Here is a 54,664-nt window from a genome sequence, read left to right on the forward strand (position 1 = left end):
CGGTGGCGATGATCTGATATGTGTGGGTGGATCCGGCCGCCAGTCCCGTGTCGATGTATCCCATGCCCGGCCGACGCCAGAAGTCGGACTCCTGTGTTTTGGTGTAGATCGGCGTGGCAGTCTTTCCGTCACGGATGAGCTGGTAGCTCAGGTTTTGATTGTCCTTATCCCAGTTCGCCTGCCAGCTGACCCGCGCCGTTCCGGTGGCGGTGCTGATAACGGACGGGTTGAAGGCGGCGCCTGTGACCACCGGGCCCTGCTTGTTTGGCGCAATGCCCTTGACTGCAAACCGGACCAGGCCCTGCTGGGCTTTTCCGTTTACGCTTGGGAACTCGCCGCCCGCGACGATGTATTGGTTGTTGCCGGTGATGTTCCAAGCGGCCTGGGATGCGCCGCTGAACGTGCCGACGGCGAATTCGGGGTACCACTGAAGGAGAGACGGCGAGGGATTCCCGGCAAAATTGAAGTATCCATAGGGATCATCGGTCAGAGTGCCCGTCGCTGCCTTGCTGAACGCCAGTGCATGATTGAATGTCCACTTTGGCGACGTCTGGGGAAAACCGCCGATGTTTCCGCAGTAATGGGCATGACTTACGGTGTAGACGGCTGTATCGGATGCGTAGACGCCATAGGTGTCGCCGTGGCAGTCCTCGACCCACTTGATGGCACCGTCGGACCAGTCAGCGGAAAATGTTCCCTCCAGGTTCCCGCCGTTGCCAAACACGTAGCCCGTTCCGTAAACTCTTGTTCCGTCGCTGGCGAGGCTGAGGATGGCTGCTTGTGGCCCGCCGTTCCTCACCAAGCCGTTCGCGGCCCACGGCAACAGCCCGCCGGTGTTAGTATCGACTGCCCCCAGGCCGTAGCCGGGGTTGCTCGAACCGTTGAGTGTGGTGAAGCCGCCCCCCACTACAACCTTGGAGTCATCCGGTGAAACGAGCAGCGTGTTGACGTCGCCGCCGGCCGGGACCGGGTTCCAATTCAGCAGGGTAGCGTTTGACGTCGACACTGCGGCCAGCTTGGGGCGGCTGACCGATCCGACGCCGCTGAACCACCCGCCCATGTAGACGGCGTTGTTGGATGCCGTGAGAGCCACCACACGCGAGTTAACTTTCGGCGCCCAAGACGTGATCAGCGCACCAGTCGTGGGGTTCAGCGCAGCTACATAGGGCCGTGCTACGCCGTTCACCTGCGAAAAGGCGCCCCCGACGAAGAGCTTGGATCCGTCTGGTGAAGCCGCAATGGTTTTCGCCATGCCGTTCAGGCTGGCGGTAAATGTCGTAATCAGATTTCCGGTTGTCACGTCGTAGGCCAGGATATTGTTCCGGGCGACGGTGTTTGTTCCCGGTGCGGCGCCGGCCGGCCTGGCCGTGTTGAATTGTCCTACCGCGTAGGCCACGTTGCCGATGATGACCTGCTGCCAGACGATTCCATCGATCTGCACCGTGGGCAAAGCATCCGCCGAGACGGTGACGGGTGTGGCGGGGTTGGCGGGATCAAGAGGAGCGGTGTCGGCCGTAACGGGAGGAGCCGCGACCAGGGCCATCGACATAGCAACCGCGGAAGCGAGCAGGACGGCGCCAAGCTTCCTAGGCCCGTTACCGGGCCGGCGTCGAGAGCGGTTTGTTGGAACGGGTTGGGGACTGGACGGTTCGATCATGGCTTACCTTCTGTCGGTGCGGCACCTTCGAATGCCGCAATAGGCGAATCAACCTGAAAATTCACGAGAACTCGAACCTTGTCCCGTTGGTCTACGGGAACCAGGAAAACATACGTGGCCGAGCCGGACTCCCCGGGGGCGATCGTGGGGGGAAATTCGGACACATCAGGCCCACTGAGCGTGATGGAAGGCAGATCCTCCGCACCTGCGCTGACGTTCACTACGACGTCCGCCGTCGAAAGGGGGCGGTCCGTGCTGTTATGGAGAGTGACGGTGAACCGGAGGGATGGGCCGGCGACCTCACCGGCTTTTTGAGCCTGTCCCTGGACGCTCTCAAACTCGTTGATCTCGGCGGTGATGCCTTCCCGTATGGATGCTGGTTGATCCAGCGGGACCGGCGGCGCGACAGGCTGGTCCACGTTGGCAAGCTGCGCGTCGCTGCCGGTCGCGGGCGCACGAGCCGGGCTGGCCGCCGTCGGCTCCGGGGCCGGCGCGGAAGCCGGCGAGGCCGGGGCAGTTGTGCCGCCCGGCAAGGATTGCATTGCCGTCTCCGTCGGAGTCGCTGTCGGTGTCGGCGTCGGCGTCGGCGTCGGCGTCGGCGTCGCAACAACCCCGGTTGAGGAGCCAGCTAGACCCGCGGGACGGTTGTTGGAGGACTGGCTGGTCCCCCAGATGATGGCTCCTATCAGGAACACGGTCAGGAGAAATCCGATCACCAGGAACTGGACTCTCCGCCGGCTGTCTAGGGGACGGCCCTCTGCAGTATTCGTGCTGTTGTTCATGATTCGCTCCGAGTTGAGACCAATTTGGATGTTGAGAGGCTTCTCATATCGCCAAACCACCGGGTCGAAGCCACTGCCAGATGCATTGCGTTGAGCGCGAAGAACAAGCTGTAAACCGTGAAGAAGGCAAGCGGGGCCCCCAGCAGCAGGAACACCAAACACAGCACTCCGTAGTCAGTGGGGACTAAGAGCGCAGATTTGAGCGCTGACGACTTCCTGGGGATGGCAGCGCGGCCGGACTTCAGCAGCACCGCTGCCTTGAGCTGATCGTTCAAGATCATCGCAAAGAACGACACGGTTCCGACGATGGCGTAGCCAATCGGAACCAGGAGCCATCCATCCGAGGGAAGCTGGAAATGGCGGAAGGCCGCGATGAGAACGGCAAGGTGCAGGCTGACGATCTTCGTACTGTCCACGACGTGGTCCAGCCATTCTCCGGCCACGGAGCCACTCCCTTGGAGCCGCGCCAACTGCCCGTCTGCGGAGTCAAAGATGTATCCCAGCGCCAGCGCTGCCCAGACGAGTGCCCCGACCCACCCAGCCGGGGCGGCCGTGGCCAGCAGGATTATCCCGCCAAAGGTGAAGGTTGCACTGACCGCGGTGACCTGGTTAGGGGACATGCCGGCGCGATACGCTGCTGCCGCGACGAATCTGCCGGCCCGCCGGTTGACGAGGATGGAATATGGCGGGGCCCCGGCCGCTACGGGTTTCTGGGCGGATCCCAGCGCTGCGAGCGTTCCCTTGAATCCGGTCCGCGGCGGTGACGTCCGAGCATGCTGTGCTCCTACCCTGCTCACGATGCCACCCGGCTTTCGTCCTGCGCCCGTGCGGCGGCAGGGGGTTCGCTGTTTTGAGCGTGGGTCAGGGCACCGGAGTCCAGCCCGTAGCACAGCGTTTCGTAAAGATCTGCCACCAGGTCCCAGTCGTACTTCGCCGCAATTTCCCGGGCTTGGCTCCCTCTCGATCTGGTTCCGGCGAGACGCGCCTCAGAGTCCTCGGCCAACCGTGCGACGTCGGCCGGGTCGCGGAAGTATTCGCCGGCTGACTCCAGCACCTCGCGGTTGAAGTTGACGTCAAAAGCGTTGGTCGCCGTACCCGCACCGACCGCCCGGAGCAGGGAAGGATTGGTGCCCCCGACAGAATGGCCGTGCCAGTAGACCAAGGCGTTGGCGTACAGCTCATCCAGCAACTCCTGGTCCCAAACCCCGCCAAGGAATCGCACTCTCGAGTCTGCGGAATCCTTCACCTTTTGGCTGTACTCCTGGCCGTAAGGCGTGGTTCCCACGACGACTAAGGGGAGCTTGGCGGCGCTCCGGACATAGCCTTCAACGATCATATGAACGTGGTTTTCCGGCTCCAGCCGGGCCACCACGAGATGGTACTGCCCGGAGGACAGGCCGATGCCCGCGAGACGTTCCGGCTCCCGGGGCGCAAGTAAGGGTGCGCCGTACGAAATCAGCTGGGTGGCGGCATTGAAGGTGGCGCGGTAGTAGTCACGAATCCCGGCTGCATCTGCAATAAGGGCATTGGAAAACCGGACGGCAAATCCCTCTGCCCAGCGGTAGTACCGCTTCCCGATGGTCCCCCACTTGGCCCGCTTCCATTCCAGGCCGTCCATGTGGGTGGCAACTGGAATACGCGCCAACCGGAGAAGGGGAAGCCAAGGAGCGTTCGCTGCATTGAAAACGATTGTGGCGTCAGCCCTGCGGAACAGCAGATGAGCCACCGACAATCCGGTGTGGCTCAAAGTCTCGAGTGAGCGTCGGCGGAGTGCCGGCAGATGCACAAGCTGCATCCCCTCGTATTCCTTGACGCGGGAGTCTATGCCGTTGCCGGAGCGGCAGTAGACCGTTACCAGATGGCCGCGCTCAGCTAGCCTGCGCCCCACTTCCTCGACACAGGTTTCGAAGCCGCCGTAATGTGCGGGCACACCCCGTGTCCCGACCAGTGCAATACGTAATCCGGCACTCCGAACAGCTTTATGTTTCATTTTTCCCCCCGGGACTATGTGGTTTTAGAGAGACCTGCTGGCTGGCCCCGTGGGGCCCGGACGTTTTGAATTAGGGGATGCCTTGCAGGGGCACCCACCCCTGAGCGTCGGAGTTTAGGAGCTCAAGGGTCCGGCGAATGGCTGTGCTGGACGTGTGCACGGTGTAGGGAAAATAGACAACGTCCACGCCCACTGCCGCGAAATCTCGTTCAAGCTCCAAGCCCTTGGGCGTGCCCCTCCAGTCGTCCCCTTTGAAAAGAACGTCGAAGGGATTGGAACGCCAGGTGTCGATCTTGCGCGGGAGGTGTTCAGAAATCGCATCATCTACAAATCGGATATTGCGAACGATTTCCAAACGTTCTGCCAGCGGAATTATCGGCGGCCGGCCCTTGGTCTTGACCAGGAGCTCATCGGTGACAACGCCGGCAACCAGGAAGTCGCATTCCGCTTTGGCCTGCCGCAGCAAATTCAGGTGGCCTACATGAAATAGATCAAAGGCGCCCGCTGCATAGCCGATTCGGGGGGTCATAGCATCTCCTTCAGTACGCACCGACGGGACTGCGCATGGCTCTAAAGGTTCTCCACAGGATGACGAGGTCGCCTGTGAGCGACCAATTCTCCACGTAATAGAGATCCAGTCGGACGCTCTCCTCCCAGGGGAGGGTAGAACGGCCGTTGATCTGCCACAACCCAGTTATCCCGGGCTTAATCAGCAGCCGGCGGTGGGTGAATTTCTCATAGCTCTGGACTTCGAGAGGCAGCGGGGGCCGGGGACCGACCAGGCTCATTTCGCCGGTCAGCACATTCCAGAACTGGGGCAGCTCATCGAGGGAGAACTTACGCATCCATTGCCCGCATTTTGTAATTCGTGGATCATTTCGGATCTTGAAGAGCGGGCCGGCACCCTCGTTCAGGTCTCGCAGGGAGTCGATGTCGGTTTCAGCGGCCTGAACCATCGTCCGGAACTTCAACATGTGGAAGGGAACGCCGTTCTTGCCCGCACGTACCTGGCGGAAGATGACTGGACCCGCGCTGTCGCGCTTGACGATGACGGCCAGGATCAGCATTAGGGGCGACAAAACCACCAGCGCCGCTGAGGCAGCCACGACATCTACTACGCGTTTCAGTACGTGCTTGCCGCCGGCGTACTGAGGGAGCTCCACATGCACCAGCGGCAATCCGTCTACAGGGCGCCAGTGGATTCGCGGACCGGCAACGTTTGTGAGGCGTGACGCCAGGACGAGTTCCGTTCCGGTAGCCTCGAGCTTCCATCCCAGTTCCCGGATGTACTTGCTGCCTCCAGGGAGCGGGCCCGCAACGATGACGGCATCCGCGCCTGCGACTTTGACCATCCGTGAAATCTCAGCCAGTGTCGAGAGAACCGGAATGCGGTACCAGGGAGGCCGCAGCTCCAGGGACTTATCCAGGGTGGACAAAGCCACACCGGAAATCTGATAACCGGCGGCCGGATTCAGTTCGATCTGGTTGATCACGTACTCGACGTCCGGCGTATCTCCGATCACGATGACTCGGGAGAGGTACTCGCCCCGGCTCCGCTGCTGGTTCAGCCACTTCCGCCAAAGCCACCGGCTTCCGGTGAGCAGCACAAGCCCTAGGGGCAGGGCAATCGCAAAGTAGCCTCGTGCGACATCGAAACGGACAAAGACCATTGCTACTGCCAGGACACCGAATAGCTTGAGCGTGGCTTGAACTACCCTCTTGTATTCAGTTGCGCCTGCACCAAACGTCCGGCTATCTCGGGTGGAGTAAATCTCCAGAACTGCAATCCAGGTGACCAGGATCAGCATTGATACCACGATGTAGCTGGTTTCAAAGTCCCACTCGGCCGCCGCCGGCACCTCGGCGCCGAAGCGGAAAAGGTAAGCCGAGGCGACCGAAATGAAAATCGCTGTCGCATCAGTGATTCGGAGATGATTGGAGAATTTTTTCCACCGGCGGGTGGCTGCACTCCGGGGAACGGCGATATCGGCAGGGGATTCGTCATCCCATACCGAGTGCTGAGGCCTCGTTGAAATTTTTGCCGGGGCCGGGGTTCGGATAGTGTTCGTGGGGCGTATCCCCGCATGGAGTAGCCGGCGGTGCTTGACGTCACTCATGCCCGCCGCCGATTTCCTTGAGCCGATTAGACGTCCCGCAACTATTCGCAGCAGTGAGCGCTGCGAACGGGGGCAAAGTGCGGCGCCGGGTCAGGAGGGCGGCGGCTGGCGTCTGCCGGTGCGAGAGCGTCATTTCCCGTGCGCTCTGCCGGTGAGGCTCATCCATTAGGAACAAACCGGGGGGGACCCACTGAAGCTGCTGGTCATACATGCTGAGACCTTCTAATGACTCGGTCGGCTTTGGTCCCCCTAGTCAAGGGGATGGACCTGCCCTGCACACGAGTGGGGTCTACCCCTATTCATCCGGGTAACCACTTGTAGGATTTATTTAGATTGGCTGAGTACCTGCACCGAATACCCACAAGCGATAGTGAAATACCCGTACGTCGCAGGGACGCAAGCGGTCGATTCGGCCCGGTTAGGGCCGTTCCTCATAGGCGTGGCCGGAACTGCGGGGACGAGTGTGGATCAGCTGCGTGCAGTCGGCAAGATCCCGAACCGGGCAGGTGCCTGCGACTGTTGGTGTCGGACGCAGACGCGACGGCGCAGACGCAGCGGCGTCCCACGGGAGCCCTAAGGGGCCCGTGGGACGCGGCAGTTATTCGGGAGGTCGTTCAAAGCCCTGTAGAGGCTAGGCGTTCCCTTGCACTCATGGAGTGACTGGAGTGCGACCGGAATCGACGTAGTGTTTCTGGACCTGCGCCGGGCTCAATACGCCGGGGTAAATCGAGACTTCGTCAATGACACCCTGGAAGAAGTTGCTCGACCGGACGCCGGGCCAATTAGCGGTGCTGTCCCCGCCTATTCTCCAGTAGCCTGCAAAGTCCTGCCCGCGTGTCACATCAGTCCGCTGAATGACCCGTACGCCGTCGATGTAGAGGGCCATCCCGCTCGATCCCAGGCTTGCCACGATCTGATGCCAGTTGCCGTCGTTATAGCTTCTTGCGGTACTCAGCGTCCTGCGCACGCCGTTGTTTACGCCAAAGTAGATTTTGCCCGAATTGTCCATGTAGACGTGCCTGTCATATTTAATGGATGTTCCCGTTGATCTGTCGCCAAAGCCTAGAATCTTGCCGCCGGCCGTGGTGGTCGTCTTGATCCAGGTTTCCGCGCTGAACACGCTGGGCCCGGGGATTGACGTCTGCGTGGATGCGAATCCGCTTGCGATTCCGCTAAACGTCGTCGCAGTGTTCGCATCCCCCACAATTGCGCCCGGCGTGCCCCTGGTAACGCCTGGGCCGACGACGGCGTCTGCCCATCCGGCCCAGTCGGCGAAAGTGTTACCGCTTGCCTCTCCGAGCCTCCAGAAACTCCCGGCACCATCCGTGAGTACGCCTTGGGCATACGCGCTCAGACTTGCCGAGGCCACAGTCACGTTGACATTGTCTGACCTGGTCACGTTGCCTAGCGGGTCCGTGATCTTGATGCGGTAGTTGTGGGTGGATCCTGGCACGAGGCCCGAGTCCACGACCCCCATTGCCGGCCGATTCCAGAAGGTCGACGCTTGGGTTTTGGTGTAGATGGGCGTGGCCTCATTGCCGTCGCGGATGACTTCATACTTCAGGTTCTCGTTGTCCTGGTCCCAGTCTGCCCGCCAACCCACACGAGCGGTTCCGGGTTTCGCAGAGAGCAGGGTCGGGTTCATGGCACTGCCGGTCAGTACGGGCCCTCGTTTGTTCGGGGCAAGGCTCTTGACCGCGAACCTGACCAGTCCCTGCTGAGGGGTTCCGTTGACCTTGGGAAACTCTCCGCCCAAAATGACGTACTGCGAATTTCCAGTCACAGTCCAAGCGCCCTGGCTGGCGCCGGTAAATGTTCCGGCGTCAATGTCCGGGAACCAGGGCAGGAGGGATGGCCGGGGGGTGCCAGCAAAGTTAAAGTAGCTGGTGCTCGGTTCAGTCGTTATGGTCCCTGTTCGGGCCTTACTGAAGGAAAGGGCGCGGTGATGGGTTCGAGGGGAGGTCTCGGGGAAGCCTCCGATATTGCCGCAGTAATGGGGGTGGCCCACGACGTAGACCGCTGTGTCCGAGGGGTAGACACCATAAGAGTCTCCGTGGCAGTCTTCCACCCAGTTGACCACCCCTCCGTTCCAGGTGGCGGAGAATGCACCTTCGAGGTTGCCCCCCGAGCCGAACACATAGCCGGTGCCGTAAACGCTCGTTCCGTCCGTGGCAAGGCTATAGATTGAGGCGTTGGCCCCACCGTTGCGTGCCAGGCCGTTGACGGCCCACGGCAATAGGTCTCCCGTCAAAGTGTTCAGGGCCGCCATGCCGTAACCCGGGTTGCTCGATCCGTTCACACTTGTGAAGCTCCCGCCCGCGACCAACTTTGTGCCATCTGGAGAGATCACCATGTTGTTGACGTCTCCACCCGCGACCACAGGATTCCAGCTCAGCAGCGCAGCATCTGAGGCGCGGACCGCAGCTAGGCGGGACCGGCTGACAGAACCGACGCCGCTGAACCAGCCGCCCATGAAAACGGAAGTGTTCGTGGCTGCCAGGGCGTATACGCGCGAATTCACTTTCGGGGCAAAACTCGTGATCAGGGCTCCCGTGGCCGGATTCAGCGCCGCCACGTAGGGCTGCGACACGCCGTTGACCTGGGTGAAAGCGCCGGCGACATAGATCCGGGAACCATCGGGGGCTGCGGTGATGGCCTTTGCCTGGGCATTCAAGCTCGGCGCGAACGTCGTATTGAGATTTCCTGTCGTTATGTCATAAGCCAGAATGTTGTTCCGAACCACTGTGTTGGTCCCGGGAGCCGAACCGGCCGGTCGCGCGGTCGTGAAACTACCCACCACATAAACAGTGTTGCCCACGACGAGTTGCTGCCACGCCACACCATCTATCTGCACTGTCGGCAACGCGTCCGCAGAGACCGTGGGTGGCGTGGCCGGGTTGGCGGGATCTGACGGCGCGGTGTCGGCCAAGGCGCCGGGACCCGGCAACAACGCGAGCGCGAGCATCATGGCGACAGCCACAGCCCCGACAACCACCCCTTGGGTGGCGCGCAGGACGGAGTGCGTCGACAACGCCTGCCTCGTTGAGCGCGGTAGGTGACTCCCGTCCCCGCACGGCCGCGCGGGATTCTTCCCGCATACCTCGACGATACTCATGATTTTCCTCCTGATGTGGCCTCGGTAGAGGCATTTGCAGTTGAAGAAACGAGGCCAGCAGGCGCGGGTCTGATCCTCTGTCTAAAGCGGAAGGAGGCCCGGGGGCCCGGATTCGGACAACGCCCGGGGGTCGAGCCTGGACCGCCCCGCACTGGGGCGGCAGGAAAGACTCGATGGACGACGACAAAACATATTGATGCCTTCTAGCAACTCGGTCGGCTGTGGTCTTCCTAGTAGATTGGATTGCCCTCCAGTGCACACGAGTGACAACTACCCTGTTGGATGGGCGGACCACTCGAAGGAAGCACGTGGAGTCAGCCGTTAGGGTGCGTCCCTTTACCCGCATCGGGGGCAAAATTACCTATCCTGCTTTGCCTGAATGCCAACACCCCGCCGTCGCGGCACAAAGACCAGCTGCGATGTCAGTGCACGGTGCCACAGGATGCCGGGCACGCCGGATACCTCCGGTTTCTGCGCGCAGCCAGGACTGGTGTATTCGGCTGGCGCGCCAGACTGAGGTAATGTAAACCTCGTTGATCGGGACTCACGGCTGGAATTCAGGCCGGTCCCACTGCGGCTGTAGCTCAATGGTAGAGCGCTAGCTTCCCAAGCTTGATACGCGGGTTCGATTCCCGTCAGCCGCTCCAAATGCCCCCACAGCATCCCGGGCTCCTATTAGGTTGCTACCTGTATCGTCGGAAGTCAGGAACCTCTTCGGTTCCGCTACAGGAGCAATCATGGCTGACAAATCCCCCCGTCAAGCAGCATCCAAGAAATCCGGCAAATCCATTAAGGAAAAGCGCGCTGACAAGAGGGCCGCTTCAGCGCCGGCCAGCTCCCTCGATAAAGTGACCGCCGCAAAGACGGCGAGCCCCAAAAAGAAGTGACCCGTTCACCGAATTACCTCACGCTCGGCATCCTCGCCGGCACACGCAAACCGGACGAGCGGCGCCTCCCGATCCACCCCCTGCACCTGGACCGCATCGCGCCGGAGATCCGGGACCGGTTGATCCTCGAGGAAGGCTACGGCGAGCGCTTCGGCCGGTCCGACGCCGAGCTCGCACCCCTCGTGGGGCGCATCGCGCCGCGACAGCAACTGCTGGCGGAAGCCGACGTCGTCCTCCTGCCCAAGCCGCAGCCCGAGGACCTGGCCGAACTCCGGGACGGGCAGGTCCTTTGGGGCTGGCCGCACTGCGTCCAGGACCGGGCCATCACCCAGCTGGCGATCGACAAGAAACTCACGCTGATCGCCTTCGAGGCCATGAACCACTGGGCCAGCGACGGCGGCTTCGGCCTGCATGTCTTCCACAAGAACAACGAGCTCGCCGGCTACTGTTCCGTGCTGCATGCCCTGGCGCTGACCGGTTCCACCGGAGACTACGGCCGCCGGCTGAGCGCCGTCGTGATCGGCTTCGGGGCCACCGCCCGCGGCGCCGTGACGGCGCTGAATGCCCACGGTGTCCATGACGTGCAGGTGCTGACCAACCGCGGTGTTGCCGCTGTTGGCTCTCCCATCCACTCGGTCCGGATCGCGCAGTTCGACCATGACAGCGAGGCGCCGTTCCTGAGCGAGGTCATCACCGAGCGCGGGCGCGTGCCGCTGGCGCCGTTCCTGGCCGCGAGCGACATCGTGGTCAACTGCACGCTGCAGGACCCCAACGCGCCGCTGACCTACCTGCGCACCGGGGACCTGGCCGCCTTCCGGCCCGGCAGCCTGATCGTGGACGTCTCCTGCGACGAGGGCATGGGCTTCAGCTGGGCGAAAACCACCACCTTCGCCGAGCCGATGTTCAAAGTGGGCGACCACATCGACTACTACGCCGTGGACCACAGCCCGTCCTATCTGTGGAATTCCGCCAGCTGGGAAATCAGCGAGGCGCTGCTGCCGTTCCTCGAGACCGTGGTGTCCGGCCCCGAAGCCTGGGCGGGAAACGAGACCATCCGCCGCGCGATCGAAATCCGCGACGGCGTGGTCCTGAACCCGGATGTGCTGCAGTTCCAGCAGCGGGAGGCCGAGTTCCCGCACCGCCCCTTGGAGCTCTAGGGGTTTCCGCGACGAATCAGGACAGCCGCTGCGTGGGTCCACGCAGCGGCTGTCCTTCTTCGGTGCGGAAATCGGTCCGGACGATCCGCAGCAGCCGGCGCCGGTCTTTCAGGTCCACTTTGAGCATGAGCTGCCCGCGCCGGGCGAGGACGACGGCGACGGTCGCGGCAGCCAGCACCGGGACGCCGCCGGAGACGAGGACGGCGGTGTGCGGGTCCGCGTGCTCGGCCAGCCAGCCCATCATCGGGCCACCGATCGCCTGGCCGCCGATCAGCACCATGATGTACAGGCTCATGACCCGCCCGCGGATCGCCAGGTTGGCGCTGACCTGGACCAGCTGGTTCGCGGCGGTCAGGAACATCAGGCACCAGAATCCGGCCAGCACCATGGCCGCGCCGAACCAGGCCATGGACGGTGCCAGGGAAGCCAGGCACAGCATGAGCCCGTACATCCCGGCGCCCAGCACCACGGAGCGCAGCCGCAGGGCGCGCCGCCGGGCCGACGTGATGGCGCCGGCCAGGGCGCCGAGGGCCACGAGCGTGTTGAGCAGCCCGTAGCCGCCGGCACCGGCGTCGTACACGTGGTCCGCGAACGCGGCCAGCAGCACCGGCAGGCTCATCGCGAACACCGCGATGAACCCGGCCATCAGCCAGGGCCAGTAGATGGTGGGCTTGCTGAGCGCATAGTCCAGCCCTTCCCGCAGCATGCCCGGGCGCTTTGCGGCCGGGGTGCTGACATGCAGCTGGTCCTTGCGCAGGCTCAGGAGCATGGCCACCGTGAAGCAGCAGGCCACCGCATTGGCGGCAAAGGCCCAGCCGGCCCCCACGGCGGTCAGCAGGATCCCGGCGATCGCAGGACCGATCAGGCCGCCCAGCTGGAAGATCGTGGAATTCACGCTGATCGCGTTTCGCAGATAGCCGGGGCCCACGAGCTCGTTGACGAACACCTGGCGGGCCGGCTGGTCCAGCACGGTCACGAGGCCCAGAACCAGCGCGATCGCGTAGACGTGTCCCACCTCGATCCGCTGGCCGAGCGCCAGGACGGCAAGGACCGCGGCCAACGCGGCGGCCACCGACTGGCACAGCATGAGGATCTTCCGCTTCGCGAAGCGGTCCGCCATCATGCCGGCCCACGGGCCGAGGAACAGGGACGGCAGGAACTGCAGGGCCACGGTGATGCCGACGGCGGTGACGGAACCGGAGAGCTGGAGCACCAGCCAGTCCTGGGCGATCCGCTGCATCCAGAGCGCGATGACGGCGACGAAGTGCCCGATCGCGAAGATGCGGAAGTTGCGGACCTTGAGCGAAATGAAAGTGTGGCGCCAAGGCAGAGGCTGGCTGACGACGGCGAGTGGTTGGGTGATGGTGTCCGGCAGGGAAGCTGCGTTCGCCTCTAGCGGCGGAGGGGGTGCCACGGAAAAGTCCTCAAAAGAGCGGGTGAGTGGAATGGACTTAACGCTAGGCTGGCCCCAAGAGATTATGGAAGCCTATTCCACGCATAACTCGCATTACAAAACGCAATGCAGGGTATGCGGCACCCGATCCGGAGACCGCCATGTTCGAACCCGCCCAGCTCCGCTCGTTCCTGGCCGTGGCCGAAACCTTGAGTTTCACCAAGGCCGCCGAGCGCCTCGGCCTGGCCCAACCCACCGTCAGCCAGCACGTCCGCAAGCTGGAGACCGCCGCCAAGCGGGTGCTGATTGCCCGGGATACCCGGGATGTACGCCTGACCGACAACGGCGATGCCATGGCCGGCTTCGCCCGCAGCATCCTCGCCGCGCACGACTCCGCCGCCCGCTATTTCTCCGGCTCCGCCATGCGCGGCCGCCTGCGCTTCGGCACGGCCGATGATCTCGCCATCACCGGGCTGCCACGCATCCTCCGGGAGTTCCGGCAGATCTATCCCCAGATCAACCTCGAGCTGACGGTCGGGCAAAGCGACCAGCTCTACAAGCGCCTGAACGCCGGGCAACTGGATCTGGTCTTTGTGAAATGGGTGGCCGGGGCCAAGGACGGAACCGTGGTCCAGCAGGACGCCTTCGCCTGGGTCGGCCTGGAGCAGACCGTGCTGGAACCGGCTGATCCTGTCCCGCTGATCGCCTACCCCTCCCCCAGCCTGAGCCGGAAGCTTGCGATCGACGCCCTGGAGGCCACCGGGCGCACCTGGCGGATCACCTGCACCACGCGCCAGATCAGCGGCGTACTGGCCGCCGTCCGGGCCGGCATCGGTGTGGCGGTAATGCCTTCCTCCCTGGTGCCGGAGGATCTGAAAATCATCACCCGCCGCTTCGATCTGCCGCCGGTGGGCGACGTCGATTTCACGCTCATCCGCAATCCGCTGGCCAATACCGAGGTGATCGATGCCCTGACGCAGGCGATCGTGGGCCGGACCCTGAAGCGACCGGCCTGACGCGCGGGCGGTCCCGCAGCCAGCGCTGATCCTGTCACGGTACCTACGGGGCGGACTACCCGGACCCGAGCAGTACTTACTTGACCATTGAACGGTGCACGTACTTCATCTATCCTGACACTACTTAAGATCCACCGTTCGAGGTCAAGCAGTGGCCCACGACAACGATTCGAAAAACGAACGCTGTCCGTCGCTGGCGCCTGTGGCTGGCGTCGGAACGTTCGGGATAGGCCGCCATTGATGCCAGCCATTAATCACCCCCGATTGCCCGCCCCCGCCGCCCACGCGACAAAGTCCGCCCGTCAGGTAACCGCGCCGGCCCACCCCGCAGCGGCAATGCACCACTCGACCGCCGGAATGCAGCACTCAGCCGCGGCCCAGCACGCGGCCACCCCGGGCCAACGGGGAATCCGCCCGGCTACCCTCGCAGAGTCCGATTATGTGGCCAGCCCGTACTGCGAACGCTGCGGCACGGACGAGTTCATTTACCTGGAGACCTTCGTCCCGGCAACGCACCGGCGGGACGGCTCGGTCAGCAAGCTCGGCGAGGTCACCTACTTCTGCTCGGGCTGCGACGATTTCTCCGCCCACGCGGTCCCCGCTTCCTGGGTCCCGCCGGGCTGGTACTTCGGCTAGCCCCGGCTCTGCTTAGCGCCTTCGCCGTTAAACGCCGCCGCCGTGCCGCACCTTATGGCGCCTGCACAGCGGCGGTGTTTTTTGGGTTTCAGGGTTTTAGCACGCCCGAGCCGGGGTTTTAGCAGCCCCGGGCTAGATCAGGGCGTCCGAGATGTGGTTGGGCGTGCCGAAGCGGTGCGCCGTGATGCTGATGGCCTGCTCATGCAGGAACGGCAGCAGTTCCACGCGTCCGGCTTCCGTGACGGGGTGGACATACACCGCCAGGTCCGGGCGTCCGCCCGTGGCCTCGGCCAGCGCCTTGGCGTCCCCGCCAATCAGCCGGATCCGGGCGCCGGAGAGCTTGCCCGCCGCGGCGAGGGTGCCGGCGGAAGCGAGCCATTCGGCGTCGTTCTCAACAGTCGCGGCGATGCCAAGCCCGGACAGGACGGCGCGCAGCTGGGCGGGCAGTTCGACGGCGGCGGAGACCGTCAGGACGGACCCGGCCAGGACGCCGGCGGCGACGGTCCGGACGAGGCCGGCAAGCGGCTCGCCTTCCGCGAGGCGGACCGTGACGGGCAGAGCACGGTAGCGGAAGACGTTGCGTTCCGCACTCAGGCCGGAGACGTCCTTCGCGGTGCCGAACTCTTCGGCCCAGGCGCGGGCGTCGGAGGCGAGCGCGCGCTGCAGCGGCGCGAGTTCGTCGGCGGTCAGGAAGCCCTTGGCGGCGTCCTCGATCCGGCGGACGCCGGCTTGGGCGGGAGCAGCGCCCGGGGTGCCGGCGGCGGTGCTGGGCTTGCTGACCCATTCGCCGAGGCCGACGAGGTAGTTCGGGCCGCCGGCCTTGGTGCCGGCGCCGACGGCGGATTTCTTCCAGCCGCCGAAGGGCTGGCGCTGGACAATCGCGCCGGTGATGCCGCGGTTGACGTAGAGGTTGCCGGCCTGGATGGTGTCCAGCCAGATCCCCAGTTCCTCGCTGTTCAGCGAGTGCAGGCCCGCGGTGAGGCCGTATTCGATCTGGTTCTGGATCGCGATGGCCTCCTCGAGGGTCTCGGCGGTCATAACGCCCAGGACCGGGCCGAAGAACTCGGTGAGGTGGAAGTAGGATCCGCGGCGGACACCGGAGCGCACGCCAGGGCTCCAGAGTTTGCCCGAATCATCGAGCTTCCGCGGCTCGACGGCCCAGGTCTCGCCCTCGCCGAGGGTGGTGAGGGCGTTCAGGAGCTTGCCGTTGGCGGGCTCGATGATCGGGCCCATCTGGCTCGCCGGGTCCTGGGGGTAGCCGACCTTGAGCGAGGTGACGGCGTCGATCAGCTGGTTGTGGAAACGCTTCGACTTCGCCACGGAGCCGACGAGGATCACCAGCGAGGCGGCGGAGCACTTCTGGCCGGCGTGGCCGAACGCGGAGTACGCGACGTCCTTGGCCGCGAGGTCCAGGTCCGCGCTCGGGGTGACGATGATGGCGTTCTTGCCGCTGGTCTCGGCCAGCAGGGGCAGGTCCTTGCGGAACGAGCGGAACAGCTCGGCGGTCTCGTAGCCGCCGGTCAGGATGACGCGGTCCACGGCCGGGTGGGAAATGAGCTGCTGGCCCAGTTCCCGCTCGCCCAACTGGACCATGGTGAGCACGTCGCGCGGAACGCCGGCCTCCCAGAGGGCCTCGATCATGACGGCGCCGCTGCGGCGGGCCTGCTTGGCGGGCTTGACCACGACGGCGGAGCCGGCGGCGAGGGCCGCAAGGGTGGAGCCGGCCGGGATGGCGACCGGGAAGTTCCACGGCGGCGTCACAACGGTGAGCTTGGCCGGGACGAAGGTGGCGCCGTCGACGTCGTCGAGCTTGCGGGCGGACTCGGCGTAGTAGTGCGCGAAGTCGACCGCCTCGCTGATCTCCGGATCGCCCTGGTCGATCGTCTTGCCGGTCTCGGAGGCCATGACCTCGAGGAGGTCCGCGCGGCGGGCCTCGAGGACGTCGCCGGCGCGGTGCAGGATTTCGGCGCGCTCGGCGCCGGAGAGCGCACCCCAGGCCTTGCCCTTCTCGACGGCGGTCTCGATCACGGCATTCAGGGTCGCGGCATCGTTGATCGTGGCGGCCTCGACGGAGGAGTTGCCCAGTGTCGACGTCGTCACGCGGCCCAGGATGGCGCGGCCCCAGTCGCGGTTCGCGGGCAGCGACGGATCTGTGTCGGCAGTGTTCTCGAACGAATCGTGCGGCAGCGGCGCGGCCGGAAGGGCGCGGTTCTGCAGCCGGTTCGGGCCCGGGACCTCGTCGTCGAGCTTGGCCAGCGAGGCGAGGAAGCGCTGCTTCTCGCGCTCAAACAACGTTTCGTTTTCACTGAGTTCGAACACGGCGGACATGAAGTTGTCCTGGCTGGCGCCCTCTTCGAGGCGGCGGATCAGGTAGGCGATCGCGACGTCGAACTCGGCAGGGTGGACCACGGGGGTGTAGAGCAGGAGGGAGCCGACGTCCTTCTTGACGGCTTCGGCCTGACCCTGGGCCATGCCGAGCAGCATCTCGAATTCGATGCTCTGCTCTGCGGTATCCGCGATGCCGCGCTGCTTGGCCAGGAGCCAGGCGAAGGCGATGTCGAAGAGGTTGTGGCCGGCGACGCCGATCCGGATGTTGCGGATCCGGTCCGGGTGCAGCGAGTAGTTGATGACGCGCTTGTAGTTGGTGTCCGAGTCCTGCTTGGTGCCCCAGGTGGCGAGCGGCCAGTCATGCAGGGAGGCCTCGACCTGCTCCATCGGCAGGTTGGCGCCCTTGACGACGCGGACCTTGATGGCGGCGCCGCCATCGGCGCGGCGGGCGGCGGCCCAGTCCTGCAGGCGGATCATAGCGGACAGGGCATCCGGGAGGTAGGCCTGGAGCACGATGCCGGCCTCCAGGTTCTTGAACTCGGGCTTGTCCAGGATCCGGGTGAAGACCGCGATGGTCATGTCCAGGTCCTTGTATTCCTCCATGTCCAGGTTGATGAACTTGGCCTTCTGGCCAGTGGACGCATAGGAGGCGGCGCGGGCGAAGAGCGGAGTGAGCTTCTCTACGACATGCTCCACGGCCTCGTCGAAGGCCCAGGCGGAGTGCGGGGCCACCGTGGAGGAGACCTTGATCGAGACGTAGTCGACGTCGGGCCGGGACAGCAGGGTGTGCGTGCCCTCGAGCCGGCGGGAGGCCTCGTGTTCGCCGAGCACGGCCTCGCCGAGGAGGTTGACGTTGAGCTTGATGCCGTCTTTACGGATCTTGGCGATGGCCGGGCCGAGCTTGGCGTCGGTGGCGTCGACAATGAGGTGGCCGACCATTTCACGCAGCACCCGGCGGGCAACCGGGATGACCACCTGGGGCAGGACCGGGGCCATGGTGCCGCCGAGGCGGACCGCGCTGCGCATGTACCAGGGCAGGAAGGCCGGGACCTTGGGGGCCAGTGCGGCGAGGTTGCGGGCGGCGACCTGCAGGTCTTCGGGACGGACGACGCCGTCGACGAACCCGACGGTGAAGTCCAGGCCGTTGGGGTCCTTCAGGACCCCGGCGAGCTGCTCGGCCGAGGCGTCGACGGGCACCTTTGCGGCCTCGGTGAGCCAGCGGCGCACCAGCGCGATGGTGTCCTCGGCGAGGGCTGCGGCCTCAAGGACCGTGGAGCCTTCCGAAACGGCGGCGTGCGTGGCGTCGTTGCCTGCGGCGTTTCCGGTGGTGGCGCCGGGCTCCGTGGAGATGTTGGTCATGGCTGAAACACGTTCTTTCTCAAAATGTGGACCTCTTACGAAACAGTATGCGACCGGATTTTCATAAGATAAAGCGAAGTTTTCTGAGCAATACCGGTTAGAAAAACCGATGCTTCCGGTTCCCGCCCGAACGTTCGGGAACCACCCCTGCCGCTTAAAAACCCGTTGCGCTATCACTTCCGGGCCTTAAAACCCGGGAAGAGCCGGGAATGGGAGCCAGAAGTGATAGCGCAACGGGGGGGTGGGGCGGCTAGGTGTACTGGGCCATCAGGTTGGTGACACCCGGGTAATGGGTGTGGTTCCGATGCCGGTGTGGATGCGTTCAGTGTTGTAGTGCTGGAGCCAGGGCGCAAGTGCGGCTTGGCGGTGGTTGCTGCTGGTGAAGATCTGCCGGTAGGCCCATTCGGTTTGCAGGGTCCGGTTGAAGCGTTCGGCTTTGCCGTTGGTCCAGGGGCAGTGGGGCTTGATGAAGCGCTGGACGGCTCCGAGGTCCGTAACGGCCTGACGGAACGCAGCGGAGTTGCGGTAGGCGAAGGCGTTGTCGGTGATGACGCGTTCGATCCGGTGGATGCCGTGCCCGGCGAAGTAGCCTGCGGCGCGGGTGAGGAACCCGGCTGCGGTGGCGCCCTTCTCGTCGGGGAGGACCTCGGCGTAGCCGATGCGGGTGTGGTCATCGATCGCGACGTGGACGTAGTCGTAACCAATTCCGCGTCCATTGACCTGCTCCGAGCGGCCGTGGGCCCGCCAGCCGCCACCTTCCGGGATGCGTCCGAGCTTCTTGACGTCCAGATGGACCAGTTCCCCGGGCCGTGCCCGTTCGTACCGGTTCGCCGTTGTCCTGGCCGCGCGGATCGGGGCGCCGGTCAGCGGATCGCAGTCTGCCAGCCGCGGAACCCCGTGCCGGTGCAGGACCCGGGACACCGTGCGGGCCGGGACGCCGGTGAGCGCAGCGATCCGCAGCGGACCGAATCGTAACGACCGCCGGGCGTCCAGGACGGCCTGCTCACGTTCGGCGCTCGTCCGGGCCGGTGATGACCTCGGCCGGCTTGAGCGGTCGGGCAGACCGGCCGCGCCCTCGGCGCGGAATCGTCGGATCCACCGGTACGCGGTCTGCCGGGACACGCCCAGCTCCGCAGCGATATGAGCGACCGGGCGGCCTGCGGTCACCCGGTCCACGATCAGGAGTCTTCCATGAACTGTCAGCCGGGCATTAACGTGGGACACGAGGACCTCCGAGCGCAAAGTGTGTGAACTAGACAGCTCCACTTAGCCCGGAGGTCCTCCTCGTTTTCAAGCCCCGGGTGTCAACAACGTCCCGGCTCAGTACAGCTAGGTCAGGGGGCGGTGCATCTCCACGATCTCCTCGTGCCGCGGGCTGTCAGGGTTCATCAGCGAGTGCCTGCGGCCGTACGTGAAGTAGATGATCAGGCCGACGATGAGCCAGACGACGAACCGCAGCCAGGTCTCCCAGTGCAGCTGGAACATCAGGAAGAGCGAGGCAAACACGCCGAACGCCGGAACCACGGGCATCAGCGGCAGCCGGAACGTCCGCGGGGCGTCGGGCTTCTTGTAGCGGAACACGATCACCGACACACAGACGACGACGAACGCGGCCAGGATGCCGATGTTGGTCAGGTCCGCGACGGCCTTGATCGGGAGGATGCCGGCCAGGATTGCGGCCCCGACGCCGGCGATCCAGGTCACGCGCTGGGGCGTGCCGTTCCGGTCCGTCTTCGAGAACCAGCCGGGCAGCAGGCCGTCGCGGCTCATCGAGAACCAGACACGGGTGACGCCGAGGAGGAAGGTCAGCATCACGGTGAGGATGGACAGAACGGCGAACACGGAGATGATCGTCGCGATCACCGGAAGGCCAACGCTGTTGAAGGCGGAGGCGAAGCCGGCCTTGGGGTCGATCTCCGTGAAGTTCTGCATGCCGGTGAGCACCAGGGTGGCGGCGGCATAGAGCAGCATGGCGATGACCAGCGAGAGGATGATCGCCTTGGGCATGTGCTTCTTGCCGTCGGTGGCCTCCTCCGCCGCGGTACTCATGGCGTCGTAGCCGAACACCGCGAAGAACACCGTAGCGGAGCCGGCCACCACTGGACCGAAACCGCTGGGGAAGAACGGGTTGTAGTTGTTGGTGTTCACGTAGAAAATGCCCAAGCCGATGATGAACAGGATCAGCAGCACCTTGATGCCGACGGCGATCAGTTCGAAGCGGCCGAAGGTCTTGGTGCCGCGGGAGAGGATCCAGGTCACGAGCAGGCAGACGAGGATCGCGGGAAGGTTGATGATGCCGCCGGTGCCTTCATCCGGCGTCGCGGTCATCCAGGCGGGCATATGGATGCCGATACCGGAGAGGAACGCGTCGAAATAGCCGGAAATACCGATGGCCACCACGGCGACGATGGCGATGTACTCCAGCAGCAGGTCCCACCCGATGAACCAGCCGATGATCTCGCCGAGGGCAACGTAGCCGTAGGTGTAGGCCGAGCCCGCCCGCGGGATCATTCCTGCGAACTCCGCGTAGGACAGCGCTGCGGCGGCGGATGCCAGACCGGCGATCAGGAAGGAGATGAGCACGGCCGGTCCGACTCCGGGCTCGGACTCGCTGCCGTGGGCCACAAGGCCCGCCAGGGAGAAGATGCCGACGCCGATAATGCCGCCGACGCCGATGGCCGTCAACTGCCAGAGCCCCAGGCTCCTGTGCAGACCGCTGTGTTTGTTTTCTTCCTCGATGTCGTCGATGGGCTTGCGCCGCATGATCGACTGTGACAAATCCCGTGTAGCCATGAGGGCCTCCTGCTTAGGTGCGGTGCCCATCACTCCACCCTGTGATGGGGCTTATCGAGTGAGAACAGTATGCAAGCCCGGTTGCATTAGATAAAGTGAATTCTCTTAATGAATAACCGTCAGGATTCACAAAGGAATAGAGATGCTCGACGTCCGGCGTTTGCGACTGTTGCGCGAACTGAAGATTCGGGGCACTTTGGCCGAAGTGGCCGAAGCGCTTCAGTACAGCCCGTCGTCAGTCTCGCAACAACTGGCCCTCCTTGAGAAGGAGGCCGGGGTGGAGCTCCTCCGCAAGACCGGGCGCCGGGTGCAGCTGACCCCGCAGGCCGAAGTCCTGGTGGCCCACACCTCCCAGCTCCTGGAGACCCTCGAGCAGGCGGAGGCGGACCTGGCCGCGTCGCTGACCACGGTCACCGGCACCGTGCGGATTGCGGTGTTCCAGTCTGCCGCGCTGGCGCTCATGCCGGACACCCTGACCAGAATGACCGCCAGCTACCCGGAAGTCCGCGTCGAAATGACCCAGCGGGAACCGGAGACGGCCCTGCACGAGACGTGGGCCCGCGACTTCGACCTCGTGATCGCCGAGCAGTACCCGGGCCATGCCGCCCCGCACTACGCCGAACTGGACCGCGTGGCCCTGACCCGCGACGCCATCCGGCTCGCCGTTCCGCCCCCCTCGCCGGACCGCGGTCCCATCAGGACGCTGGCCGATACCGCAGGGCTGGCCTGGGTGATGGAACCCCGCGGAGCGGCCTCCCGGCACTGGGCCGAGCAGGCCTGCCGGAGCGCCGGGTTTGAGCCCGACGTCCGCTTTGAAACCGCCGACCTGCAGGCCCAGATCCGGCTGATCGAATCCGGAAATGCGGTGGCCCTGATGCCCGACCTCGTGTGGACCGGCCGCGGCACCAGCGCGCAACTCCTGGACCTGCCCGGGGATCCGCACCGTACGGTGTTCACCTCGGTGCGGCGCTCGAGCGCCAGGCGGCCCGCACTGCTGGCGGCCCGGGAAATCCTGGCGGTGACGGCGGCATCCATCGTGCCGGCGGCGGCCGCGGGCGTCCTCGGTCCGGCCCCCGCGGACCGGCCCGCGTGACGTCCGGCATGTGGAACCGCGCGCGTAACGGCCCGCGGCATGTGCAGTGGGCCACAGCGCGGGCGGTGGCCCCGCGTTAGACTGATGTCGTTATGAATCGCACAATATTCAAATCCAAGATCCACCGCGCGACGGTCACGCACGCGGACCTGCACTATGTCGGATCCGTCACCGTGGACCTGGATCTGCTGGAGGCGGCCGACATCCTGCCCGGGGAGCTCGTGGCGATTGTCGATGTCACCAACGGCGCCCGGCTCGAGACATACACGATTGCCGGCGAGCGCGGTTCCGGCGTGATCGGCATCAACGGCGCCGCCGCCCACCTGATGCATGAGAACGACATCGTCATCCTCATCACCTACGCCCAGATGACCACGGAAGAGGCCAAGGCGTACAACCCCAAGGTGGTCCACGTTGACCAGGACAACAAGATTGTCCAGATCGGCAACGACCCCGCCGAGGGCATGACACCCGGGCTCATGCGTCCGCCGCACTCGCTGAACAACGCCGCGCTCAACTAGCGGCAGCGCGCCGTCGGGCGTAATAGGACAGCCCGCGGAATAAAGCTGATTACTCTGGACGGGTGACCATCACCCGCCGCTCACCCGCCCCGCTGCGGAGAACCGCGTGCTAGGGGTACTGGCGGGATTCTTTGTCGTCTGGGCCATCATCCTGGTCGGCATGTTCGTGGGCCGGCGCAATATCCTGGGCGAGAACGCCCGCCCCGTCCTGAGCGCCCTGACGTTTTTTGTGGCCAGCCCCGCCCTGCTGTTCGAGACCCTCAGCAAGGCGAAACTCCACGACGTCTTTGCCGCGCCGCTGCTCGTGACGGCAGTCGGGGCGGTGACCACGGCGGTCCTGTTCTTTGGCATTGTGCGCTTCGCGCTCAAGCGGTCCCTGCCGGAAGCCCTCATTTCCTCCATGAGCTCGTCGCTGGCCAACTCGGCCAACCTCGGCATTCCCATAGCCGTCTTCGTGCTCGGTGATGCCAGTTATGTGGCACCCCTGCTGATCTTCCAGCTGGCTTTCTTCACCCCGTTGTTCCTCATGGCGTTAGACGCCACCACCAGCTCGCACCGCACTACGCCCCTGAGTTTCGTGCTCATGATCCTGCGCAACCCAATGATCGTGGGCACCGGACTCGGGCTCCTGGTGGCCGCAACCGGCTGGACGGTGCCGCCGCTGATCCTGGAGCCCATTCACTTGATTGGGGGGGCCGCGATCCCGGCCATGCTGATCGCCTTCGGCATGAGCCTGAACGGTTCCAAGCCGCTGCAGGCGGCCGCCGGACGCCGGCTGGACGCCCTGCTGGCGAGCTTCTTCAAGCTCGTTGTCCACCCGCTGGTGGCCTACCTGTTTGCCCATTTTGTCCTCGGCATGCAGGAACAGGCGCTCTTTGCCGCCGTCGTCACGGCCGCCCTGCCCACCGCCCAAAACGTGTTTGTCGCGGCCAGCCGTTACCGCACCGGCGTAACGGTAGCCCGGGACACCGTGCTGATCACTACGGTGGTAGCTGTGCCCGCCATGATCGGCGTGGCCCTGCTGCTGGCCTGACCTCGCCGGGCAGCCGGGCCCGGCTGCACGGGATCGGCGGACCGGCACCAAACCCGGAGGAGGACCCTTGAAAACAACCCTGGACACTGTGGTCATCGGCGGCGGCGCGATGGGCTCGGCCGCCGCGTGGGCGCTGGCCCGGCGCGGCCGGGAGGTGACCCTGCTGGAGCAGTTCGGTCCCGGCCACCGCAACGGCGCCTCCCACGGCACAACCCGGAACTTCAACCCCGGCTACGCGGATCCGGACTATGTCGCCATGCTGGCAGAGGCGGCCAGGCTGTGGCGCGAGCTCGAAGCGGACGCCGGCGAGCGGCTGCTGGCGCGCACCGGCGTCGTAAACCACGGCCCCGATCCGCGGTTGCCCGAGATCCGGAACGCGCTGCTTGCCGCGGGGCTCCGGGCGGAGTTCCTCTCCGCCGGGGAAGCCTCCGAGCGCTGGCGGGGCATCCGTTTCGATACGCGAGTGCTGCACATGGCGGATGGCGGCCAGTTGAACCCGGACGCCGCACTGCCGGCGCTGCAGCGGCTCGCCGCCGGGCTCGGCGCCGGGATCCGCCATCATGTGAAGGTCCTCGAGTTGAATGTCCTCGACGACGGCGTCCGGCTCACGCTCGAGGCCGGCGGCCGCACCGAGGTGCTCACCGCAAGGCAGGCAGTGGTCACCGCCGGCGGCTGGACCACGAAACTGCTCGCCGGGGTCGCGCCCCTGCCCCGGCTGACGGTCACGCAGGAACAACCCGCACACTTCGCCATCACCGATGAGGGCGCCCAGTGGCCAGGGTTCAACCACATGCCCGGCCACGGGGACGCGTACGCGTACTGGCGTTCGCCGGTCTACGGCATGCAAACACCGGGCGAGGGGATCAAGGCCGGATGGCACGGGGTGGGCCCGGTGGTGGACCCGGACCGGCGGAGCTTCGCGCCGGAGCCCGAGCAGCGGGCGGCCCTGCAGCGCTACGCCCGGGACTGGCTGCCCGGGGTCGACGCCGACTCCCTCACCGACATCAGCTGCACCTACACGACCACCGTTGATGAGAACTTTGTCCTGGACCGGATCGGGCCGGTTGTCATCGGCGCCGGCTTCTCCGGGCACGGCTTCAAGTTCACGCCGGTCGTGGGCAGGATCCTGGCCGACCTCGCGACCGGCGACGGCGGAGCGCCGGCTGTCTTCTCGGCCTCCCGCCCCGGGGTCCGCTGACGCCGTCGGAGAGCCAACGCGGGGTCACATAGCGCCCATGGTGGGGCCCGGCATGGGCGTGATGTGACCCCGCGTTGCTGTGTGGACCGGTAGGCTGGGGCCGGTCTTATGCGCCCGGATACCCGGCGCGCCAGCATGAGGTGGGGGAAAATTGCTCAGCACGCGATCAGGCAGCATCCAGTCCAGCGACATCCAGTCCAGCGGCGCCCAAGGAATGAGTGCCCGCAGCCCGAGGATCGGTGCGGTCGACTGGATCGCGCGTGGGGTGGCGGGCCTGTTGCTGGTGGCGACGTCAGCGTGCTCCGGCCCGGGTACTGTTCCCCCGGCCGCCGGAACCGGCGTCCTCCCCGTCGTCACGGCTACCCCCGCCACTGCGTCGGCCGGCACGGACAGCGCTCCGCTGGATCCGGACGCCACCCCCGGTGTCGAAGTTCCCCGTGCCGAAGTTCCCAGTGCCGAAGCTTCAGGCATCGAAGTTGCCGGCGCCGATGTTGCGGCCGCCGCGCCCCGGCAGCCGGCATTGGCGGGCAAGGCCCTCGCGGTACTGGCCACGCTGCCCGTCAAGGGCCGCGCCCCCAAGACGGGCTATTCCCGCGACCAGTTCGGGCCGGCCTGGTCCGACGTTGATCACAACGGCTGCGATACCCGCAACGACGTGCTCCGCCGCGACCTTACTTCTGTCGCGCTCCGGCCCGGGACGCGGGACTGCGTGGTGCTCTCCGGCGTCCTGGCCGACCCCTACACGGCCGTCGCCATCCACTTCCTGCGCGGCAATGCCACCAGCACCGCCGTCCAGATCGACCACGTCGTGGCCCTCAGCGACGCCTGGCAGAAGGGCGCGCAACAGCTCAGCCCGGCACGGCGGCTGGCCTTCGCCAACGATCCCCTGAACCTGCTGGCGGTGGACGGCCCGGCCAACCAGAGCAAGAGCGACGGCGACGCCGCCACCTGGCTGCCGCCGAACAAGTCCTACCGCTGCAACTACGTCGCCCGCCAGATTTCGGTGAAATCCAGCTATGGGCTCTGGGTGACCCAGGCCGAGCACGACGCCATGGCCCGGGTCCTGTCGAACTGCCCGAACGCCCTGGCCCCCGCCACCCAGCCGGCAGCCGCTCCGGCCCAAGCAGCACCCGCGCCAGCACCCGCGCCCGCGCCGGCACCGGCACCGGCGGCCGGCGTGGCGTACGCGAACTGTGCCGCGGTCCGTGCGGCCGGCGCGGCGCCCATCCGCGTCGGCCAGCCGGGGTACAGCCGCAGGCTGGACCGGGACGGGGACGGCGTCGGCTGCGAATAGCGGCGGCCGGCCCGTCCCCGGGCCGGGTGGTCAGTTCTTCTGGTGCTCGTGCAGGAGCCGGGCGCAGCGGATGAAGCCCAGGTGCGAATACGCCTGGGGATGGTTGCCCAGGTGGGTTTCCGTGCCGGGGTCGTATTCCTCGGGCAGCAGCCCCGTGGGACCGAACAGGTTCACCAGCTGGTCAAAGAGGTCCCAGGCCTCCTCGATCCGGCCCACGGCGATGTAGGCCTCGATCAGCCAGGTGGTGCAGATGTGGAAGCCGGCCTCCAGGCCCGGCAGTCCGTCGTCGTACCTGTAGCGGAATACGGTGGGCCCCACCCGCAGTTCCCGCTCCACCGCCGTGACGGTGGCCAGGAACCGGGGGTCGTTGACGTCCAGCAGGCCGGAGAGACCGATGTGCAGCACGGCTGCGTCCAGGTCCGGGCTGTCGTACGCCACGGTGTAGGAGGACGCCGACTCGTCCCAGCCCTCGCGCAGGACTTCCTCCCGGATCGTCGCCGCCGTGGGCTCCCAGGCCGGCAGCGGTTCCCGGCCATGCCGGACGGCCGTGCGCAGCGCCCGGTCGAGCGCCACCCAGCACATCACCTTCGTGTAGACATGGTGCCGCGGCGCCCGCCTGGCCTCCCAGATGCCATGGTCGGCCTCGTGCCAGCGGGCCAGCACGGCGGCGGCCATCTGGACCAGCAGGTCCCAGTGCTCGTCGGAGAGCATGCCCTGGCGGGCGCTGAGGGCGTGGATCAGCTCGGCGATCGGGCCGAACACGTCCAGCTGCACCTGGTGGTCGGCGGCGTTCCCGATCCGCACCGGGCGGGATCCCGCGTAGCCGGGCAGGCTCTCGATGATGGCCTCGGTGGACAGCGGCGCCCCGGTCACGGAGTAGAGCGGATGGAGCCACTCCGGACCCGGGGCGTGGGCCAGGATCCGGCCCAGCCACGCCAGGAATCCCTCGGCCTCGGCCGTGGAGCCCAGGTCCACGAGCGCGTTGACGGTCATGGACCCGTCCCGCAGCCAGCAGTACCGGTAGTCCCAGTTGCGGGTGCCGCCGATTCCCTCCGGCAGTGAGGTGGTGGGCGCGGCCAGCACAGCGCCGGTGGGTTCATGGACCAGCGCCCGGAGCACCAGCGCGGACCGACGGACCAGCGACGGCTTCACGCCGGGCAGTTGCAGTTCGTTGACCCAGCGCCGGGAGTGATGGGCGACGGCGGCGCGGCGCCCGGTCTCATCATCCGGCATCGCGGGCTGAGGTTCCGTGTCGCCGCAGCGCAGGTTGAGGACCACCGGTCCGTCCCGCAGATCGACGTCGCCCGTGGCCGTGGCGTGCCGGCCGTCGGAGGTGATGGCAAAGGCCACGCCGGGAGCCCGGAGAATGATCGGATCCGCGGTTCCCACGACGTGCAGTTCAGTTCCGCGCGCCTCCATGCTGAACGGGGCATTCGCGTAGTCCGGCCGCGGGGCGAAGACGACCCGGGCCGTGCCGGTGCCGGACAGCACCCGGACCAGGCTGGTGATGCCGTCCGGGGCCGGCTCCAGGTAGTCCGTCACGGTGACGTCGGCCCAGCGGGTTTCGACGATCATGGTGCTGTCCACGTAGCGCTGGCCCAGGACCTGCGAGGCCTTCGCCGGTTCCACGGAGAAGTGCCCCGCCGCATCGCCGCCGAGCAGATGGGCAAACAGCGACCCGCTGTCCGGCAGCGGGTGGCTCATCCAGCAGATCTTCGCGTCCGGGGTGATCAGGGCGGTGGACGAGCCGTTGCCGATCATGGAGTGCCGCTCCAGCCCCACGGCGTCCTCGCCGAACAGCCACGCCCGCCGCAGTTCGAACAGGATCGCCAGGACGCGGGCGAACGACTCCGGGTCCCGGAGCGTGTGGGCTGCCACGCTGGGCCCCTCCCCCACGCGCAGCGCCATGTCCGGCCCGCGCAGCGTCGCCATGGCCAGCTCATCGCTGGAGGCGTCGCCTGCGTAGAGGGCGGCACTCACGCCGAGCATGGAGCGCAGGTGCTCCAGCGCGGAGGCCTTGGACGGTTCCACCACGGAGAGATCCAGCACCGAGCCGTCCACGACGAAATGCAGCCCGTGCGCCCGGGCGATCTCCTCCGCCTTCGAGGTGGCCAGTGCGACGATGTCCGGGCCGGCCGGGCGGGTGTGCACCGATACGGCGACCGGCTTGCGCTCAATGCTGATGCCCCGGTAGGCGCCAACGGTTTCGGCGAGTGCCTGGCTGGCCTGCTGCAGCACTGATTCGGTGGCGAGGGACAGCCCGTGGGCGTAGCCCATGTCGAACTCCGCGCCGTGCGAGCCGACCAGGTGTACCTCCGCGGGGAGCCGTGAGACGGCGGCCAGATCCCGCAGCGACCGCCCGGAGATGACAGCCGCGTGCGTGTTCGGGAGGGCTGCCAGGGCCCTCAACGCGATCGCCGCGCTGCCCAGCGGCAGGGTCTCGGTGGAAATGCCTTCTGCCGCGCACAGCGTGCCGCCGTAGTTGCAGGCCACGAGCAGCCCAGGAGTGCGGGCCAGGATCTTGAGCTCAGCCAGCAGTTGCGGCGTGAGCCCGTCGTCGGCCGCGTTGGTCTGCACGAAAGCGCGGAGCAGGCCCAGCGGGAGGGATTTGGTGAGAAGCGCAGAGTCGGCCAGGGCCTGGTTGAGCGGTGTGGGCATCGGCGCGGTCCTTCGAGTAGTCCCCAATGCCTGCATGCGAATCGTCCCCGGGAGGACGCACTTCAAGTATGACCCCGGGACGATTTCGCATGGGTGTCCCGGCAGTTGCGACTGTGTAACATCCGCCGGGCCGCCCGGACACCCTGGCACCAGTGCTGGTTCCTTGCTGCGCCGCCGGGCCGTTGCGTTTCAGCAGCCGGCTGGCCTGTATTCGTAGGTCCCCGCATCGGCCGCGCCGCCGCCCTGGCAGTCGCCCTTCTGGTTGGCCGGCCGCCCGTCCAGATCCAGGGGGAAGGGGCTGACCCCGGCCCGGTCAATGGCCGGGCTCGCGCCGGAGAGGTGGAGATCGGCGGGTGCGTTGACAAAGTCGGCCGGCTCGGTAGTGGAGGTGGCATCGGGAATGATGTTCGTGGGGCCGTTGAGGACGTTTTCCCGCTCGGTCCAGCCGGCGCCGTCCATCCACAGCGCGTTGCGGGCGGCCACCAGGATGTTTCCCCTGACGACGGTGGAGGCCGGGCACGACGCGTGGCAGACCAGAGCCTGGGAGTCCGCGCCGTCCAGCCACACGGTGTTGTATTCGAACGTGGTGCCGTTGGTCGGGCCGAAGGAGGACGTCCTGCCGCGCGCGATCAGCCCCATGGCCTGGGAGCAGTTGGGGCCGCAGGTGGACCGGACCAGGTTGTAGCTGTACGTGTTGCCGTCGGCAGTTCCGCCCTTCCCGCGCCCCAGTTCGGAGAAGACGTTGTTATCCACGGCCACGTTGTGGTGGATCCTGTTCCGGTTGCCGTTGAATATTTCGAACGCGCTGCCGTCGTGGCCAAAGTCGTAGGACAATGCGGTGGAGCCGGTGACGGTGTTGCCGGCGAACTCGTTGTCGCTGCCGTTGATCAGGAAGCCAAAGGCGCCCGAGTCGTCATCGCACTTCAGGGCCGTGGCGGTGCCGCACAGCTCCCCCGGCGTATTGACGTTCATGATGTTGTTGTCGGCAAGCGTGTTGTTGGTATAGGTGCCGAAGTCGGAGCCCTCGCTCACTTTGATGCCCGCGGCATTGTTCCTGGCGGCGGAGTTCCGCACGGAGCCGTGGTCGCCGTAGATGCTGAAGCCCGCATAGCCGCACGACTCCGCCCGCAGGCCGTCAACGGCGATGTAGTCGCCGTCGAGCTTGACGCACGTTCCTGCCAGTCCGCCCGTAACGACGGGCGGATCGCCGCTTCCATAGGCATTCAGCGTGACCTTGAGCCGGCTGGTGCCGCTCTGGCCGACCACAAGGCCGCCGGAGAAGATGTCTCCGCGGCGAAAGCTGACCGAATCCCCGGGCCGAAGCGCAGTGGCATTGACCTTGTCGAGCGTCGCCCAGGCTGACTGCGGCGACGTCCCGCCGTTGGCGTCACTGCCGTCGGCGCTCACGTAATACGTGGTGCCCTCGGACGACGCCGGCGCGGACGCGGACGGGCCGCCGAGCAATCCTCCCAGGAACAGCAGGACGAGCAGCGTGGCGGCGGCTGTGGACTTGATCTTCATGGGTGCACCTGGGTTTTCGCCATGTATCCGCGGTTCCGGGCGCCACCGCCAACCGGCGGACCACATCGGCACCCTGAGGGGCTTAACGCTAAGAGCGGTCCCGCCCTAAGTCAACGGACGGGTCCGGCCATGCGCGTCAAAATGTTCTTTTTTGCTACTTGACGTTCCTTATTGTGCGATTATGATAGCTAATGATGTGAGCTGCTTCACTCCACCCGCGTTATTTCAAAGGAGAAATTATGACCATGCATGAAGACGCACTGCTCCGGGCCTCCAGCCGAGGCGGGTGGGACCGGAGGACGCTGCTGAAGACCTTCGGCGCCGGAGCAGTCGCGATGGCCGGCATTCCCCTGCTCTCGGCCTGCACGGGCGGCAGCGCACCTGCCAGCGGCGGCGCCAAGACGGCCACGTTCGGTTCCGGGTCCTCCGACGAGGTCCCCAAGGCTGCCTACAAGGCGGTGACCGACGCTTTCCAGAAGAAGTCCGGCATCGCGGTCACCACCAACGTGGTGGCGCACAACGACTTCCAGAACAAGATCAACACCTACCTCCAGGGCAGCCCCGACGATTCGTTCACCTGGTTCGCCGGGTACCGCATGCAGTACTACGCCGGCAAGGGGCTGCTCGCCCCGATCGATGACGTCTGGGAAAAGGTCGGCGGAAATTACTCCGATGCCCTAAAAAAGGCCTCGACCGGAGCCGACGGCAAGATGTACCTGATCCCGAACTACAACTACCCCTGGGGCTTCTTCTACCGCAAGAGCCTCTGGACGGAAAAGGGGTACACCGTCCCCACGACGTTCGATGAGCTGAAGGCCCTCGCCACCAAGATGAAGGCCGACGGCCTGATCCCGATTGAATTCGCGGACAAGGACGGCTGGCCCGCCATGGGCACGTTCGACTACCTGAACATGCGCCTGAACGGCTACCAGTTCCACATGGACCTCACCGCGCACCGGGAAAGCTGGGACCAGAAGAAGGTCAGCGACGTCTTCGACACCTGGAAGGCCCTGCTCCCGTTCCAGAACCCGAACGCGCTGGGCATGACCTGGCAGGACTCGGCGAAGTCCCTCGCGGACAAGAAATCCGGCATGTACCTGCTCGGCTCCTTCCTCACCCAGCAGTTCACGGACAAGACAATCGCCGACGACATCGACTTCTTCCCGTTCCCCGAGGTCGCGGTGGAAGGCCAGGATGCCATCGAGGCACCCATCGACGGCCTGCTGCTCTCCAAGAAGGGCGGCCAGAACCAGGCCGCCCGGGACTTCCTGGCCTACGTCGGCACCCCGGAAGGACAGGATGTGTACGCCTCGGTCGACTCGTCCAACATCGCCACCGCCAAGGGCGCCGATACCTCCAAGTTCACTCCGCTGAACAAGAAGCTGGCCGAGGCCATCAGCGGCGCCAAGAACATCAGCCAGTTTTTCGACCGCGATGCCCTGCCCGCCATGGCCAACAACGTGATGATCCCGGCGCTTCAGTCGTTCATCAAGGACGGCAACGTCGATGTGAAGAACCTGGAAGCCCAGGCCAAGTCCCTGTACGCCGCCCAGTAGCGGCGTGCCGACCGCGCGGGTGACCGCGCGGTCAGCACGGCTCTTTCTTCTGCATTTCCCTCTGCATTTCGCTCTGAATTTCACAAGGCAAGGAATCTCCATGAGTGTCTCTACCAACCCGTCGGCGCGGGGGCGCAAAGCAGCCGCAGCCCCCGCGCGGCGGGTTCGGCGGCTGTCCGGCCGCGACAAAGTGGTGCTCGGCTTGATGGTGGGCATCCCCACGCTGATCCAGCTCGTACTGGTCTGGATCCCCACCCTCATGTCGGTCGGACTGTCCTTCACCCGCTGGAACGGGCTGGAGCTGACCGACATCAAGCCCGCCGGCGTCGAGAACTACCAGTTCATCGCCCAGGATTACCCGCCGTTTTGGCCGGCCATGCAGCACAACGTGCTGTGGCTGGCGTTCCTGGCACTCGTCGCCACCCCGCTGGGGCTGCTCCTGGCCGTGCTCCTGGACCAGAACATCCGCGGCACGCGGATCTACCAGAGCATCTTCTTCGCCCCGGTGATGCTCTCCCTGGCCCTGATCGGGATCATCTGGCAGCTGTTCTACAACCGGGACAGCGGCCTCCTGAACTTCCTGCTTGGCACCGCCGGCACGCCCCAAGCCGTCGACTGGTTCGGGGATTCCGGTGTCAACATCTGGGCAGCCCTCTTCGCCGCCACCTGGCGGCACGCCGGCTACGTCATGATCCTGTACTTGGCCGGGCTCAAGGGCGTGGATCCGACCCTGCGCGAGGCGGCCCAGATCGACGGCGCCAACGCGGTCCAGACCTTCTTCCAAGTCATCTTCCCTGCCATGCGCCCGGTGAACGTCATCATCATCGTCATCACCGTCATCGAATCCCTCCGGGCGTTCGACATCGTCTACGTGATCAACCGCGGCACCAACGGGCTGGAACTGATCAGCGCCCTGGTCATCCAGAACCTGGTGGGCGAAGGGCAGGTGATCGGCATCGGCTCGGCGCTGGCCGTCATCCTGCTCGTCATCTCGCTGATCCCCATCACGTTTTACCTCTCCCGCGCATTCGGAAAGGACAAAGAGGCATGAGCATCGCCCATCCAACCGATGCCGCCGCGGCCGGCAGCCCGGCAGACGCCCGGCAGCGCAGCTCCGGCCCAGGCAAGACCGGCCCCCGCCCCGGCAGGCCGGCCAACAACAAGCAGGGCAAGAAGCACTACGGCACCCACGTCTTCCTCATCGTCATGGCGGCGATCTGGCTCGTACCCCTGGCCTGGGCCATTTTCACTGCCCTGCGGCCCAAAGCCGACACCGACAAATACGGCTACTTCAGCACCGGCGGCGCCTTCAACTTCGACAACTTCGCCCAGGCCTGGACACAGGGCGGCTTTTCCCAGCTGTTCTGGAACTCCGTGCTCATCACGGTCCCCTCGGTGTTCCTGATCCTCTTCTTCGCCTCCATGATGGCGTTCGCCGTGAGCCGGGTGAGCTGGAAGTTCAACATCACCCTGCTGATCATGTTCACCGCCGGAAACCTGCTGCCGCCGCAGGTGCTCGCGGCGCCGCTCTTTGAAATGTTCAAGCACTTCGAGCTTCCCTACGCCGTCAGCGATTCCGGGAACCTGCTCAACACCTACATCAGCGTGATCGCCGTGGACACCGCCTTCCAGATCGGCTTCGTGACGTTCGTCCTCTCGAACTACATGAAGGCCCTGTCCCCCGAGCTGACCGAGGCGGCCCTGGTTGACGGTGCCGGCGTCTGGCGCCAGTACTGGGACATCATCCTGCCGCTGTGCCGCCCGGCCCTGGCCGCCATGGGCACGCTCGAGGTGATCTTCATTTACAACGACTTCTTCTGGCCCCTGCTCTTCATCCAAAGCGGAGACCGGCTTCCGGTCACCACCGCGATCAACAACCTCCAGGGCCAGTTCCTCTCCAACTACAACCTGATCGCCGCCGGCGCCATGATCACGGCCGTTCCGGCCCTGATCATCTACCTGCTCCTGCAGCGCCACTTCGTGGCGGGCCTGACCCTCGGCTCCAGCAAAGGATAAACGTGGACAACAGCTCCAACCACAACAACGCCATGGACTACATCACCGCCCGCCTCGGCTCCGAAGGCTCCCCGATGCTGGCATTCGGCGGAGACTACAACCCGGAACAGTGGCCCGAGGAGACCTGGGACGAGGACGTCCGGCTGATGCGCGAGGCCGGCGTCAACCTGGTCAGCGTGGGCATCTTCAGCTGGTCCCTGCTTGAGCCGTCCGAGGGCGTCTACGAGTTCGGCTGGCTGGACCGGGTCCTGGACCTGCTGCACGCCAACGGCATCCGGGTGGACCTGGCGAACGCCACGGCGTCGCCGCCGCCCTGGTTCAGCCACAAGTACCCCGACTCCCTGCCCGTGACCGCCGACGGCGTGCGGCACAGCTACGGTTCCCGGCAGGCCTTCGCGGCGTCGAGTGCCGAATACCGCCGGGCCGCCGCGGCCCTGACCGAGCAGATCGCCACCCGGTACAAGGACCACCCCGCCGTCGTGATGTGGCATGTCCACAACGAGTACGGCTGCCACAACCAGCCTGATTTCTCGGACGGTGCCGCCGCGGGTTTCCGGCGCTGGCTCGAACGCCGGTACGGCAGCCTGGAGGCCCTCAATGCCGCGTGGGGCACCGCCTTCTGGTCCCAGCGCTACTCGGCCTGGGAGCAGATCCTGCCGCCGCGCACCTCCGGGACCTGGGTGAACCCGACCCAGCAGCTGGACTTCGCCCGCTACTCCTCCGATGAGCTGCTCGAATGCTACAAGGCCGAGGCCGCGATCATCCGCACGCACTCGGGACATCCCGTGACCACCAACTTCATGGGGTTCAACATGGGCTTGCACCAGCCCGTGGACTACTGGCGCTGGTCCGAGGAGATGGATGTGGTCTCCAACGACCACTACCTGATTGCCGAGGATCCGCGGAACTTCCAGGAACTGGCGGCAACCGCAGACCTCACCCGCGGCTGGGCCAAGGGCAAGCCGTGGCTGCTCATGGAGCATTCGACCTCTGCCGTGAACTGGCAGCCGCGCAACATCGCCAAAGCGCCCGGCGAGATGCTGCGCAACTCCCTGCAGCATGTTGCCCGCGGCGCCGACGGTGCGCTCTTCTTCCAGTGGCGGGCCTCGCGGGCCGGCGCCGAAAAGTTCCATTCCGGGCTGCTGCCGCACGCCGGCACGGACACGAAGGTTTGGCGCGAAGTGGTCCAGCTGGGCCAGGCGCTGCGGAGCCTGGCCGAAGTCAGCGGCTCGGTGGTTACGGGCGCGTCCGGCCGGGTGGACGTCGCGATCCTCCACGACACTGACGCCCGCTGGGCCTCGGAACTGGACTCGCACCCGAGCGTGGACGCCTCCAACATCGCCGAAACCCGGCGCTGGCACGATGCCTTCTACCGCGCCGGCATCCCCACCGACTTCCGCCAGGGCACCGATGACCTATCCGGCTACCGGCTCGTCGTCGCGCCGATGCAGTACCTCGTGAGCGATGCCGGGGCCGCGAATCTGGACGCGTACGTGCGCTCCGGCGGCCACCTCGTGGTGACCTATTTCTCCGGTATCGTGGACGAAAATGACCACATCAGGCTTGGCAGCTACCCCGGCGCGTTCAGCGGACTGCTGGGCGTGAAGATGGAAGAGTTTTTCCCGCTGCGCGGCGGCGAAAGCATCCGGCTCAGCAGCTTCGGGGCGGGTAGCTGCTGGAACGAATTGGGGCATGCCACCACCGCCGAGGTCCTCGCGGCCGTGGAAGAGGGACCGGCCGCCGGTTCTCCCGCCGTGACCCGTAACCGTGCCGGAAGCGGCCGCTCCTACTATGTCGCCACGTCACTCGCGCCGGAGGGCCTGGGCGAACTGCTCGCCGTCGTCTGCGCCGATGCCAGGGTGCAGCCGCTCGTCCCGGACCTGCCGGCCGACGTCGAAGTGGTCCGGCGCAGCAAGGACGGGACGGACTGGACGTTCTGCATCAACCACGGCGCCCACGACGTCCGGCTGCCGCTGGAAGGCGTGGACCTGCTCACCGGCGCCGAACTCGACGGCGGGCTCGGCCTCCCAGCCGGCGGTGCCGCCGTCGTCCGTTCGGCTGCCGCCCGATTGGTCGGCACCTCCGCCAGCCACTCAAACCAGTCAAGCCACTCAAACCTGTAAGGACTCCACATGCTAGCCGCAGCCCGCCATTCCGCCATCCTCGCGGAGGTCCAGCGTGAACGGATCGTCCGTGTCGCGGACCTCGCCAAGATGCTCGGCGTCTCGCTGATGACCGTGCGGCGGGACATCGAGGCCCTGGACGCGGCGGGCGCCGTGGAGAAGATCCACGGCGGGGCCAAGTTGCCCGGCGGCGCCGGCACCCACGAGCCAGGCTTCGAGCTGAAGGTGACCCAGCTCAAGGACGAGAAGATGGCGATTGCGCAGGAGGCGGCCGCGCAGGTGCGCGAGGGCATGGCGGTGGGGCTCAGCGCCGGCACCACCACGTGGGCGCTGGCCCAGCTGCTGTCCGCCGGCCCGCGGATCACGGTGGTCACCAACTCGGTGCGGATCGCGGACGTCTTCCACCAGAGCGCCTCCCCGTCCACCGTGATCCTGACCGGCGGCGAGCGCACACCCTCGGACGCCCTCGTCGGCCCGCTGGCCACATCCTCGCTCAAACAGCTGCACCTGGACGTATTGTTCCTCGGCGTCCACGGTGTCGACGCCGACGCCGGCTTCACCACCCCCAACGTGCTCGAGGCCGAAACCGACCGGGCCTTCGTCACCGCGGCCCGGCGGGTGGTGGTGCTGGCGGACCACACCAAGTGGGGCACCCTCGGCATCAGCACGATCGCCGGCCTGGAGGACGCTGACGAACTCATCAGCGATGACCTTCTGGGCAGCGAGGCCCGGCGCATCCTCGGCGAGCGCGTCGGCCGGCTCCGCCTGGCCCATACCGGCGACGCCCGGAGCATCAGCGCAGCCAGCCCCGCAGCAGCCACAGGCTGACCGCTCGGCCCCCGCCCACCCAAACCACTACGCCTGGAGCTGCCGTGAACAACCCGGACCTCACCCTTGCCGCCGAGACGCGCTCCCCCGTGGGCGTCCCGCCGGTGGAGCCGTTGTACCTGCGCCGCTCCGGAACATCCCTGCTGATCGACTTCAGCACGGGCGAGGCCGCCATGCTGCACTTCGGCGCCGACCTCGGCCCGGCCCTGCCGGATCTTTCGCTGCTGGGCCAGGCCGTGCCGCACTCGGCCCTCGACGTCCCGGTCACGCTGGGACTGATCCCGCAGGCGTCCTCCGGCTGGCGCGGGCGCCCCGGCCTCCGCGGCCACCGGAACGGCCAGGCGTTCTCGGCCCGTCTGCGTGTTGTCAGTGTTGAACGTTCCAGTGCTGAGCTGTCCAGCGGCGAGCGGTCCCGCGGGGCGGACTGCTCGGCCGTCATCACCCAGGCCGACCCCGAGGCCGGTGTCAGCGTCCGCACGGAGATCAGGATCAACGACGGAGGCCTGCTGCAGCTCCGGCACCGGCTCGACAACGACGGCGCCGGCCCGTACAGCCTCGACGAACTCGCCGCCGTGCTGCCCGTGGGCCGCGCCGCCTCAGAAATCCTGGACCTGACCGGCCGCTGGTGCCGGGAGTCCCACCCCCAGCGCCTTCCGCTGCGCCAAGGCACATGGGTCCGCTCGGGCCGGCACGGCCGGACCGGCCACGACGCCTCGCTCCTGCTCGCGGCCGGAACCCCCGGATTCGGGAACCGCCACGGGCAGGTCTGGGCCGTGCATCTGGGCTGGAGCGGCAACCACGAGAGCTTCGTTGACGCCGCCGCGGACGGCCGGACCGTCCTGGGCGCCTCGGAACTGCTCGGCGCCGGCGAGATCAGCGTGGAAGCGAACGCCAGCTACGAGACCCCGTGGCTGTACGCTGCCTACTCCGCCGCGGGCCTGGACGGCATCAGCGATGCCTTCTACAGCTGGTTCCGCGGGCGCCCGCACCACCCCGGCGTGCGGTCCGGCAAAGCCCGTCCCGTGGTGCTCAACGTCTGGGAAGCGGTCTACTTCGATCACCGCCTCGAGCCGCTGCTCGAACTCGCCGAAGCGGCCGCCGGGCTCGGCGTGGAACGCTTCGTCCTCGATGACGGCTGGTTCCGCGGCCGCCGCGATGATCACGCGGGTCTAGGCGACTGGTACGTCGACGAGGGCCTGTGGCCCGAGGGCCTGACTCCGCTGATCGACGCCGTTACCGGCCACGGCATGGAATTCGGGCTCTGGGTCGAACCCGAAATGGTCAACGAAGACTCGGACCTGGCCCGCGCCCACCCGGACTGGATCGCCGGGCCGGCCGGCCGGCTGACTGGCCGGCTGCCCATGCAATGGCGGCACCAGCAGGTCCTTGACCTGGTCAATCCGGCGGCCTGGCAATACATCTTCGACAGGCTCGATGCCCTGTTGAGCGAATACCGGATCAGTTACCTCAAATGGGACCAGAACCGGGACCTGGCCGAGATGGGCCACGCCGGCCGGCCGTCCGTGCACGCCCAGACTCAGGCCGTCTACCGGCTCCTGGACGAGCTCCGCAAGGCCCACCCCGGCGTCGAGATCGAAAGCTGCTCCTCCGGCGGGGCCCGCGTGGATCTCGGCATCCTGGAGCGCACCGACCGGATCTGGGCCTCGGACTGCAACGATGCCCTGGAACGGCAGACCATCCAGCGCTGGACCGGCGTGGTGGTGCCGCCGGAGCTCGTCGGATCGCACATTGGCCCCACCACGAGCCACACCACGGCGCGAACGCACGATCTCTCGTTCCGGGCGATCACCGCGATGTTCGGCCACTTCGGCCTCGAATGGGATGTCCGGCGCCTCGACGATGCCGAACGGACCGAGCTTGCCCAAGCCATCGCACTGTTCAAGCAGTACCGGCCGCTCCTGCACAGCGGGCGCATGGTGCGGGCCGACGAGCCCGATCCCGCCCTCCGGCTGCACGGGGTCGTGTCCCATGACGGCGGCGAGGCCCTCTACGCCCTGGTCTCGGTGGCGACGTCGTTCGCCGAAGTCCCGGGGAAGGTCTGCCTGCCCGGGCTGCTCCCGGACACCGCGTACCGGGTGGAAGCGGTCTACCCGGCGGCCGGGGACCGGCGGGCGTTCCTGCAGGCGGCGCCACCGGCGTGGCTTGCGGGCGGCGTCGAGGTCTCGGGACGCTTCCTGGCCGAATCCGGGCTCCCAATGCCGGTCCTGAACCCGGAACACGGGCTGCTCCTGGCAGTCCGCCGCGCCACCGCCGCCGCTCCGGCCGCATATCCAGCCGCAACCAGCGCACACCCCGTGAGGAACCCCTAGCATGGGCCAGATTACGAAACGCTCCCACAAGCTCTCCGACGGCCGGGACATCATCTACTTCGATGATGCCGATACCGCCCTGCCCCCGCACCGGGGCGAGGATCTCCGCGCGCCGGCGGTCCGGCCGCCCACGGCCACCATGCGCCAGGACGCCCTGACCGGGGAGTGGATCTCGATCGCGGCCGCCCGGCAGAACCGGGTGGTCCTGCCGCCCTCGCACCTGGACCCGCTGGCCCCGGCGTCGCCGGAGAATCCCTCGGAGATTCCGAGCCTCTACGACGTCGCCGTCTTCGAAAACAAGTCCCCCTCCTTCGGGCCGGACCTGGCGGGGGCCGCCGCGCCGGAAGGCCTGGATGACCTCGCCCGGGTGGGGCTGGGGCGCAGCCGGCAGTCCGTGGGCCGGTGCGAAGTGGTGTGCTTCTCCCCGGAACACACCGGCTCCCTGGCGGGCCTGCCCCTGTCCCGAATGCGCACGGTCGTGGAAGCCTGGGCGGACCGGACGGCCGCGCTGTCCGCGCTGCCCGGCGTCGAACAGGTCTTTCCGTTCGAGAACCGCGGCGAAGCGATCGGCGTGACGCTGCACCACCCGCACGGACAGATCTACGCCTACCCGTACATCACGCCGCGCACGGCCCAGCTGGTCCGCACGATCGAAAGTTACGGCGGCGCGCTGTTCGAGGACATCCTCAGCTTCGAGCAGAAATCCGAGCGGGTGCTGCTCCAGGGCGAGCACTGGACGGCGTTTGTCCCGTTTGCCGCGCGCTGGCCGCTGGAAGTGCATATCCTCCCGCACCGGCACGTCCCGGACCTCGCCGCCACGACCGACGAGGAACGCGATGAGTTCTCCCTGCTGTACCGCCAGCTCCTGCGTGGCGTCGATGCCCTCTACGACAGCCCCACGCCGTACATTTCGGCGTGGCACCAGGCTCCCGTCCACGCCCACCGGGACGACATCCGGCTCATGCTGCAACTGACCTCGCCCCGCCGGGAGGAGGACAAGCTCAAGTACCTGGCAGGGTCGGAAGCCGCGATGGGGGCATTCATTGCGGACATCCCGCCGGAAACGGCCGCCGCCCGGCTCCGGGACGCCATGGAGGCAGCATCGCCGCCACCGCGTACACCAGGGCTCGAGCCATTCCGTACAGAACTCCCAGCAACAGAACAGGAAGCAGCCCAGCCATGAACGAGGTCCTTGAACGGGAAAGTGGGTACTTTTCCAGCGAGTTTGGGGGCGCGCCGGACGGCTTGTGGTCGGCGCCCGGGCGGGTCAACCTGATCGGTGAGCACACGGATTACAACGAGGGCTTCGCGTTTCCGATCGCGATCGACAAGCGCACCACGGTGGCGGCCCGCGTCCGCGCAGACCGTCTGCTCCGGGTCACCAGCAGCTCTTTCCCCGGCGTCATAGAGGTAAGCCTCGACCGCCTGGACCCGGATAGCCTCACCGGCTGGGCCGCGTACCCCCTCGGCGTGGCCTGGGCGATGTCCCGGGCGGCAGCAGCCGGCGCCGGTTCCGACGTCGCGTCCGGTTCAGCAGCCGGTTCCGACGTCGCGTCCGGTTCAGCAGCCGGTTCCGGCGTCCCGTCCCGGATGTCCGGCCTGGATCTGGCGCTGACCTCGGATGTCCCGGCCGGCGCCGGGCTGTCCTCCTCCGCCGCAATCGAATGCGCGGTGGCCCTGGCCCTGAACGATCTCTGGGACTTGGGGCTGGGCAGGCCTGAACTGGCACGGATCGGCCAGCTGGCCGAGAACCGGGTGGTCGGCGCGCCCACCGGCATCATGGACCAGTCGGCCTCGCTCCTTGGCGAGCCCGATCATGGCATCCTGCTCGATTGCCAGAACCTGTCGACCGAGCCGGTTGCCCTCGGCTTCGCCGGTGCCGGGGTGGGGCTGCTCGTGATCGACACCCGCACCAGCCATTCCCATGCCGACGGCGGCTACGCCAGCCGCCGCCGTTCCTGCGAGGACGGCGCCCGCCGCCTGGGCGTCGGCAGTCTGCGGGCGCTGGGCCCGGACGATCTTCCCCGCGCCGCGGCACAGCTCGACGGACAGACCTACCGCCGGGTCCGCCACATCATCACGGAAAACCAGCGGGTGCTCGACACCGTGACGGCACTGCGGACCTCCGGCCCCGCCGCGATCGGGCCGTTCCTCAACGAATCGCACGAGTCCATGCGCGACGACTTCGAGATCTCCACCCCTGAGCTCGACCTCGCCGTGGCCAGCGCGCAGGGATTGGGCGCCATCGGCGCGCGCATGACCGGCGGCGGTTTCGGTGGCGCAGCCATTGCTCTGGTCCGCAACGACGGCGCCGCAACGGTGGCCGCGGGCGTTGCCCGCGACTTCGCCCGGGCCGGATACGCGGCCCCGCACATCTTCCCCGTCACCGCGTCCGAGGGCGCCCGCCGGGAACTGTAGCCCGGAAGGCCCTAGGTCGTTATGCCCGCACGAGGCGGGCGGCGTCGGCCAGAAGTTCCACAGAACGGAGCCGGGGTTCGGTCCCGGTGCTCTGGTGCGCCACGATCAGTTCGTCGGCGTCGGCGTGCGCCGTGAACTCCTCGAGGTACGCCAGGACGGCCTCGGGGGTGCCCACCGCGGAGTACTTCATCATCTGCGCCATCTGCTGGCCCTGGGGCGAGTCCAGGATCATATCCGCCTCGTCGTCGCTGAACACACGGCCATTGCCGAAGAACAAGGAAACCCTGGCCCGCTTGGTGGCCTGGAACATCGCCTGCGCCTCAGCGGCGGAATCGGCGGCAATGACATTGACTCCGGCGATCACGTGCGGGGCCTCGAGCTGCGCGGAGGGCCGGAATTCGCGGCGGTAGACCGCCACCGCATCCTGCAGCGCGTTGGGCGCGAAGTGCGAGGCGAACGCATAGGGCAGGCCCAGCTGGGCGGCCAGCCTGGCGCCGAACAGGGAGGACCCCAGGATGTACAGCGGCACGTTGGTGCCCTTGCCCGGGGTGGCCTCCACGCCCTGGATGCGGGTGGGGCCGCTCAGGTAGCCCTGGAGCTCCAGGACGTCCTGCGGGAAGCTGTCTGCCGACATCGGATCGCGGCGCAGGGCGCGCATGGTGTTCTGGTCGCTGCCCGGCGCCCGGCCCAGGCCGAGGTCGATCCTGCCCGGGTGCAGGGTCTCAAGCGTGCCGAACTGTTCGGCGATGGTCAGCGGCGAGTGGTTGGGCAGCATCACGCCGCCGGCGCCGAGCCGGATGCTGGAGGTGTGGGCCGCGACGTGGGCGATCAGTACACTCGTGGCGGACGAGGCGATCGCGGACATGTTGTGGTGCTCGGCGTACCAGATCCGCCGGTAACCCCGGTCCTCGGCGAGCTGCGCCATGGCCACGCTGCCGGCGAAGCTTTCGGCCGCCGTCTGGCCCGGGCCGATGGTTGCGAGATCAAGAATGGAAAGCGGAACAGTCACGGAAAAGCCGGCCTTTCGTAGCGGAGCAGTGTGCGGGCCGGAGTTGGGACTGCGGTCCTGGGTGGCACCGGGTTTCCGGCGCGGGCACACTGGGGTCAACGACGGCGGCCCCCGGGATATTTCTGCAGGCGGCTCAGGGGCACGAGTAGTTGTAGTCAAGGCCCCCGGAGATGTACTGCGTCATCGAGACGCGGCTGTTCGGGGTGAGTCCGGGGCGGGCGCAGTTCGCCTTGGCCCCGGCCGCCGATCCAGCTCCAGCGAGCCAGCTCGGCAGACCTGCCAGCGGGCTGGCGAACTTCACGGTTCCGGCGATCTCCCCCCACTGGTAGGCGGTGGAGTAGAGGCCCACGCGGGCGCCGATCTTCTTGAAGTAGGCGGCCATGCCTTCCAGGACGGCGACGTTGGCGGCTTTGTCAGCCTGCCAGGTGTTTTCCGTTTCCACATCCAACCACCAGAGGTAGGACTGCGGGTTGCTGACCCCGCGGCGCTTGGCGTCGTCGGACGCCTTGGCCCACCCATACATATAGGAGCAGGCTTTGAGCGACCCCAAGGCGCAGTTGCCGTAGGGGTTTGTGACCTTCACCCCGTTGTAGGTGTTCAACGTGGGCCACCAGGACCCCTGCCGGGCGGGGTTGGCCGTGTTGACGTACAGCGCCACCCTCGGCTGCGCCGTCGCTGCCGGGGACTTTGCGGTCTTGGCCCAGGCCAGCTGGCTTGCCAGGCACGGGTTCGTGTTGTTGGCCAGGCCATGGTTGACGCCGACGATCGCGAAGGCCGGCTGCTTTGGGAGGGTCTTCCCGCATTGCGGCCAGGACACATCGATTCCGGGTCCCGAGGTACTGGCCGTAGCGGCCGAAGCGGGGCTTCCGCCCAGCATTACAAGGCCGAGGGTCACGGCAAAGGCCAGCACGATGCGCGGGAACGAGTTGGGCATGCCACAGTCTAAGGCAAAATCGCAGAAACGCTAATCGGTGGCGTAATTCCGCCACGGCGCAGGTTTTGCCGCAGGAATGCCCGGAACGCACGCCTGCAGGCGCCCCCGCATCGACGGGCGGGGACGCCCCGTTAGGGAGCCTTGGAATAGTCAGCAGACTGAGGATGTTCACTTTCCTATGAGCCACGACAATTCACAGCATCCGGAAAAATCCGCCACGATCGCCCTCAAGGATCTGGGAACCGTCCACCGGCTGGGCTTTGGCGCCATGCGGATCGTCGGCGACGGCGTCTGGGGCGAGCCGGCAGACCGCGCCGCCGCGGTCGCCGTCGTGCGCCGCGCCGTGGAGCTCGGCGTCGACTTCATTGACACCGCAGACTCTTACGGCCCCAACATCAGCGAGGAAATCCTCGCCGAGGCGCTGCATCCCTACCGGGACGGCCTCAAGATCGCCACCAAGGTGGGGTTCACCCGCACCGGCCCCAACGTCTGGGTTCCGGTCGGCCGGCCCGAATACCTGCGCCAGCAGACGGAACTGAGCCTGCGCAAACTCAAGGTCGACTCCCTCGACCTCCTGCAGCTGCACCGGATCGACCCCAAGGTGGACCGCGACGAGCAGTTCACCGTGCTTCGCGATCTGCAAAAGGAAGGCAAGGTCAAGGCACTCGGCCTCTCCCAGGTCAGCATCGAGGACCTGGAGGAAGCCGGGAAGTACTTCACCGTCTCCACGGTGCAGAACCGCTACAACCTCACCGACCGCAGCTCCGAGGACGTCCTCGAGTACGCCGAGGAGAACGGCATCGGCTTCATTCCGTGGGCGCCGATCTCCGCTGGCGAGCTGGCCCGGCCGGGCGGACCGCTCGACGAGGCGGCGAAGCGGCTGGGCGCCACGACTTCCCAGGTGGCGCTGGCCTGGCTTCTGCGCCGGTCCCCCGTCATGATGCCGATCCCCGGCACCGGCTCCGTCAAGCATCTTGAAGACAACCTGGCCGCCGCCGGCGTCGTCCTCGACGACGCCACCTATGCGGAACTCGAAGCGACCCGCTGAACCGCGCCGCTTCCCATATTTCACCTTATCCACCGTCCGCCGGCCCTGCCGGCAGAACAGGAGCAGCACCATGGCTAAAAATATTCTGATGGTTGTCTCGGCAGCAGATTCCCTGACGATGCGCGACGGCAGCGAACACCCCACCGGGTACTGGGCCGAGGAGCTCGTCGTCTCCCACCGGACCCTTCTCGACGCGGGCCACACCGTGCACATCGCCACTCCGGGCGGCAAGAAGCCGACGGTGGATGAGGTGAGCCTCGCGGCCGAGTCCGCCGGTGGGCAGGACCGTGCGGATAGCTTCCGCCGCTACATCGATTCCCTCGACGCCGAACTGTCCAACCCGCTGGTGCTGGCCGACGTCGACGCCTCCGCCTACGACGCCGTCGTGATGCCGGGCGGCCACGGGCCCATGGCCGACCTGTACCAGGATGCCGACCTTGGCCGCCTGCTGACGGCCGTCAACACGGCCGGCAAGATCATTGCCCCCTTCTGCCACGGCCCGGCCGGGCTGTTGAGCGCCACGGACGACGACGGCGCGTTCACCTTCGCCGGACGCCGCCTCACCGTCTTCACCAATGAGGAGGAGCTGGGTGGCGGCACGGGACCCAATACACCGTGGTTCGTGGAGGATGTCCTGAAGGAGAAGGGCGCGGTAGTGGAGAACGGCGCGGCCTGGACGTCTCACGTTGTGCGGGACGGAAACCTCATCACCGGGCAGAACCCGCAGTCCAGCGAGGACGTGGCCAAGGAGGTCCTCAAGGCCCTCGCCGAATAAGCCACTCCTAGCCGGGTCCGGGAACCCCGGACCCGGCTAAGCTAACCGCATGGCCATCAAATCCACTGCAGACAAAGTCGCCACGATCGTCCAGGGCTACACTTTGGACGGCCCGACGATCGAGCTCGGCGCGGCGATCGTCGACGGCGAACTCCACAAGGAAGCCTCCGTCCGGCTGCCGCTCGCGATGATGAACCGGCACGGCCTCGTGGCCGGGGCGACAGGCACGGGCAAGACCGTCACGCTGCACATGATGGCCGAACAGCTTTCCACCGCCGGCGTGCCCGTGTTCCTGGCCGACATCAAGGGCGACCTCTCGGGCCTGGCCACCGCCGCCACGGGCACCGAAAAACTCCTGGCCCGCACGGAGAGCATCGGCCAGGCCTGGTCGGGCAAGACTTTTCCGGTGGAGTTCCTTGCCCTCGGCGGCGACGGCAAGGGCATACCGGTCCGCGCCACCATCACCTCCTTCGGCCCCATCCTGCTCTCCCGCATCATGGACCTGAACGAGACCCAGGAATCCAGCCTGCAGCTCGTCTTCCATTTCGCGGACAAGAAAGACCTGGAGCTGATCGACCTCAAGGACCTGCGGGCCGTGATCCAATTCCTGACCTCGGCCGAGGGCAAGGACGAACTTGAGGAACTCGGCGGCCTCTCCAAGGCAACCGCCGGCGTGATCCTGCGCGAACTGATCACGCTCGAGGCGCAGGGTATGGAGAAGTTCTTCGGCGAACCCGAGTTCGACACCGCCGAACTGCTGCGTACCGCGCCGGACGGTCGCGGTGTGGTGAGCTGCCTGGAGCTTCCGACGCTGCAGACCAAGCCCATGCTCTTCTCGACGTTCCTCATGTGGCTGCTGGCCGACCTCTTCGAGGACCTGCCCGAGGCCGGGGACCTCGACAAGCCCAAGCTCGTCTTCTTCCTCGATGAGGCCCACTTGCTGTTCAACGGCGCCTCGAAAGCCTTCCTTGATGCGATCACCACCACCGTCCGGCTCATCAGGTCCAAAGGTGTCGGCATTTTCTTCGTCACGCAGACCCCCAAGGACGTCCCCGCCGACGTCCTCGGCCAGCTGGCAAACCGCGTGCAGCACGCCCTCCGCGCCTATACCCCGGAGGACGCCAAGGCCCTCAGGGCCACCGTCTCCACCTTCCCGACCAGCGACTACGACCTCGAGGAGACCCTCACTACCGCCGGCATCGGCGAGGCCGTCATCACAGTCCTGAATGAGAAGGGCGCGCCGACCCCGGTGGCGCTGACCCGGCTCCGCGCCCCGGAGTCCGTGATGGGTCCCAGCACCGACGAGCTGATCTCCAGCACCGTCGCCGCCTCCGCCCTGCTGCCCAAGTACGGCACCGCCGTCGACAACATCTCGGCGTACGAGAAGATCGCCGCCGAAGGCGGTGACCGCACAGGCGCTGCCCCCACCGGGCCGGCGGCCGGGACCGCACACCACGGCGGCGCCCGGGACGGCGGCAGCCAGGAATCCGCCCAGGGCGGCGGTTTGGACCCCCGCGCCATCGACGCCGAAGCCCGGCGGATCGAGGAGGAAATCCTTGGCCGCCCCAGCAGCCGCCCCGCGCCGGCGCCCAGGATGCCCGACGATGACAACGTGGCCGAGCGGCGTGCCCCCCGGCCGGCGCAGCCGCCGGCCGGCGGTGGCGGGGGCATTGGCGGCGAACTCGCAGGGGCCCTGGGCGGTGGCCTTCAGAGCATGGCCCGCTCGCTGGGGACCCAGCTTGGCAGGGAACTGCTCCGCGGCGTCTTCGGCACTTCCTCCAAACGCCGCCGCCGCTAGGGATCACCGCGGCGGCATCCAACCGAACGTTCCCTGCCCGTGGGCCGGGCGGCCTTCAGCCATGCTCCGCGTCACAGATGCGGACTGTGACACCGGGATTCCTGTGGGGTACAGGTAACGTAAGAATGGTGCAGATGAGTCAGGCGTTGGTCAAAATCGCAGCAGTGTGGCTGCTGGGACTGATGCTTGCCGTCGCCGGGGCCATCGTGTCGATCAACCTGGTGAACGACTCCATTGCCGGGCCCCAGCAGCCAGTCCGCGAATATTTGAGTGCCCTGCAAAAGGGCGATGGCGAAAAGGCGCTGGGCCTGTTGCGCGCCTCCGTGCCACAAAGCAACCCGGCGATGCTCGACGGCACGGCCCTACAAACCGCGGCGGCACGCGTCTCCGACGTCAAGCTTGGCGCCGCGGAAGAGCGCGGTGCCAATCAGGTCATGGTGCCCATGGAGTACACAGTCGACGGCAACAAGTTGCGGACCGAGTTCCTGTTGGAGCGCTCCGGCACCGAGTGGCTGTTCTTCCACAAATGGTCTTTCGTCCCCTCTGAGCTGCCCGTCCTGGACGTCACCGTGGTCAACTCCAGCGAGGCCACCCTCAACGGCGTGCCGGTGAACATGCCCAACGGCCGCAACTCCTTCGCAGTCTTCTACCCGGGCGAGTACGAGGCGACCCTGAACGGCCAGTATTTCTCCGCCCCGGCCACCCGCGCCACCGTGTCGGCCGCGGACGCGCCTCCGGCCCCGCTGAACCTGCTGACCGAGGCCACGGGCGCCCTGAAGGAGGCCGTGAGCGGCAAGGTCAAGGAGTTCCTGGACTCCTGCGCGGACGAGGCCGACAAGCAGCAGAAGCTGCAGCCCAACTGCCCGTTCTACCACGCCACCAACAACCGCGTGATGGACGGGACCATCGACTGGAGCATCACGGACTACCCGAGCGTCAGCATCGAGCCGTTCGGCGGCCGCTGGGTGGTGGCGCCCCTCGACGGCAAGGCCCGGATCAAGGCCCGCCAACAGGATCTGTTCTCGGGCGCCGTGTCCGACATCGACTCCGTCCACGATTTCAGCTTCACGACCCGTCTGGACATCGACGGCGACACCGTCAAGCTCACGCCGCAGCTGGACTATTAGTACCCGCCGGGGCTCCGCGGCCGGAGGCCCGAAGAAAGCCAAAAGGCTGCTGTCCGTGATTCAGGGTCACGGACGGCAGCCTTCGGCTCAGCCTTGGCGCAGCGGCTCAGTCCATTCCGCGCAGGTCCAGGACCAGCTCGGTGTCTCCGTCGGCCTGCAGTAGCACGGGGATTCCCCAGTCCTGCTGGTAGAGGTGGCAGGCCGCATGGTCCGGGATCTCGCCGTCGGCGTCTTCGGGCCCGTCACACGCGGCCGCGCGGGCGGTGATGTGCAGGACGCCCTCGGGGACGTCGGAGGAAAGCTCCAGGGTGCGCAGGAGCCCCACGGACGTCCCGCCGCCGGAGACCAGCAGTTCGGGGGGTGTGGACGAGATCTTCAACTGGGTGGGATCGCCCCAGCGGTCGTCCAGCTTCTGGCCGGTGGGCGCCGTGAAGCGGACCGCCAGTTCGAGCGGCCCAGGCGCCACGGGGCTCTTGGGCCGGTGGGTCTGCGCCGCACCCTCGTCCACCTGCTGGGCTTCCTTCGGGATGGGCACGTACACGAGCTGGTGCTTGTTGGCCTCGACCACCACCAGCAACGGTTCGGATCCGGCGACCTGGGTGTGGTCCACAATCACGTCCGAGGGCTCGGACAGTCCGCGGGCCAGCGTGGAGACCGTGCCCGTTGCGGGGTCGTAGCGGCGGACTGCGCCGTTGTACGTGTCCGCGATGGCCACCGAACCGTCAGGGAGCACCGTGACGCCGAGCGGGTGCTGCAGCCGCGCCTCCCCGGCGGGTCCGTCGCGGAAGCCGAAGTCGAACAGGCCCTTGCCCACCGCCGACTCGACGGTGATGCTGCCCGCGTCATCAATCACGAGTTTGCGCAGGGCGGAGGTCTCGGAGTCAGCCACCCAGATGTTGCCGTCCGCGTCTTCGGCGAGGCCGGAGGACTGGGCGAACCAGGCTTCAGCGGCCGGGCCGTCCAGGAGCCCTTCGAGGCCGTTGCCGGCGATGATCTTTACGGCCCCGGAGGTCGGGTCGAAGCTGAAGATCTGGTGCACTCCCGCCATCGCGACCACCACGGCGTTGAGCTTGGTGGACCAGACGACGTCCCACGGCGAGCTCAGGGACACCGCGAGCGGGTCCGCCTCGAGCCGGGTACCGTAGGCGGCGCCTTCCTCGTCCACGCGGGCCGGACCGGTTTCCAGCAGCCGCTGTACGCCGTTGCCGGCCAGCGTCCGGACGGTGCCGTCCGTGAGGGACAGCCCGCGGAGCCGGTGATTCACTGAGTCGGCAATGACGACGTCGTAACCGGCGTCCGCGGCGACATCCTCAGGCAGCAGCACCAGGCCCTGCGGTTCGTTGAACCGGGCGGTGGCGGCGTTGCCGTCGGCGTGGCCCTTTTCGCCCGAGCCGTACGTGGCCAGCACGGTCTGAAAGTCGGTAGAGAGTTCCACGACCCGGTGATGGCCGGTGTCGGTCACCAGCCACGAGCCGTCGCCGGCGCCTCCGACGCCGCGGCCGGCGGGCAGGAACAGGGCCTTGCCCGGGAAGCGCAGTGTTCCCGACGTCGGTTCCGGCGCCACATAGGGGCCGTCGCCCCGGTGCAGGGTGCCCCTGGCTTCGTGTTCGGCGATCAGCTCGGGGATCAGCACGGCGAGGCCGTCCGCGTGGCCCTCGCCGGAGAGGTGCGCCACGATGTAGCCCTCGGGATCGATGACCACCAGGGTCGGCCAGGCCCGGGCCGTATAGGCCTTCCAGGTGTCCAGCTCGGGGTCGTCGAGGACAGGGTGGCGGATCTCGTAGCGTTCGACGGCGGCCGCCAGCGCCACGGGATCGGCCTCGTGCTCGAACTTGGGCGAATGCACGCCGACCGTCACGAGGACATCCGAGTACTGCTGCTCGAGCGGGCGGAGTTCGTCCAGGACGTGCAGGCAGTTGATGCAGCAGAACGTCCAGAAGTCCAGCAGCACGATCTTGCCGCGCAGGGATTCAAGGTCCAGGGACTTGCCACCGGTGTTAAGCCAGTTGCGGCCCACCAGTTCGGAGGCCCGGACCCGGAGGTGGGTGCGTACGGTTTCGGTCATGAGCGTCCTTCCAGCTTTGAATTGCGTTCGGCAAGCCTGGCGTCGCGCTCGGCCAGCTTGGCAAACATATCGTTGTAAGCGGTGAGATCGGCGTCGTTATTCCTGTCCGCCGCCCGGTCGGTGCGTTTGGACTCGCGCGCGTCGGAGCGGGACCACATCACGGCGACTCCGATCGCTACCAGCAGGGTTGGCACTTCGCCGATCCCCCACGCCACGGCACCGCCCATCTGTTGGTCCAGCAGGGCCGCGGGGCCCCAGGTCCGCCCCAGGTTGCCGAAGTAGTCGGCGGCCAGCAGTCCGGTGCCGCCCATGATGGCGACGCCGAAGAACGCGTGGAAGCCCATGGTGGCCAACAGGAGCAGCAGCCGCATGGGGTACGGTGCGCGGCGCGGCAACGGATCGGTGCCGATCATGGTGAGCACGAAGATGTAGCCGGTGAGGGCGAAGTGCAGGTTCATGAGTTCGTGGCCCACGTGGTCCCGCATCGCATAGCCGAACGCGTCCGAGTAGTAGAAAAGCACGATCGAGCCGGCGAAGTTGGCGGCCGCGAACAGCGGGTGGGTCACCAGTTGCGAGAACTTGGAGTGGATGAAGATCATGAGCCACTCGCGCGGGCCGCGGGAGCTGTCGCGCCGGGGGGTCAGCGCCCGCAGTGCCAGCGTCACGGGGGCGCCGAGGACCAGGAAGATGGGGGCCACCATGGTCAGGGCCATGTGGTCCACCATGTGCGCCGAAAACAGCACCCTGCCATAGACCGACGGCGGCCCCGAGGTCACGTAGGTGAGGACCATGAGTCCGATCACCCAGTTGACCGTCCGGAACCAGGGCCACGAGTCGCCCCGCTTCAGCACCCTTCGTACGCCGAGGAGGTAGGACACCAGGCCAAATACGACGACGGCGATCCAGAGCCAGTCGAGCCGCCACTCCGTGAGCCATCGGTCCGGGGTCAGTTCCGGCGGCAGCTCGTAGCCCGAGAGGATGAAGGCAGGCGAAGCGTCGGGGGCGAAAGTGGTGGGCTGCGGCGGGGCGGAACGCCCCAGCGCGACGGCGATCCCGGACGTCGCTCCCATGATGATCAGCTCCACGATCACCAACTGCCACAGCACCCGCCGCGCGGACCTGCCCATGGCGCGGTTGCCCAGCTGCGGGATGACCCAGCGGCGGTGCATGAGCCCGATGCCGCCCAACACCAGGACCGCTGCCGTCTTGGCCAGGATCAGTTGCCCGTAGGCGGAGCCGAAGAGGTCTGCCCATGTGGTGAGGCGGATGCTGGCGTTGATCACGCCTGAGGCGAAGACCAGCGCGAAGGCAAAGCCGGCCAGGGATGAGAACCGGCGCAGGGTTGGCTCGGTGATGTCTGCAGTCCCCGAAGCTGCCCCCGAGGTGCGGCCGCCGGCGCCCGTGCCCTCCAGGACCCCGGAGAGGACCGCGAGCATGATGATGCCGCCCACCCAGGCCGATACGCCGACCAGGTGCAGGCCGAGCGAATTGATGGCGCCCTCGTGGTCGCTGGAGCTGGAGGAGTGTCCGATCAGGGCAGCGGGAACCAGACCGATCAGCGAAAGGACCAGTGTCAGTGCCAGGCCGCCGCGGGAGCGCACTCCGAACAGGGCGGTGGTAACGACGGCGGCGATGATTACGACAGCCAGCCACGCGCGTCCGGTTTCGATGTCCGTCATGAAGTAAACGAGGGAGCGGGTGAATTCCGGATCCCCGGAGATGCCCTGCCCCGCAATGTCCGCGTAGCCCAGGACCAGCACGGTGATCGCGGACAGCGTCCAGACGGCGCCGGCGGCCGCTGCCACGGCCAGCGCCCGGGTGAAGGCCGGATGTTCCGGGGCGTCCTGCTCCTTGGACCGGGAGCCGTTCCTGTTTCGCGGCAGGATGCCGACGGCGAAGATGAGGCCGCCGATCACGGTGGCGACAGCGACGTTGTGGATCGCTTTGCTCACCGGAAGCCCCCAGCGCACCAGTGCCCCGGGATCTGAGACCTCGCGGGCGGCTGCTGCGCCGGAGAAGATAAGTGCCGCTACCAGGCCAATAAACAACGCGCCAAGGCCTGCGATCAGCCAAGGCCGGGCAATCCCGGCGGGACCGGAGCCAGGGCCGCGTGCGTCCCCGGGGGGAACGGGCGCTGCGGTTGTGGGCGTGGGATTTACTGCGGAAGGCACACCTCCATTGTCCGCTACGCCGCCTAGCTCAGCGAATCGGCCCCGGCGGCTGGGCCTCTGGGGATCCGCCAGGCCGGCCCGGCCTTCAAAGGACTGCGGATTCGTCGGGAAGGCCGCCCGGCCGGGCTAAGACCGGTTAGGGACCGGGTTAGGGACTGGCCGGGGACTGGCCGGGGACGCAAAAGGAGCGGCAACCCGAGGGTTGCCGCTCCTTTCAAGCCTGCGAAGAAGACTACTTCTTCTTGGCGACTGCAGCCTTCAGCTTGGAGCCGGCGGTCAGCTTGACGCTGTGGCCAGCGGCAATCTGGATGGTCTCGCCGGTCTGCGGGTTGCGGCCGGTGCGAGCTGCACGGTCGGTGCGCTCTACGGCGAGCCAGCCCGGGATGGTGATCTTCTCGCCCGCGGCGACGGAGGTCTCGAAGACCTCGAACAGTGCGTCGAGCACGGAGTTGACTGCTGCCTGGCTGGTGCCGGCCTTGCCTGCTACCTCTGCAACAAGTTCACTACGGTTCTTAGCCATTTATGTCCTCCTGGACGGTCACGATTTTTGGAGCCTGCACACGGCATGCGTACAAACCACTGTTCGAAAACTTACCAGCTTGGCGCCTCAGAGGTGGCAAATTCCGCGTGTTTTCGGCCTTTTTTGGGGAAAATCACTGGAATCGGGCGCCGATCGCCGTCAAATTGCGCCGAGAGCGGAAGCCCCCTCGTCGGCGCCGTTTCACCGAGTTCCGCCGCGGTCCCCGCCGGCGTACTTTGTGCCGCCAGGTAGCCACCCCGGGCGCTGCCCGCTGCTGACCCGTCCCATGGTCTGTAAGTCTATATCCGGCTGCTCTGTGAGTGGCTGGCAGTCTGGTGCTGTGGCCTGGCTTGGGCGTGGCTCACCCATGGTATTGCCTCCGAGGGGAATCTCCCACGTACTGATGAGGCCTAACTCTTGGCGTTCTAAGACGGCTTGGCACCATTCACGGATTTGAACTCGCCGCCGAGCTCTTGCGCCAGGCCCTTCAAGTCCATACCGCTCGGAGACTCCTGAAGTGCCTCGGACATGTCCACGACCATCCAGTTTTTACCCTCCACGATGGCTAAAGGCTGGGTGCTGTCCGCATACAGCTGCTGCTCAGCATTTCGGGCCTCTTCGGTCTTGAACCACTCGACCTGGACACGTTTTGAACAGACGGCGTATTCGGCCGTGTAACCGGCCAGCTCCGGATTGATGATTGGGGCCGTTTTGGGCGCTTCCTCGCAGCCAATGACATCGGCAACGGCTCGGCGGGCTTCCTCGATAGAGCCGAATTCCGTATGCTGCGGGGACTGCGAGGACTGGGCATTGGAGGACTGCTGCACCTCCATGCCACAGGCTGTTAGGACGCAGATCAGCCCCAGCATTGTGGTAGTAGCGGAGTACTTGAACTTGCCTGTGATCATCACCGGTCACCCCCAAAGGTCAGTGGACTCATACTTGCACAACGCCAGGAACTTAATACGTAGCGGGGCCAGTTCCAAGGAGCTGGTTTGTCCTTTCGCTGCGCTGGCTGCGCTATCAGAACCCGGCTTGACGACTTTAGAAGCATCCTGGCGGGCAGTGAGGGGAGGCCTTGGCGGGGCGACGCCGGCACCGGCCTTGGATGCCCTGCCGGCTGCCCGGGGATGTGGGGCGCTCGTGGCGGGCCCCGGGGCCGCTGTTATGGCAGGGCGTGTACCGGACCGGTTTGGGGGCAGCCGGCCGTGGGCCCGGGCTCCGGGGCCGGGGTCCCGGCCCTGCCTGAGGGGGGGGTAAATGCGGGAGGACCCCCACCTTGTGGTGGGGGTCCTCGACCGTTAATGGTGTTCCGGCGGTGACCTACTCTCCCACACCCTCCCGGGTGCAGTACCATCGGCGCTGTGGGTCTTAGCTTCCGGGTTCGGGATGGGACCG

The 54,664-nt window shown here is 66.6% G+C and carries 40 protein-coding genes, 1 tRNA gene and 1 rRNA gene (1 of these 42 running past the window's edge); 22 read left to right on the top strand and 20 right to left on the bottom strand.

Translation table 11 applies throughout. The features are described from left to right. From AC1DKN_RS15370 to AC1DKN_RS15400, 7 genes are all read right to left on the bottom strand, one after another. Window positions 1–1,549 carry the 5' end (the start) of a LamG-like jellyroll fold domain-containing protein gene (locus AC1DKN_RS15370; RefSeq protein WP_476871758.1) on the bottom strand. It extends 2,606 nt beyond the left edge of the window, so the window shows 1,549 of its 4,155 coding nt (coding positions 1–1,549); its start codon is at window positions 1,547–1,549; the stop codon falls past the left edge of the window. Window positions 1,550–1,653: 104 nt separating this feature from the next. Further along, on the bottom strand, window positions 1,654–2,439 hold the full coding sequence (locus AC1DKN_RS15375) for a hypothetical protein (RefSeq protein ID WP_476871759.1): 786 nt from the start codon (window positions 2,437–2,439) through the stop codon (window positions 1,654–1,656). Beyond that, window positions 2,436–3,059: a CDP-alcohol phosphatidyltransferase family protein gene (locus AC1DKN_RS15380; protein WP_476871760.1), complete on the bottom strand. Its 624-nt coding sequence runs from the start codon at window positions 3,057–3,059 to the stop codon at window positions 2,436–2,438. The genes AC1DKN_RS15375 and AC1DKN_RS15380 overlap by 4 nt, the downstream gene beginning before the upstream one ends. 173 nt (window positions 3,060–3,232) lie before the next feature. Next, the gene (locus tag AC1DKN_RS15385) at window positions 3,233–4,429 is read right to left on the bottom strand and encodes a DUF1972 domain-containing protein (protein WP_476871761.1); all 1,197 of its coding nucleotides are present in this window, start codon (window positions 4,427–4,429) and stop codon (window positions 3,233–3,235) included. Window positions 4,430–4,499: 70 nt separating this feature from the next. Beyond that, a complete protein-coding gene (locus AC1DKN_RS15390; protein ID WP_476871762.1) occupies window positions 4,500–4,958 on the bottom strand; it encodes an FAD synthase family protein in 459 nt (152 codons plus the stop codon). A 10-nt stretch (window positions 4,959–4,968) separates the two neighbouring features. After that, window positions 4,969–6,546, bottom strand: coding sequence for a sugar transferase (locus AC1DKN_RS15395; RefSeq protein ID WP_476871763.1), 1,578 nt, complete (start codon window positions 6,544–6,546; stop codon window positions 4,969–4,971). A 649-nt stretch (window positions 6,547–7,195) separates the two neighbouring features. Beyond that, on the bottom strand, window positions 7,196–9,514 hold the full coding sequence (locus tag AC1DKN_RS15400; protein WP_476871764.1) for a LamG-like jellyroll fold domain-containing protein: 2,319 nt from the start codon (window positions 9,512–9,514) through the stop codon (window positions 7,196–7,198). Between the two features lie 720 nt (window positions 9,515–10,234). Between AC1DKN_RS15400 and AC1DKN_RS15405 the strand changes: the two genes are divergently transcribed. The 3 genes from AC1DKN_RS15405 to AC1DKN_RS15415 all read left to right on the top strand — a co-directional run bounded on the left by AC1DKN_RS15405 (window position 10,235) and on the right by AC1DKN_RS15415 (window position 11,705). Continuing rightward, window positions 10,235–10,308 (top strand) — tRNA-Gly (locus AC1DKN_RS15405). Window positions 10,309–10,398: 90 nt separating this feature from the next. Next, complete coding sequence (locus tag AC1DKN_RS15410; protein WP_018774018.1) at window positions 10,399–10,548, top strand: hypothetical protein; 150 nt, start codon at window positions 10,399–10,401, stop codon at window positions 10,546–10,548. After that, on the top strand, window positions 10,545–11,705 hold the full coding sequence (locus tag AC1DKN_RS15415) for a N(5)-(carboxyethyl)ornithine synthase (protein WP_476850773.1): 1,161 nt from the start codon (window positions 10,545–10,547) through the stop codon (window positions 11,703–11,705). The genes AC1DKN_RS15410 and AC1DKN_RS15415 overlap by 4 nt, the downstream gene beginning before the upstream one ends. Before the next feature lie 16 nt (window positions 11,706–11,721). Here AC1DKN_RS15415 and AC1DKN_RS15420 read toward each other — a convergent pair whose 3' ends face one another. Further along, entirely contained in the window at window positions 11,722–13,119 is a 1,398-nt protein-coding gene (locus tag AC1DKN_RS15420; protein ID WP_476871765.1) for an MFS transporter, read from the bottom strand. Between the two features lie 140 nt (window positions 13,120–13,259). Here AC1DKN_RS15420 and AC1DKN_RS15425 point away from each other — a divergent pair, with 140 nt between their 5' ends. Both AC1DKN_RS15425 and AC1DKN_RS15430 read left to right on the top strand, forming a co-directional pair. Continuing rightward, window positions 13,260–14,114, top strand: a complete 855-nt coding sequence (locus AC1DKN_RS15425; protein WP_079550633.1) for a LysR substrate-binding domain-containing protein — start codon at window positions 13,260–13,262, stop codon at window positions 14,112–14,114. A gap of 357 nt (window positions 14,115–14,471) precedes the next feature. After that, the gene (locus tag AC1DKN_RS15430) at window positions 14,472–14,750 is read left to right on the top strand and encodes a hypothetical protein (RefSeq protein WP_476871766.1); all 279 of its coding nucleotides are present in this window, start codon (window positions 14,472–14,474) and stop codon (window positions 14,748–14,750) included. A gap of 132 nt (window positions 14,751–14,882) precedes the next feature. Here AC1DKN_RS15430 and AC1DKN_RS15435 read toward each other — a convergent pair whose 3' ends face one another. The 3 genes from AC1DKN_RS15435 to AC1DKN_RS15445 form a co-directional block, all read right to left on the bottom strand. Continuing rightward, window positions 14,883–18,437, bottom strand: a complete 3,555-nt coding sequence (locus tag AC1DKN_RS15435) for a bifunctional proline dehydrogenase/L-glutamate gamma-semialdehyde dehydrogenase (RefSeq protein ID WP_476871767.1) — start codon at window positions 18,435–18,437, stop codon at window positions 14,883–14,885. Window positions 18,438–18,704: 267 nt separating this feature from the next. Then, a complete protein-coding gene (locus AC1DKN_RS15440; RefSeq protein ID WP_476871768.1) occupies window positions 18,705–19,661 on the bottom strand; it encodes an IS481 family transposase in 957 nt (318 codons plus the stop codon). Between the two features lie 105 nt (window positions 19,662–19,766). After that, the gene (locus tag AC1DKN_RS15445) at window positions 19,767–21,230 is read right to left on the bottom strand and encodes an amino acid permease (protein WP_476860367.1); all 1,464 of its coding nucleotides are present in this window, start codon (window positions 21,228–21,230) and stop codon (window positions 19,767–19,769) included. Window positions 21,231–21,372: 142 nt separating this feature from the next. Between AC1DKN_RS15445 and AC1DKN_RS15450 the strand changes: the two genes are divergently transcribed. The 5 genes from AC1DKN_RS15450 (at window position 21,373) to AC1DKN_RS15470 (ending at window position 26,369) form a co-directional block, all read left to right on the top strand. Beyond that, complete coding sequence (locus AC1DKN_RS15450) at window positions 21,373–22,323, top strand: LysR family transcriptional regulator (protein WP_476850779.1); 951 nt, start codon at window positions 21,373–21,375, stop codon at window positions 22,321–22,323. Window positions 22,324–22,415: 92 nt separating this feature from the next. Next, complete coding sequence (gene panD / locus AC1DKN_RS15455; protein ID WP_028275366.1) at window positions 22,416–22,844, top strand: aspartate 1-decarboxylase; 429 nt, start codon at window positions 22,416–22,418, stop codon at window positions 22,842–22,844. A 106-nt stretch (window positions 22,845–22,950) separates the two neighbouring features. Then, window positions 22,951–23,877 (top strand): AEC family transporter, encoded by a 927-nt coding sequence (locus AC1DKN_RS15460; protein ID WP_018774009.1) that lies wholly within the window; start codon window positions 22,951–22,953, stop codon window positions 23,875–23,877. Window positions 23,878–23,944: 67 nt separating this feature from the next. Further along, entirely contained in the window at window positions 23,945–25,075 is a 1,131-nt protein-coding gene (locus AC1DKN_RS15465; protein WP_476871769.1) for an FAD-dependent oxidoreductase, read from the top strand. A gap of 151 nt (window positions 25,076–25,226) precedes the next feature. Then, a complete protein-coding gene (locus tag AC1DKN_RS15470; protein WP_476871770.1) occupies window positions 25,227–26,369 on the top strand; it encodes a GmrSD restriction endonuclease domain-containing protein in 1,143 nt (380 codons plus the stop codon). A 30-nt stretch (window positions 26,370–26,399) separates the two neighbouring features. Here the strand turns inward: AC1DKN_RS15470 and AC1DKN_RS15475 are convergent, their stop codons facing one another. Further along, complete coding sequence (locus tag AC1DKN_RS15475; protein WP_476871771.1) at window positions 26,400–29,027, bottom strand: trehalase-like domain-containing protein; 2,628 nt, start codon at window positions 29,025–29,027, stop codon at window positions 26,400–26,402. Between the two features lie 189 nt (window positions 29,028–29,216). Continuing rightward, entirely contained in the window at window positions 29,217–30,548 is a 1,332-nt protein-coding gene (locus tag AC1DKN_RS15480) for a hypothetical protein (protein ID WP_476871772.1), read from the bottom strand. A gap of 239 nt (window positions 30,549–30,787) precedes the next feature. Here AC1DKN_RS15480 and AC1DKN_RS15485 point away from each other — a divergent pair, with 239 nt between their 5' ends. The 8 genes from AC1DKN_RS15485 (at window position 30,788) to galK (ending at window position 41,819) form a co-directional block, all read left to right on the top strand. Then, window positions 30,788–32,104: an ABC transporter substrate-binding protein gene (locus AC1DKN_RS15485; RefSeq protein WP_476871773.1), complete on the top strand. Its 1,317-nt coding sequence runs from the start codon at window positions 30,788–30,790 to the stop codon at window positions 32,102–32,104. Between the two features lie 100 nt (window positions 32,105–32,204). Then, complete coding sequence (locus AC1DKN_RS15490; protein ID WP_476871774.1) at window positions 32,205–33,155, top strand: carbohydrate ABC transporter permease; 951 nt, start codon at window positions 32,205–32,207, stop codon at window positions 33,153–33,155. Further along, window positions 33,152–34,120 carry a carbohydrate ABC transporter permease gene (locus tag AC1DKN_RS15495; protein WP_476871775.1) on the top strand — a complete coding sequence of 323 codons (969 nt, stop codon included), beginning with the start codon at window positions 33,152–33,154 and terminating at the stop codon, window positions 34,118–34,120. The genes AC1DKN_RS15490 and AC1DKN_RS15495 overlap by 4 nt, the downstream gene beginning before the upstream one ends. 2 nt (window positions 34,121–34,122) lie before the next feature. After that, window positions 34,123–36,243, top strand: a complete 2,121-nt coding sequence (locus AC1DKN_RS15500; protein WP_476871776.1) for a beta-galactosidase — start codon at window positions 34,123–34,125, stop codon at window positions 36,241–36,243. 9 nt (window positions 36,244–36,252) lie between these two features. Then, window positions 36,253–37,071, top strand: coding sequence for a DeoR/GlpR family DNA-binding transcription regulator (locus tag AC1DKN_RS15505; protein ID WP_079550600.1), 819 nt, complete (start codon window positions 36,253–36,255; stop codon window positions 37,069–37,071). 104 nt (window positions 37,072–37,175) lie between these two features. Then, window positions 37,176–39,401, top strand: coding sequence for an alpha-galactosidase (locus AC1DKN_RS15510; RefSeq protein ID WP_476871785.1), 2,226 nt, complete (start codon window positions 37,176–37,178; stop codon window positions 39,399–39,401). Window position 39,402: 1 nt separating this feature from the next. Then, window positions 39,403–40,584: a galactose-1-phosphate uridylyltransferase gene (gene galT, locus AC1DKN_RS15515; RefSeq protein ID WP_476850788.1), complete on the top strand. Its 1,182-nt coding sequence runs from the start codon at window positions 39,403–39,405 to the stop codon at window positions 40,582–40,584. After that, a complete protein-coding gene (gene galK / locus AC1DKN_RS15520; protein ID WP_476871777.1) occupies window positions 40,581–41,819 on the top strand; it encodes a galactokinase in 1,239 nt (412 codons plus the stop codon). Before galT ends, galK begins: the two co-directional genes overlap by 4 nt. 19 nt (window positions 41,820–41,838) lie before the next feature. On the opposite strand, the gene AC1DKN_RS15525 is transcribed toward galK, so the two are convergent. Together AC1DKN_RS15525 and AC1DKN_RS15530 are read right to left on the bottom strand one after the other, a co-directional pair. Continuing rightward, on the bottom strand, window positions 41,839–42,828 hold the full coding sequence (locus AC1DKN_RS15525) for an LLM class flavin-dependent oxidoreductase (protein WP_028278201.1): 990 nt from the start codon (window positions 42,826–42,828) through the stop codon (window positions 41,839–41,841). 133 nt (window positions 42,829–42,961) lie between these two features. Then, the gene (locus AC1DKN_RS15530; protein ID WP_476871778.1) at window positions 42,962–43,762 is read right to left on the bottom strand and encodes a glycoside hydrolase family 25 domain-containing protein; all 801 of its coding nucleotides are present in this window, start codon (window positions 43,760–43,762) and stop codon (window positions 42,962–42,964) included. A 178-nt stretch (window positions 43,763–43,940) separates the two neighbouring features. Here AC1DKN_RS15530 and AC1DKN_RS15535 point away from each other — a divergent pair, with 178 nt between their 5' ends. The 4 genes from AC1DKN_RS15535 to AC1DKN_RS15550 all read left to right on the top strand — a co-directional run bounded on the left by AC1DKN_RS15535 (window position 43,941) and on the right by AC1DKN_RS15550 (window position 48,510). Further along, a complete protein-coding gene (locus AC1DKN_RS15535) occupies window positions 43,941–44,810 on the top strand; it encodes an aldo/keto reductase (protein WP_476871779.1) in 870 nt (289 codons plus the stop codon). A gap of 70 nt (window positions 44,811–44,880) precedes the next feature. Next, window positions 44,881–45,585 carry a type 1 glutamine amidotransferase domain-containing protein gene (locus tag AC1DKN_RS15540; protein ID WP_476860377.1) on the top strand — a complete coding sequence of 235 codons (705 nt, stop codon included), beginning with the start codon at window positions 44,881–44,883 and terminating at the stop codon, window positions 45,583–45,585. A 49-nt stretch (window positions 45,586–45,634) separates the two neighbouring features. Further along, entirely contained in the window at window positions 45,635–47,383 is a 1,749-nt protein-coding gene (locus tag AC1DKN_RS15545) for a helicase HerA-like domain-containing protein (RefSeq protein WP_476871780.1), read from the top strand. Window positions 47,384–47,517: 134 nt separating this feature from the next. Continuing rightward, window positions 47,518–48,510, top strand: coding sequence for a hypothetical protein (locus AC1DKN_RS15550; RefSeq protein ID WP_476857287.1), 993 nt, complete (start codon window positions 47,518–47,520; stop codon window positions 48,508–48,510). Between the two features lie 106 nt (window positions 48,511–48,616). On the opposite strand, the gene AC1DKN_RS15555 is transcribed toward AC1DKN_RS15550, so the two are convergent. The 5 genes from AC1DKN_RS15555 to rrf form a co-directional block, all read right to left on the bottom strand. Beyond that, a complete protein-coding gene (locus AC1DKN_RS15555; protein WP_476871781.1) occupies window positions 48,617–50,575 on the bottom strand; it encodes an NHL domain-containing thioredoxin family protein in 1,959 nt (652 codons plus the stop codon). Continuing rightward, the gene (locus AC1DKN_RS15560) at window positions 50,572–52,746 is read right to left on the bottom strand and encodes a bifunctional copper resistance protein CopD/cytochrome c oxidase assembly protein (protein ID WP_476860381.1); all 2,175 of its coding nucleotides are present in this window, start codon (window positions 52,744–52,746) and stop codon (window positions 50,572–50,574) included. Before AC1DKN_RS15560 ends, AC1DKN_RS15555 begins: the two co-directional genes overlap by 4 nt. A 232-nt stretch (window positions 52,747–52,978) precedes the next feature. Next, window positions 52,979–53,266 (bottom strand): HU family DNA-binding protein, encoded by a 288-nt coding sequence (locus AC1DKN_RS15565; protein WP_011776355.1) that lies wholly within the window; start codon window positions 53,264–53,266, stop codon window positions 52,979–52,981. A 425-nt stretch (window positions 53,267–53,691) separates the two neighbouring features. Further along, window positions 53,692–54,135 carry a hypothetical protein gene (locus tag AC1DKN_RS15570; protein ID WP_476871782.1) on the bottom strand — a complete coding sequence of 148 codons (444 nt, stop codon included), beginning with the start codon at window positions 54,133–54,135 and terminating at the stop codon, window positions 53,692–53,694. Between the two features lie 441 nt (window positions 54,136–54,576). Further along, window positions 54,577–54,664, bottom strand: a 5S ribosomal RNA gene (gene rrf / locus AC1DKN_RS15575); the annotation flags it as partial.

Source organism: Arthrobacter sp. 01N444, assembly GCF_056399305.1.

Bases quoted from the DNA above. Each gene is read 5' to 3' on its own strand.
- AC1DKN_RS15565 (WP_011776355.1), bottom strand. From the start codon at position 53,266: ATGGCTAAGAACCGTAGTGAACTTGTTGCAGAGGTAGCAGGCAAGGCC.
- AC1DKN_RS15490 (WP_476871774.1), top strand. From the start codon at position 32,205: ATGAGTGTCTCTACCAACCCGTCGGCGCGGGGGCGCAAAGCAGCCGCA.
- AC1DKN_RS15395 (WP_476871763.1), bottom strand. From the start codon at position 6,546: ATGAGTGACGTCAAGCACCGCCGGCTACTCCATGCGGGGATACGCCCC.
- AC1DKN_RS15400 (WP_476871764.1), bottom strand. From the start codon at position 9,514: ATGATGCTCGCGCTCGCGTTGTTGCCGGGTCCCGGCGCCTTGGCCGAC.
- AC1DKN_RS15545 (WP_476871780.1), top strand. From the start codon at position 45,635: ATGGCCATCAAATCCACTGCAGACAAAGTCGCCACGATCGTCCAGGGC.
- panD (WP_028275366.1), top strand. From the start codon at position 22,416: ATGAATCGCACAATATTCAAATCCAAGATCCACCGCGCGACGGTCACG.
- AC1DKN_RS15495 (WP_476871775.1), top strand. From the start codon at position 33,152: ATGAGCATCGCCCATCCAACCGATGCCGCCGCGGCCGGCAGCCCGGCA.
- AC1DKN_RS15430 (WP_476871766.1), top strand. From the start codon at position 14,472: ATGCAGCACTCAGCCGCGGCCCAGCACGCGGCCACCCCGGGCCAACGG.
- AC1DKN_RS15555 (WP_476871781.1), bottom strand. From the start codon at position 50,575: ATGACCGAAACCGTACGCACCCACCTCCGGGTCCGGGCCTCCGAACTG.
- AC1DKN_RS15570 (WP_476871782.1), bottom strand. From the start codon at position 54,135: ATGCTGGGGCTGATCTGCGTCCTAACAGCCTGTGGCATGGAGGTGCAG.
- AC1DKN_RS15540 (WP_476860377.1), top strand. From the start codon at position 44,881: ATGGCTAAAAATATTCTGATGGTTGTCTCGGCAGCAGATTCCCTGACG.
- AC1DKN_RS15380 (WP_476871760.1), bottom strand. From the start codon at position 3,059: ATGTCCCCTAACCAGGTCACCGCGGTCAGTGCAACCTTCACCTTTGGC.
- AC1DKN_RS15535 (WP_476871779.1), top strand. From the start codon at position 43,941: ATGAGCCACGACAATTCACAGCATCCGGAAAAATCCGCCACGATCGCC.
- galK (WP_476871777.1), top strand. From the start codon at position 40,581: ATGAACGAGGTCCTTGAACGGGAAAGTGGGTACTTTTCCAGCGAGTTT.
- AC1DKN_RS15410 (WP_018774018.1), top strand. From the start codon at position 10,399: ATGGCTGACAAATCCCCCCGTCAAGCAGCATCCAAGAAATCCGGCAAA.
- AC1DKN_RS15475 (WP_476871771.1), bottom strand. From the start codon at position 29,027: ATGCCCACACCGCTCAACCAGGCCCTGGCCGACTCTGCGCTTCTCACC.
- AC1DKN_RS15505 (WP_079550600.1), top strand. From the start codon at position 36,253: ATGCTAGCCGCAGCCCGCCATTCCGCCATCCTCGCGGAGGTCCAGCGT.
- AC1DKN_RS15450 (WP_476850779.1), top strand. From the start codon at position 21,373: ATGCTCGACGTCCGGCGTTTGCGACTGTTGCGCGAACTGAAGATTCGG.
- AC1DKN_RS15435 (WP_476871767.1), bottom strand. From the start codon at position 18,437: ATGACCAACATCTCCACGGAGCCCGGCGCCACCACCGGAAACGCCGCA.
- AC1DKN_RS15390 (WP_476871762.1), bottom strand. From the start codon at position 4,958: ATGACCCCCCGAATCGGCTATGCAGCGGGCGCCTTTGATCTATTTCAT.
- galT (WP_476850788.1), top strand. From the start codon at position 39,403: ATGGGCCAGATTACGAAACGCTCCCACAAGCTCTCCGACGGCCGGGAC.
- AC1DKN_RS15550 (WP_476857287.1), top strand. From the start codon at position 47,518: ATGAGTCAGGCGTTGGTCAAAATCGCAGCAGTGTGGCTGCTGGGACTG.
- AC1DKN_RS15375 (WP_476871759.1), bottom strand. From the start codon at position 2,439: ATGAACAACAGCACGAATACTGCAGAGGGCCGTCCCCTAGACAGCCGG.
- AC1DKN_RS15530 (WP_476871778.1), bottom strand. From the start codon at position 43,762: ATGCCCAACTCGTTCCCGCGCATCGTGCTGGCCTTTGCCGTGACCCTC.
- AC1DKN_RS15385 (WP_476871761.1), bottom strand. From the start codon at position 4,429: ATGAAACATAAAGCTGTTCGGAGTGCCGGATTACGTATTGCACTGGTC.
- AC1DKN_RS15485 (WP_476871773.1), top strand. From the start codon at position 30,788: ATGACCATGCATGAAGACGCACTGCTCCGGGCCTCCAGCCGAGGCGGG.
- AC1DKN_RS15425 (WP_079550633.1), top strand. From the start codon at position 13,260: ATGTTCGAACCCGCCCAGCTCCGCTCGTTCCTGGCCGTGGCCGAAACC.
- AC1DKN_RS15445 (WP_476860367.1), bottom strand. From the start codon at position 21,230: ATGGCTACACGGGATTTGTCACAGTCGATCATGCGGCGCAAGCCCATC.
- AC1DKN_RS15480 (WP_476871772.1), bottom strand. From the start codon at position 30,548: ATGAAGATCAAGTCCACAGCCGCCGCCACGCTGCTCGTCCTGCTGTTC.